This is a genomic window from Methylobacterium sp. 1973 (genome assembly GCF_040545035.1).
Lineage (GTDB): Bacteria > Pseudomonadota > Alphaproteobacteria > Rhizobiales > Beijerinckiaceae > Methylobacterium > Methylobacterium fujisawaense.
In genome coordinates this window covers 1-56,042 of the sequence record NZ_JBEPLA010000008.1, presented here as the reverse complement: position 1 = coordinate 56,042, position 56,042 = coordinate 1, and the positions used below count along the sequence as shown (strand labels likewise).

Sequence of the window (56,042 nt, the reverse complement as noted above, 5' to 3'; positions counted from 1 at the left end):
CGCTGATCGGCCGTGAGACCGAGGTCCAGCGGACCATCCAGGTCCTGTGCCGCCGGCAGAAGAACAACCCGCTGCTCGTGGGTGACCCGGGCGTCGGCAAGACCGCCATCGCCGAGGGGCTGGCCCGCAAGATCATCCAGCACGAGGTGCCGGAGGTCCTGGCCGACGCGACCGTCTTCTCCCTCGACATGGGCACGCTGCTCGCCGGCACCCGCTACCGGGGCGACTTCGAGGAGCGCCTCAAGCAGGTGATGAAGGAGATCGAGGCGCACCCGAACGCCATCATGTTCATCGACGAGATCCACACGGTGATCGGCGCCGGTGCGACTTCGGGCGGGGCCATGGACGCGTCGAACCTGCTCAAGCCGGCGCTGGCCTCGGGCACGCTGCGCTGCATCGGCTCGACCACCTACAAGGAGTACCGCCAGTACTTCGAGAAGGATCGCGCCCTGGTGCGCCGGTTCCAGAAGATCGATGTCAACGAGCCGTCGATCCCCGACACGATCGAGATCGTGAAGGGCCTGCGCCCGTATTTCGAGGAGTTCCACAAGCTCAAGTACACGACCGAGGCCGTGAAGGCCGCGGTGGAGCTGTCGGCGCGCTACATCAACGACCGCAAGCTGCCCGACAAGGCGATCGACGTGATCGACGAGACGGGGGCCTCGCAGATGCTCGTGCCGGAGGCCCGCCGCAAGCGCACCATCGGCATCAAGGAGATCGAGGCGACCATCGCCACGATGGCCCGGATCCCGCCGAAGACCGTCTCGAAGGACGACGCGGTGGTGCTCCAGCACCTGACCGAGAACCTGAAGCGCGTGGTCTACGGCCAGCCGAACGCCATCGAGGCCCTGACGTCGGCGATCAAGCTGGCCCGGGCCGGGCTGCGCGACCCGGACAAGCCGATCGGCTCGTATCTGTTCGCGGGACCGACCGGCGTCGGCAAGACCGAGGCCGCCAAGCAGCTCGCCGCGTCGCTGGGCGTCGAGATGCTGCGCTTCGACATGTCGGAATACATGGAGCGTCACACGGTGAGCCGCCTGATCGGCGCGCCCCCCGGCTACGTGGGCTTCGACCAGGGCGGCCTGCTCACCGACGGGATCGACCAGCACCCGCATTGCGTGCTGCTCCTCGACGAGATCGAGAAGGCCCACCCGGACCTGTTCAACATCCTGTTGCAGGTCATGGACCACGGGAAGCTGACCGACCACAACGGCAAGCAGGTCGATTTCCGCAACGTCATCATCATCATGACGTCGAATGCGGGTGCCTCGGATCTGGCGAAGGCGGCCTACGGCTTCACCCAGTCGAAGCGTTCCGGCGACGACGTGGAGGCGATCAACCGGTTGTTCGCGCCGGAATTCCGCAACCGCCTCGACGCGATCATCTCGTTCGGCCACCTGCCGAAGGAGGTGGTGGCCAAGGTGGTCGACAAGTTCGTCCTCCAGCTCGAGGCGCAGCTCGCCGACCGCAACGTCACGATCGAACTCTCGGACGAGGCCCGCGACTGGCTGGTGGAGCATGGCTACGACGACGCGATGGGCGCCCGCCCGATGGCCCGGCTGATCCAGTCGACCATCAAGACGCCCCTCGCCGACGAGGTTCTGTTCGGCAAGCTGAAGGATGGCGGTGCGGTCCGCGTGGTCGTGCGCAAGCCGGAGGATGCCGAGGCCAAGTCGGGCGCCAAGGACAGCCTGGGCTTCGATTTCCCGGCCGGCCCCGTCACGCCCAAGCCCGAGAAGGACGTGACCAACGCCGCCAAGCGCCACAAGCGGGCCAAGCCCCGCGCCGCGGCGCGCAAGAAGACGCCGAAGGACAACAAGGGCGGCGGCGGCAGCTCGGGCGGCGGCGTCCGGACCGTGCCGAAGGTGCCACTCGTGCGCGCCTAATGGTGTGCATGCCGGCTGGCGGCCTTCCGGACTAGGGGCCGCCGGTCTATGACCGCCGCGACGCGCAAGCGCCGCGGCGAGGAGGCGCCCGATGACAGACAACCTGCACGAGGGACCCCTGTCCCCCGTCGCGCAGCCGGCGCCCCCCAAGAAGCTGACCCGGCGCGAGGAGCGGCGGCGGCGTCGTCAGCGGCGTCGGCGCGGCGAAGAGGTGCTTGCCTGGGTGCTCGTGCCGCTGATCTGCGTCGGCATCTACCTGGGCATCAGCGCCGGTTTCGACTTCTTCGGCACATCGCCCGGCCAGGTCTGGGACCAGCTGATGCAGGTCAAGGCCATGATGGAGAAGCGCTCGGGCAGCCCGGGGGCGCGCGGCTAGCGCACCGCTTTCGGTCCGCGCGCCGTGGACTGGAGCCGGGATGACTCCGAGCGGGTGCGCCATGAGACCGACCCGACGCACAGTCCTCACCTCCGCTCTCGTAGCGGCCCCGGCACTGCGCGCCTGGGCCCGCACCGGCCCGGTGGTCATCGTCGGTGCCGGGGCGGCGGGGCTGGCGGCGGCATCGGCGCTGCGGAGCGCCGGACGTGGCTTCATCCTGGTCGAGGCACGGGACCGGATCGGCGGGCGCGCCTTCACCGACACGGCGCTCGGTGCGGCGTATCCGTTCGATGCCGGCGCCGAGTATATCCATTGGGCCGAGCGCAATCCCTGGGCGCCCATCGCCCGGGCCGCCAAGGCCCGCTTCGCCGGTGAGGAAGGCTGGGCGCGCAAGCTCGTGATCGACGGTCGCCCCGCCACCGAAGCCGAGATGGCGAACCGGCGTGCCGGCTTCTCGGGGCTCGACGCGCTCCTCGTTCCGAAGGCGGCCGACATCTCGTTGGCGGAAGCGGCCGGAATCGGCGGCCCGATGGCCGTGCAGGCCGCGGCCGGTCTCAGCCGGCTCTCGCTCGGCGAGGATCCCGAGCGCGTCTCGGCCGTGGATTACGACCGGCTCTGGTCCGGCACGGACCTCTGGGTCGACGGCTACGGCGCCCTGGTGGCGCACCATTTCGCCGACCTGCCGGTGCGGCTCGGCTGCCCGGTTCACGCGATCGACTGGTCCGGACAGGACGTCCGCATCGAGACGGGGTGTGGCACCCTCACCGCAGCCGCGGTGATCGTGACGGTGCCGGTGGGCGTGCTGAAGGCCGGTCGCGTGGCCTTCACCCCGGCCCTGCCGGCCAGCACACAGGCGGCTCTCGATGGATTGCGCATGGGCGCCTACACCAAGATCGGCTTGCGCCTCGACCCGGCGAAGCTCGATCCGGCGACCGTGGGTGATGCGGTGTCGCTGGCAAAGGGCGGACCGACGATCTACTTCGAGATGAAGCCGTTCGGTCGGTCCCTGACGGTGGCCAATCTCGGGGGCGATCTCGCCCGCGACCTGTGCCGCGCCGGCGAGGCGGCGGCCGTGGCGCTGGCCACAGAGCGCCTGGTCGCGATCCTCGGCGCGGACGCCCGGGACGCGGTCGTGGCGGGGCGGCTCGCCGGCTGGTGGACGGATCCGTACGCCCTCGGATCGTACGCGATCGTCGCCCCCGGCCACGCGGAGGCCCGTGACCGCCTGCGTGACCCGGTGGGGGGACGCGTGTTCTTCGCCGGAGAGGCGCTGGCCGGCGGCGGGGCCATGACGGTGGGCGGGGCCACGCTGGACGGCGCGCGCGCCGCCCGCGACGTTCTGAAGGCGCTGTCGACCTGAGAGGGCGCGCGCGCCGTCTCTGCCCTGGAGGCCGGACGGGACCGCCCGGCCTCAGCCCGTCGCGGCGCGGCTCGAAAGCGGCACGACCGGTGCCGCGCGGGAGGACCGTCGCCGGATCGCCGCCACAGCGAGGGGTTCGGCGCGCCCTCGCAGGGCATGGGCACCGAGATCGTCCGCAATCATGTCGTCGGGCAGTTCTCCGATCCGGTCGAGGAGATCGGCGGAAACCAGCACGTGCACCCCGAGGGTCTTCGACAAGGCCTCGAGCCGCGCGGTCGTGTTCACGACGTCGCCGAAATACGCGATCTTGTGCCGCTCCAGCCCGATCTCGGCGGTGACCACCGGGCCGCAATGCAGGGCGGCGCGGAATTGCGGGACTTGGCCGAAGCGGCTGCGCCAGCTTGCGGCCTCCGCGGCCAGACGCGCCTCGAAGTCGAAGACGCAGCGCAGGCAGGCCGCATCGCGCAATCCCCGGTCCAGCGGCCAGGTCACCAGCGCCAGATCGCCGATGTAATCGTCGATGGAGCCGCGGGCGCGCGACACCGGCAGCGCCAGGGCGTTGAACACTTGGCCGAGATAGGCCTGGGCCTCCCGGTCGCCGTAGCGATCGGCGAAGTGCGTCGAGCCCGTCACGTCGAGGAACAGGAAGATGCGCTCCTCGCTGATCGGCCGGTGATAGCGCCCGATCAGCAGGTTGGCGAACACGCCGGGACCGATCAGGTCGCGGACGCGGAACACGAACACCACGAGGGCCGAGATGCCGAGCGCGTAGAGGAGGCCCGTATCGGTCATCAGCATCGCGTTCCGCGCGCTGTACATGAAGCGGAACAGCTTGTTCAGAACGGTGCTGGCGACCGCATTCCCGATCACGATCAGCCCGATATAGAGGGCCACCGTGGCGATCAGGAACAGCGGCGTCGCGAGGGCGCGGATGCGGTCGCGCAGGCGCGGGGCCAGCAGCCTGCGCTCGTAGAGCAGGATCGGCGTGCCGATGATCGCGCCGCGGATCGCCGCGCCGGTCAGGGGACCGACGTCGAAGAGCGTCCCGTAGAGCAGTCCCGCGAGCGCCCCCAATCCAGGCGCCACCAGAAGGAACCAGGGCGGCCCGATACGCATGGGGCGGCCCCGGCCTTGTCCTCAGTCCAGCCGGAGGGCGTGGACCGAGAAGAGCTGGTCCTGATCCGTCCAGACCTTCAGCCATGTCCAGCCGGCCCGCTCGGTGAGGGCGCGGAACGTGGCCACTGTGTACTTGTAGCTGCTTTCCGTGTGGATCGTCTCGCCTGCCGCAAAGGCGAAGGTGTCGCTGCCGACCCGCACGGCCTGCGCGTCACGGGCCACGAGGTGCATCTCGATCCGCGAGGCGTTGGGGTTGAACACCGCCCGGTGGCTGAACGCGTCCGGCTCGAAGCGGCCCGCGAGTTCCCGGTTGATCCGCGTCAGGAGGTTGAGGTTGAAGGCCGCCGTGACGCCCTGGGCGTCGTCGTAGGCATTCTCCAGAACTGCGGCATCCTTCACGAGGTCGACGCCGACGATCATGTGGGCGCCCGGGCCGAGGATCCGTCCGAAGCGGTGCAGCAAACCCTCGGCCTCGTGCGGATCGAAATTGCCGATGGTCGAGCCCGGGAAGAAGCCGGCCCGCGGGAGGCCGTCGAGACTGTCCGGCAGGTTGAAGTCCTGGGTGAAGTCAGCGACCACCGGTTCGACCCGCAGATGCGGAAAGTCGTCCCGGAGCCCCTCGGCCTGCGCCCGCAGGAACTCGCCCGAGACGTCCACGGGCACATAGGCCGCGAGCGTGTCGAGATGGCCGAGCAGGCGACGGAGCTTGACGGTCGAGCCGCTGCCGAACTCGACCAGCGCCGCATGCGCGGGCAGCAGCGTCGCCATCTCCGGGCCGCTGGCCTCCAGGATGCCGATCTCCGTACGGGTCGGATAATATTCCGGAAGCTGGGTGATCTCTTCGAACAGAGCGGATCCGGCCGCGTCGTAGAAATACTTCGGCGAGAGCGCCTTCTGGGGTTTCGACAGGCCCGTCCGGACGTCGTCGAGGAACGACAGGGGCGCCGCGTCCAGCGTGACCGGCGTCGCGTCGGGGAAGGTGGGCTTGATGGTCAAGGGCAGCTCCGGAGGGCGTCAGGCGGCATCGGCGAGGCGCAGGCCCGTGAACTGCCAGCGCTGGTGCGGATAGAAGAAATTGCGGTACGGCAGCCGGGCATGACCCTCCGGTGTCGCCACCGACGAGCCGCGCAGCACGAACTGGTTGGCCATGAACTTGCCGTTGTACTCGCCGAGGGCCCCCGGGAGCGGCCGGTAGCCCGGGTAGGGCATGTAGGCGCTGCGGGTCCATTGCCAGACGAGGCCGAAGGCGTCCGGCAGACTATTGTCCCGGGCCGCGACCTCCCACTCGAACTCGGTCGGTAGGAACCGGCCGGCCCAGCGGGCATAGGCGTCGGCCTCGTAGTAGCTGATGTGGGTGACGGGCGCGTCGAGATCCACAGGCCGCTGGCCGCCGAGGGTCATGGTCGCCCACCCCTCCCCGTCCCGGCGCCAGTAGCCGGGCGCCTCCCAGCCCTCCGCCGGACCGGCATACCAGCCGTCCGAGAGCCACAGCTCGGGCTTGGCATAGCCGCCGTCCTCCATGAAGCCGAGCCACTGGCGGTTGGTCACCAGCGCCCGGTCGATGCGGCCGGCCGGGATCAGCGTCTCATGGCGGGGGGATTCGTTGTCGAATGAGAACCCCTCTCCCGTGTGGCCGATCCAGGCGATCTCCCGGCGGAGCTCGACCTGACCGCGCTGCGCGGCTGCGTCCGGGAAGCGCCAGTCCGGATCGTAGGCGGGATTGAGCGGATTCTGCGCGAAGGCGTGGAGGATGTCGGTGAGGAGCAACTCCTGGTGCTGCTGCTCGTGATAGAGGCCGATCTCCAGGATCGGCAGCACCATCTCCAGGGCGCGATCGGAGGCTTGGCTCAGCAGAGTCTCGACGGCGCGGTCGATATGGGCCCGGTAGGCAGCGACCTCGGCCATGGTCGGGCGGGTGATCATGCCCCGCTGGATGCGCGGCTGCCGCGGGCCGGCCGCCACGTAGTACGAGTTGAAGAGGTAGTGTAGCCGCGCGTCGTAGATGGCGTAGCCCGGCAGATGCTCCCGCAGCAGGAACTGCTCGAAGAACCACGTGACATGCGCCCGGTGCCACTTGGTCGGGCTCGCATCCGCCATGGACTGGACCTGCTGGTCCTCCGGCGAGAGCGGTGCGGCGCGGCGCTCGGTCTCGTTCCGGACCTGCCGAAAGGCCGCGATCCACGCGGCGCGATCGATCGGTCGTGCGGTGACGGGCGGCGGCGGAATGGCCGGTGCCCGGGGGTCGTGCGTCTCGTCCGGACGCAGTGCGGCCGTCGCTGCCATGACGATGATCCCCTTAATCCTGCCGCACCGAGAACCATTTCCTCGATTCCGGGCCGGCCGGCAGAAGATATGTCCCGGTTGTGGTCCGACAACCTCTCCGACGAGCATCGGCTCGGCGCAGCCGGTCTGGGGGCACTTCGCCGCGGACGCGTGGCGGTTAACGGAACGGGTTGGGGATCGCGGATCTTTCTCTCGCCGCAGTGAGATCGCCTTAACCCTCACGGCCGAGATTTTGGGACGCTCTTCGAGGAGTCCGGGTTCTCATGCGGATCGATCTGATGGCCGGGGCCAGCCTGTCCGCCGCGGCGCTGCGCAGTGCCGCCGAGCCGACCATCCTGGTCTTCGATTCCGGGCTCGGCGGCCTCACCGTCCTCGACGCCGTGCGGCGCGCCCGCCCGGATGCCCGTTACGTCTATGTCGGCGACGATGCCGCCTTCCCCTATGGCCGGCTCGGGGAGGCGCCCCTCGTCGCCCGCGTCCTCACCGTGATGGAGCGGCTCGTCGCGACCCACAGGCCTGATCTCGTCGTGATCGCCTGCAACACCGCCTCGACGCTGGTGCTTCCGGCGCTCCGGCAGCGCTTCACGACGCCCTTCGTGGGCGTGGTGCCGCCGATCAAGCCCGCGGCCGAGGTGACGCGCTCCCGGATGATAACCCTGCTGGCGACGCCCGGCACGGTGGCGCGGTCCTACACGAGCGACCTGATCGCGACCTATGCCGGCGCCTGCGCGGTCACGCGGATCGGCTCGCAGAATCTCGCCGGCTACGCGGAAGCCGAGCTCGCCGGCGCGCCGGTGGACGATGCTGCCCTCGCCGCGGAGATCGCCCCCTGCTTCGTCACCGAGGCGGACGGCCGGCGTACCGACGTGATCTGCCTCGCCTGCACCCACTATCCCCTGCTGCTTCCGCGCCTGCAGGCCGTGGCGCCCTGGCCGGTGACCTGGATCGACCCGGCCCCCGCCATCGCCCGGCGCGTCGTGCAGCTGATCGGCCCGCTCCCGCGCGAGGCGGACCGGCACGGCTCTGCGCTCGGCGCCTTCACGGCCGGAAGCTGCCTGACCGACGCCCTGCGCACAGCCCTCGCGGCCCGCGGAATCGGTGAGGTCGGCGTGGAGTCGATCCCGTTGCCGATGCAGTAGACGGGCGCGGCGATTCCGGGCGCCACAACGGGCGCCTGAGCCCTGGGATGCGCATCCGCCCGCCGCCTCGCGTGAGCGCCGCCGGGCCCGGCCCTCAGTGCCGTGTCCGGCCCACGCGCCCCTCAGGAGGCGCTGAGGCCGGCGGCACGCGGCATGGTCGTCGACAGGGCTGCGGACGCGTCGGCTTCGGTCGGAACGATCAGGTGGACGAACAGCATGCCGGCGGCGACGATCAGCGCGAGGGCGATGATCCGCCAGAGTTCGAGGATCGGCTCCTGAGCGGGCGCATCCTGGTGCGGCCTGTTGGTTTCGCTCGGCATCGCTTCCGCTTCTCCGCCTCTGACCATCCGGATCGGACACCCGGAGGATGAACGACCCGTAAATTCCGCCTTCGATCGCCGCGTCCGATCCGTTGCCGAAGGCCGGGGCCGGCTGCGTCAGCCGGGTCCGGGGCGCGGGTCAGAATCGTCCTCGCCGTGAAGACGATGATGGTGCGTTCGACCGGAAAGCGAATGATCGCCGTGTCGCACCGGAATGGGGCGACAGGTGGACGGCCGCGGCGCATGCGCGGTGCGTCACCGCACAGACGGAGGAGCCGGTCCGTCGGCCGCAGCGCGCCGACGGCGCCGGCACGTTCAGGGACGATTTTTGCAAATGGCGGGCTTCGATCAGATGTCGAAAGCTGAATACAGCTCGATACTGGGCGTTGATCGCATTCGAGAGTATGGTTTAGCTTGATTCGTGATCGCCCGCGGGTCCGAGCGGCCTGCGGCGGGGCTCCGCTCCGGGAGTGCCTGATGTTCGAGAGCATGTTTTGGGGCGCGGCGCTCGTCGCGCTGATCGGGTCGGCCGCGATCGTGGCGATCGGGGCGAGCTTCCAGCCGGGCCTTAGCCGGAGGAACGCGGTGGATCCGCGCGTGCCGGATCCGCGCCGGACCTTCGGACGCAAGCGCCGGTGGCGGCGTCCGCCGCGGGTGGCACGGCGCATCGGGCCGCTCCCGATGCGGTGAGGGCCGCTGCACCAAAGACGTACATCTCCCGGCGACCACGCGCATGATAATCTCTGATGGACTGCGGGATCGCAGTGTTCACGCCGCGCGGGAGGGTTGGGGACTGATGAGCGTGCGTCAGATTTGTGATCAGGTTCGGATCGCCGAGCAGGCCTTCACTGCCGCCCTCGGCAACATGAAGGACGCGGGCCTGCGCGAGGCGCTGAGCCGCGAGCTTCAGGAAATGGAGAGCGCCGAGATCGAGGCCGGACAGGACGCAGCCTTGGCGCGGTCGGCCTCCTGGAAGCGGGTGAAGATGCTGCATGGCCTCGGTTACCCGGTGGATTTCGGCTGGCTTCACGCCTCCACGGGACAAGCCTGCTGAGCCGCGCGGCCGGAGAGCGATCAGCAACGGTCGATTGTATCCCGGCCGCCGGATCGGCCGGCGCTTTCGCCCGTTGTGCCTGCCGGGCGTTTTCGCGCCCGGCGGATACCGCCAACCTCTCGACCCGGACACGACATGCTGGCTTGGTTTCGTGCCCTGATGCCGCGAGAGGACCGATTCTTCGACCTGTTCGAGCGTCATGCCGCGACGCTCACGGACGGCGCCGCCGCGCTTCGGTCGCTCCTCGACGGCACGCAAGCCGTACCGGCGGCCTACGCGGCGATCGCGGCCCATGAGGATGCCGCGGACGCAATCACCCGGGAGGCGCTTCTGGCGGTCCGCCGGACCTTCATCACGCCCTTCGACCGCAGCGATATTCAGGCCCTGGTCGGGTCCCTCGACGACGCCATCGACCAGATGCTCAAGACCGCCAAGGCGGTCCAGCTCTTCGAGGTGACCACCTTCGAGCCGGCGATGCGCGAGATGGGGGCGGTCATTCAGGAGGCCGCGCAGGTCACCGCCGAGGCCCTGCCGAAGCTGCGGGCGCTCGGCGAGAATGCCACCGCGCTGAACGGCCTGACCGAGCGCGTCATCGAGCTGGAGGGGCGGGCCGACGACCTGCACAATGACGGGTTGAAGGCCCTGTTCAAGGCGTCGGGACAGGACCCCATGGCCTTCATCGTCGGGTCGGAACTCTACGGCCACCTGGAGAAGGTCATGGATCGGTTCGAGGACGTGGCGAACCAGATCAGCAGCATCGTCGTCGAACACGTTTAAGCTGCAGGCCGCCGCGTGACATTCCTCATCGTCCTCATTGCCCTCGCGCTGGTCTTCGATTTCCTCAACGGGTTGCACGATGCCGCGAATTCCATCGCCACCATCGTGTCGACGCGGGTGCTGGCGCCCCGCTACGCCGTGTTCTGGGCGGCGTTCTTCAACTTCGTGGCCTTCCTGGTCTTCGGGCTCCACGTCGCCGGAACCGTGGGTTCGGGCATCATCGACGTCGCGGCGGTGGACGACCGGGTGATTCTCGGCGCGCTCGGCGGGGCGATCAGCTGGAACCTGATCACATGGTATGCCGGAATCCCATCCTCGAGCTCGCACGCCCTGATCGGCGGCCTGCTCGGCGCCGGCATCGCCAAGGCGGGGATGGGCGTGATCGTCTGGCCCGGCGTGATCGCCACCAGCGCCGCCATCGTCCTGTCGCCGGCCCTCGGCTTCACCCTCGGCCTGGTGCTGATGCTGGCGGTCTCGTGGATCTTCATCCGCTCGACCCCGCACGCGGTGGACGGGCTGTTCCGGGGCCTGCAATTCGTCTCGGCCTCGCTCTACTCCCTCGGCCACGGCGGCAACGACGCCCAGAAGACCATGGGCATCATCGCCGCCCTGCTCTACGCCCACGGCGAGAGCGGGGCCTTTCATGTGCCGCTCTGGGTCGTGCTGTCCTGTCAGGGCGCCATGGCGCTCGGCACCCTTCTGGGCGGCTGGCGCATCGTCCACACGATGGGCTCGAAGATCACGCGCCTGACGCCCCTGCAGGGCTTCTGCGCCGAGACCGGAGGCGCCGCGACCCTGTTCGCCGCAACGGCCTTTGGCATCCCGGTCTCGACCACCCACACGATCACCGGCGCCATCGTCGGCGTCGGGGCTGCGCGCCGGGTCTCGGCGGTCCGCTGGAACGTGGCGCAGGGCATCGTGATCGCCTGGGTGATCACGATGCCGGCCGCGGCCCTGGTCGCGGCCCTGACCTACGCGGCATCGGGCCTCGTGCTGCCGTAGGACGGCCCGCGAACCGGTCGCGGCCCCGCGACGGGCGGGGCCGGATCCGGCGCGGGGTCACCAGCGGTGATGCCAGCCGCCGTGATGCCAGCCGCGGTGCCAGCCACCGCGCCAGCCACCATGCCAGCCGACACGGCGGAAGCCGCCCCAGCGGGAGCCACCGTGCCATGCGAACCGGCGGTGCCAGCCGTAGCGGTAGCCGTAATGCCACCGGTAGCCGACGCGCCGATAGGCCGGGACGTAGACCACCGGACCGTAGCCGAGATTCGGCCGGCACCAGCCGTAGATGTTGCGGTGAAAACCGGGCCCGCAGCCGTCGCGCGCCTCGGCGCTCGAACCGGCCATCAGGACTCCCGCGGCGAGCGCCACGGGCATGACGAGGGTACGGATCATGACTCACTCCATGGGCGTCCGGCCGCAAGGCCGGACGAGGGACAGGGTGCGATCAGGCGATGCGGCGGCTCAGTTCGGCCAGCAGCGGCGGCCGTAGGGACCGATGTGGAAACCGGCCGGGCAGGAGCGGCCGCGGACATAGCCGCCCCATTGCCCGCCGGTCCGGCAGCCGCCGTAGGGGCCGCGATGCCCGTAGGGGCCGCAGCCGCCGTAGACCTGGATGATCCGGGCGCCGTCGAAGCCGGTGGCGACCGCGTCCTGGACCAGGGGCAGCGCCGAGGCGGGCACCGCGAGGCTGGCGAGGAAGGCGGCCGGGGCGAGGCTCTTCAACATCGATGATCTCCTTCTGCTCGATCGGGCTGGCGCGGCCTCTCGGCCGACGGCCCGCGCCGGGGCGGGGTATTGGCCGCGGCGTATGAGCGAAGGTTCGTCCCTGCGCGCTTCCCGGATGTGACCGGGATGCGCCGTCCTGTAACGTTGTGTAACCGCCGGTTGCGCGGCCGTTGCCGCGTGCCGCTCAGGACAGGCCCGGCAGGGTCACGACGAGGCGTGCGCCGCCGTTGGCGCCGGCTTCCGCCACCACCGTGCCGCCATGGGCCTCCGCGATCTGGCGGCTGATGGCGAGACCGAGGCCTGTCCCGCCGGTCTGCCGGCTCCGCGACCGCTCGACCCGGTAATAGGGGCTGAACACCGCCGTCCGCTCCGCCTCGGGGATGCCCGGCCCGTCATCCTCGACAACGATCCGGCAGACCGTCCCGGCCCGGCTCACCGCCACCGACACCGACGAGCGCCCGAACTTGACGGCGTTCCCGATCAGGTTGGCCACGACGCGGCGCAGGGCGACCGCGTCGCCGGCCACCGTGGCGTCCCGCACCTCCTCGCCGGTCAGGCTGATGGGCGCGCCCTGGGCCGCGTGCTCGGCGACCTCGACGGCGACGAGATCGGCGAGATCCACCGGCGCGCGGGTCGCCTCGACGGCGGTGCCCCGGGCAAATCCCAGGGACGCCTCGATCAGCGCGGTCATGGCGTCGAGATCGGCCACCAGCTTCTCCCGGAGCGCCGGCTCGGCCACCGCCTCGGCGCGCAGGCGCAGCCGCGTCAGGTAGGTCTTGAGGTCGTGCGAGATGGCTCCGATCAGCAAGGAGCGCTCGGCCATCAGGCCGGCGATCCGCTCCTGCATGCCCTGCACCGCCTGGGCGAGACGCCGGATCTCGGGCGCGCCCGTGGGCGCGCTCATCCGTTCCGGGGCGCGGCCGTCGAAGCGGGAGACCGCGTCCGTCAGGCGCCGCAGCGGCGCGAGCTCGTGCCGCGTGCCGACCAGGACGAGACCGGCCGCAGCCGCGCCCAGCACCGCGACCCAGAGGCTCAGGGGCTGGCCGAACAGCCACGGCATGAGCGAGCGGCGGCGTTCGGTGGCATGGATCACCGCGAAGCGGCCATCGGGCAACCGATAGGTCGCCATCGCGAGGCGCCCGATCGGTCCGGCCCGCTCTGCCTTGTCGATATCGGCCGGATCGACGCCGCGGCGCAGCAGGGCGGTGTCGGTATAGGCCTGGACGCGGTCGGCGGATTCGGCCGTCATCCGGCGCAGACGGGCTTCGAGGCGGGGCTCGCGGATCAGGTCGGCCCGGTCGGGTTGCGCATCGACGATTTCCGTTTGCAGCGCTTCGCCGCTCACGGCCTTCAGGATGGCCGGCCTCTGGGCCGGATCGGCGTCGCGCAGCAACGTCATGATGCCGGCGGCCTGATCGACGCGCGGAAACCGCGTGGCGTAGGGCCACCGCTCCTGCCGGCGCTGCCAGTGATCGAGGGCCACCGTGGCGAGGACGAGCAGCGAGAGCGCGCCCAGCAGGAGCAGCATGATGCGTCCGAGGAGGCCGACGCGGCCCATCACGGCGTTCCGGAGCGGACCGGGGCGGCCAGGATGTAGCCGGCGTTGCGCACGGTCTTGAGCAGGGCCGCGGCCTGGCTGCCGGCGGCGTCGAGCTTGTGCCGCAGGCGGCTGACCTGAACGTCGATGGTCCGGTCGAAGGCATCGGCGGTTCGGCCCCGGGTCCAGTCGAGAAGCTGGTCGCGCGAGAGCACCCGCTGCGGCCGGGTGACGAAGCAGTGCAGCAGGTCGTACTCGGCGCTGGTCAGCGGGACCTCGGAGGCCGGGTCGCCGATCATCACCGTGCGGGCCGCGAGATCGACGACGAGGTCGGCGACGCTCAGCCGCTCGGGCGCGGCCTCGGGGGCCGGGGCGCCGGCGCCGTTGACCCGGCGCAGGACGGCGCGGATCCGGGCGAGCAGGACCCGTGGGTTGAACGGTTTGGAGACGTAGTCGTCGGCGCCCATCTCCAGTCCGAGGACCCGGTCGATATCCTCGTCCTTCGCGGTCAGCATGACGATGGGCGGGCCATCCGCCTCGCGCAGGCGGCGGCAGATGGACAGGCCGTCCTCGCCGGGCAGCATCCAGTCGAGGACGATGAGGTCCGGCGCGGGGCCAGATGCGAGCAGCCGGTCGAGTGCGGTGCCGCCGTCGAGGGCGACGGCGCGGAACCCCTCGCCCTCTAGGTAGCCGGCGAGGAGGGCGCGGATGTCGGGATCGTCCTCGACGATGGCGATGGTGGTGCCCTCGTGCATGGGCCGAGCATAGGCGCGGCCGGCGGGACGGCAACGCGAAACTGCACGGTGTCACAAAACGTTACATGGGCCGTCGGGAGTGGCCGGGCCGTTCCGGGCGTTGCCCGCCGGGCGCTGGACGCGACCGGTGCGGCCACCGCGCGTGTGGGCGCGTCGCGAGGATGCGACGAGCCCGGCGGATCGCCGAACTGCGGTCCCTCGTCTCGACGGGATCGGAAGCGGCGCCAGATCTCCCCGATACGCTCGGAGATCCCTCATGAAGACCTACACCATCGCCGCCATTCCTGCGGACGGCATCGGCGTGGAGGTCATCGCCGCCGGCATCGCGGTGCTCGACGCCCTCGCCGAGAAGGCCGGAACGTTCCGGTTCCGCTTCGACCACTTCGATTGGGGCTCGGACTATTACAAGACGCACGGCGTGATGATGCCGGCCGACGGCCGCGCGCAGATCCGGAACCACGACGCGATCTTCTTCGGCGCTGTGGGCGCGCCGGACGTGCCCGATCACATCAGCCTGTGGGGGCTGCGCCTCGCGATCTGCCAGCCCTTCGACCAGTACGCCAATGTCCGCCCGACCCGGATCCTTCCGGGCATCACCAGCCCGCTGCGTCACGTCTCGGGGCCGGAGCTCGACTGGGTGATCGTCCGGGAGAACTCGGAGGGCGAGTATGCGGGCGTCGGCGGCCGGGTCCACCAGGGCCACCCCAACGAGGTCGCCACCGATGTCTCGATGATGACCCGCTCGGGCGTCGACCGGATCATCCGCTACGCCTTCGAACTCGCCCGCTCCCGCCCGCGCAAGCGGCTCACGGTGGTCACCAAGTCCAACGCCCAGCGGCACGCCATGGTGATGTGGGACGAGATCGCCGCCGAGGTCGCCCGGGACTTTCCCGACGTCACCTGGGACAAGATGCTGGTCGACGCCATGACGATGCGCATGGTGATGAAGCCTGAGACCCTCGACACGATCGTGGCGACGAACCTGCACGCCGACATCCTGTCGGACCTCGCGGCGGCGCTCGCCGGGTCCCTCGGCATCGCGCCGACCGCCAACATCAACCCGGAGCGCACTTTCCCGTCCATGTTCGAGCCGATCCACGGCTCGGCCTTCGACATTGCCGGCCAGGGAATTGCCAATCCGGTCGCGACCTTCTGGACGGCGTGTCAGATGCTGGAGCACCTCGGCGAGAAGCCGGCGGCCGAGCGGCTGATGCGTGCGGTGGAGCGCGTCACCGCGGATCCGAGCCTGCACACCCCCGATCTGGGTGGACGGGCGACGACGCGACAGGTCACCGACGCGGTCATCGCGGCGATCCGGGGCGACAACGCCTGAGGGGTGCCGGGCCGGATCGCCGCGTTCCGCGTCGCGCCTGCGGGGACGATCCGGCGGCACATCGTCGATCCGCGATGCAGTGCGATGGTCCGGGCGGGCGGCGGCGCGCCCGCTACGGGATCGGGGTCGCGAGATCCGGGCTCGGGGTGCCGCAGGCCCGGCAGAAGCGCTCGAAGGTGCTCTTGCGATGCGTGCAGGACGGGCACTGTGCGAAGATGCCGAGCCCGCAATGGGGGCAATAATTCGTGCTCGCATCGTCGAGGGCGAGCGGCCGCTCGCAGCCGGGGCAGACCTTCTTGGCGAGACGGGCCAGGGCTTGGTCGGTGGCGATCTCGGTCCGCCGCTCGGCGTCCGGTCGCGCCTCCACGACGGCCTGTCGCGCGCGGTAGGCGTGCAGGGCATTGATCGCAGCGCGGCCCGCGACCAGGGTCACGATCACGCCGACGCCGTACTGCACGTAGCCGCCGTAGCTCGGCATGTACGGCACGAGTTCGACGAAGAAGGCGAAGGCCGCCGCCAGGGCGAAGCCCCAGACGAACGGCCAGTTGCGGGTATGCCGCCGTTTGAGCAGGAGCCATCCGGCCAGGGCCAGCAGCGGCAGCGTCAGGGCGAGCCGGTAGGCGAAGACGCGCAACTCCTGGCCGCGCTCGGCCGCGTCGAGCTGCTTCTGCGCCGCCGCGCGCAGCTCGTCGTCCATCCGCAGCCGCGTCGCCTCCCGCTCGGACTGGTCGAGTCCCGCCTGCGCCCGGGCCGCGAGGCGCTCCTCGATGGTGCGCTCGGCGGCCTTCAGGGCGTCGAGTTGCTGCGTGCGCGCGATCAGGCCGGGATCTTGGTCGACCCGCTGCGTGGCGTCCCGGGTCTTCAGCCAGTTGGCGAAGGTCTCGCGCGCCCCCTCCGAGGCGGACTGGGCCGCCTCGAGGGCGAGGCGATCCTGCTCGACCTGCCGCCGGTTGTCGTCCTGCTCCCGACGGATCTGCTTCAGGGCCTCGGCCGAGGCTCTGGCCTGATCGGTGTCGAGGAACTGCTCGAGGGTATAGCGGTGCTCGACCTGCGGCAGATCGCCGACGACCAGCGATCCCAGCCCGATGAGAAACCACGCGAAGACCACCGCGACGAGCCAGAGCGCCAGCGTGAACCAGCGTTCGGAGAGTCTTGAACCGGACCGCACGCGAATCGCCCTCGCCGAAAACCCAAGCGGGGCTTTATAGCGTGCGGCGGTCGGCGGGATATGCGGGCGGGACGCTCGGGATCGGCAGACCTCAGAAACAACAAAGCTCGCCCATGCGTCGGCGGGCTGCTGTCAGGCATTTGGTGCCCAGGAAAGAAGTGAAATAACTGAGTAAAAATAAGGCTCATGTGGCTTGGTGCGGGAGAAGCCTAGCCTTTGAGGCGCAAACTTTTTCGACGATCTGTCCCGTGCCGACTTCGGCGGATTGGCCGGGATGCTTCATCGGTAATCGGTTCGGTGAAGGGCGGCTTTCGACCCAACCGGCCGCGCAGGCTCCTGCGACGCCGACCTGAAAGCGGACCGCGGCTTGTCCGAGAATGAAGGATTCGCCGATTGCGGCCCAATCGCTCCCGGACATGAATTTGGAAAACTGACTTTACCGCGTTACCTGTCGCGAAATATGAGAAGGAATTCTTTCAGTCTGCGGATCGGATCCGACGTGGGAAATATTGCCTGTCAGGAATTTCTTCGACCGCGATGCTGGATCGAGCGGCCAGAGTTTTAAAGTTCAGAATCGATCCAAATTTGAAACACTCTAAACGTGTGATTTTTGACACATTCTCGGATTGCTAAGCACTTCGATCCAAGATCAACATCGCGGAGCCTGCTCTCGATGCGTCTCTGCGTGATCTATGGTCAACCGCTCCTCGCTCCTTAGCCTTCTCGTCGCGTCGACCGCGATCACCAACGCTGCAGTGGCGCAAGATGCCGCCGTACAGCTCAACGAGATTTCGGTGGAGGCTGCCCGCCCGGCTACCGTCAACGCGGCAGGTGCCGGGCTTGGCGGTGCTAACGTCAGTGGTGGTGACGGCAACAGTGCGGCCACCAGTGGCGGCGGTGGTGGACCCTCCGGTGTGAGCGGCTACGTCGCTCGCGTAAGCCCCACCGCCACCAAGACCAACACGCCGTTGATCGAGACGCCGCAATCTGTCTCGGTCGTGACCCGGGAACAGCTCAACGACCGGAACGTGCAGGATCTCAATCAGGCGCTGTCCTACGTGCCGGGCGTTTCCGCCAACGTGTTCGGCTTCGACCCGCGCAACGACGCCTTCTACGTGCGCGGCTTTGCGGAGTATTACGATGGCGTCTATCGCGACGGCTTGCGCCAGCCGGGCGTCGGTCTGATCATACCGCGCACCGAGCCCTACGGATACGAGGCGCTGACCATCCTGCGCGGGCCGGCCTCCGGCCTCTACGGCCTCGGCTCCCCCGGCGGCATCGTCGACATCACCTCGAAGCGCCCTGTCTTCGTCCCCTTCGGCGAGGTCTGGTTCCAGGGAGGCAACTTCGACCGCTACCAGGGCAATTTCGACGTCGGCGGCCCGGTCGAGGGCTCGAATGGCACCATGGCCTACCGGTTGACCGGCATCGTGCGCCAGTCCGACACCTTCCTGCCCGGCGCCGTCGACGACCGCCAGATGATCGCGCCTTCGTTCACGTGGCGCCCCGACTCCGACACGAGCTTCACCCTGCTCAGCGAGTACCTGCACACCAATCTTCCCGGCACCGCGTTCTTCTACAACGAGCCGGGCTTCAAGGTGACGCGGCTCTACGGCGGCGATGCGGGGTTCAACAAGACGAGCCAGCAGCAGTACCGCATCGGCTACGCCTTCGAGCACAAATTCTCGCCCGATCTGATCTTTCGACAGAATTTCCGGTATCAGGATGCGGCGGTCAGCTTTCCGTTCACCGCCTTCACCGGCGTGACTGGATTGACGGCACAACGCTATGCCGGCCTCTACAAGGACAAGATCAAATCCGCCGTCGTCGACACCCAGCTTGAGGGTCACTTCTGGACGGGCCCGGTCGCCCACACGGTGATCGGTGGCGTCGACTACGCCCATTACGACTATGATCGCCGCTATGGCTTGAACTTCAACGTGCCCGACCTCAGCCTCGCGGGCGTGACCGATTTTTCGAACTTCCGCTACCGGACGTTCATTGCACGCCCGCCACTGACGAGCGGTTCTGGCCAGAGCCAGGACCAGATCGGAGTCTACCTGCAGGAGCAGGCGAAGTGGGACCGCTTCGTCCTGACGCTGACGGGGCGGCACGACTGGGTCTTCCAGAGCACGTCGAGCTTCACGAATCTCGTGCCCGGCACGCCGCGGGACCAGAATGACGGAGCCTTCACCGGCCGGGTCGGCCTCAACTACCTCCTGACACCCGCCTTCGTGCCCTACGCGAGCTACGCCACGACTTTCACGCCGCAGGTCGGTGTCGATTCCAATGGCCGCCCCTTCAAGCCCGCCACCGGTGACCAGATCGAGGCCGGCGTGAAGGTCGCGATCCCCAACACCAACATCACCGGATCGTTCGCCGGCTTCGACATCGTCCAGACCTCGATCCTGCGCCAGGACCCGACCAACATCGCCAATCAGGTCGCCACCGGCTCGGTCGAATCCAAGGGCTTCGAAGCCGAGCTGACAGCGAGCTTCGCGCCGGGCACCAACCTGACGCTGGCTTACACGCATCTCGACGTGCGCTTCCTGCGCCAGACCTCGCTGGTCACGGGACAGCCGATCGACGGCAACAGCTTGTCTGGCATCCCGGGCAACACCTTCACAGCCTTCGCGACTTACCTGTTCCCGCCGGGCTCGATGCTCTCCGGCCTTCAGGTCGGCGGCGGCGTCCGCTTCGCCGGCACCAGCTACGCCGATGACGAGAACACGGTGCGCAACCCGACCGTGACGCTGTTCGACGCGGTGCTCGCCTACGATTTCGCGGCGCTCGACCCGAAGTACAAAGGCTTCCGCGCGCAGATCAACGCACAGAATATCTTCGACCGCGACTACACGAACTGCCAGGCCGGCTTCTGCTATCGCGGTGCGCCCGCGACGGTGATCGGCAGCTTGATCTACCGATGGTAGAGCTGCATTGCACCGGCGTGCAACCTTCGTCACGAGCGCGCGATGATTAGCGTCTCGCTCGGCGCGGCCCGGCGTCTCCGCGCATTCCGGCTATGGTCGCTGATCCATACATGGACAAGCCTCGTCAGCATGGCGTTCCTGTTGCTGCTGTGCCTGACCGGATTGCCGTTGATCTTCCACCATGAGCTCAACCATGCCCTCGGCTACGAGGCCGCGGTGCCGGACCTGGCTCCGGGAACTCCGTTCGTCCCGCTCGATCGGATCGCCGCCGCAGCGATCGCGCACAAGCCCGGTGAGGTCCTGCAATTCCTCTACTTCGACCCTGACGAGACGAACACCGTTCTCGCCGGCCTGGGTAAGACCCTCAAGACGGCCCCGAGCGACAGCTTCGTCGTTCTCGACAGGCGCACGGCGCAGGTTCTAGCCGACGACAAGCCCGGCGCCGGGCCGATCGGCTTCCTGCTTCAGCTCCATACCGACATGTTTCTCGGTCTGCCCGGCAAGCTGTTCCTCGGGGCGATGGGTCTCGTGTTTGCCGCCGCGATCATCTCCGGGATCGTGCTCTACGGGCCTTTCATGAAGAAGCTCGACTTCGGTACGGTCCGGCGAAAGCGGTCAAGTCGGATCAAATGGCTCGATTGGCATAATCTGATTGGTATCTCGACGCTGGTCTGGGCCCTCGTCGTTGGCACGACCGGTACGGTCAACACCTGGGCCGACCTGATGCTCAAGATGTGGCAGGGCGGCCAGCTCGCCGAGATGACGGCTCCCTATCGCGACGTGCCGCGCCACCTGACGCTCGTCTCCCTCGATGCCGCGATGTCGACGGCGCGGACCGCGGCCGGGACGATGACGCCTCGGCTGGTCGCCTTCCCGGGTACGGGCTTCAGCAGCAACAATCACTACGCCGTGTTCATGGCCGGGAGCACGCCGCTGACCGCGCGTCTGCTCATGCCGGCGCTGATCGATGCCGGGACCGGACAGCTCACGGACATGCGCGCGATGCCTTGGTATATCCAGGCGCTATTCCTGTCCCAGCCCCTGCACTTCGGCGATTATGGTGGCCTGCCGCTCAAAATCATATGGGCGGTGCTGGACGTGGCGACGATCGTCGTCCTCGCCTCAGGTCTCTATCTCTGGCTCGTTCGCAGGCGCTCGGCGCTGCCTCGCCTGACGGCGAGCCGGACGCTCACGACGGCGGAGCCGGGTGAATGACGGCCACGAGAGGTGCCCCACATCGCATTTGGCCGATCCCGGCGATGATCGCGGCCGGGACGCTGATCAGCCTCGTCGGTGCGCTCGTCGCGGACGGCATCTGGGACCGGCTTGCCGCGCTCCTTCTGCTCGTCATGTCCCTCTACGTGCTCGCTGCGGGGCTGCGCTTGCGTGAGAACGGACGTTAGCTGCCAGCAATCGTGAACGGCAAAGTCTGCCATGCGAGAGATCAATCCGACACTGACCTACCAAGAGGCTATGCGCTTCATACGTCTCCGGAGGCGGGCGAAACGGCAAGGCCTCAAGCTGACGCGGTCGCGCTGGCACCAGCCGTATATCCGGAACCGCGGTGGCTTAGCCCTGCTCAACAGTCAAAATGAAGTCATCGCTGGCGACGGCTACAGCTTGGACTTGGACGCAGTGGAAAATCTTCTGTCCACCACGATCAACCACGGCGCGATCCCGCTCCCACAACAGACTCGAAAATCTGGGCCACGCGGTGTCGAGGAGGCCGAAGCTGGAGGCGCCGTCTTTCAACGCATATCGTGGAGTTGGGCGGAGGGTACTGCTGGTCGTTTGTCGCGCTCGACGTCTGCTGCCGAGAATTGACCGAGGTGCCTCGGATTATCGAGAGGGGCGCAAGTCCGCCGACCACCCCAATCTCCGCACGTCCGTGTTTGCGGCAGCAGTTCTGGTCAGCGGACAGGCGGGAAACCAACCCAGGCGGCCTTCCCGCTTTCGACCCCTGCCGGTCATACGGAAGGTCGCCAACGCAACCCGAAAGCAGTCATCTGCGAGCCACCCTCAGGGTCGTTTGAGAGCGGAGACGAAGGATGATTCAGGCCAGGGGAGATGGCCCCTGTGGAAGCGCAATAGTCGAAGTTGCTTCGGCAATCTGCTCCGGGCCTCCCTTGGGCGGCCAGACAGCGGCACCATAAGCCCAAGAGCGTAACTCGGTCCGTTCCTTCAAGCTCGTGAAGACCCAAATGTGTGTGATCCGCGGTGCTCCATCGAGAGCGTACATGTTCGCGACGAGATGCTCGGTATATTCACGTGCGGGTGCGATAGCCGCTTCCCAACCCGCGAGCGTTGGCGGCAGCCCGCCGGGCTTCAAGCGGTAGGTCCGGAACTCGTACACCCCGCCACGGTCCCCGGTCCGGATCGGCGGCAGAAAGGCGAACGGCGCATAGCTGTCCATTTCCAGCGCCGTCACCACGCTCCCCGCATTGAACGGGTTAGCACTCAGAAGCGCCCGGCGGCGCTCGGCGGTCATATCTTCCGGTGCCTCGAACCCGCGCAGCACGATCAGGCGACCGAGTGTCCCTATCTCGGTCCGCCAGCAGCCGAACAGTTCACCCTTGGCCTCCGCGTCGTTCACCCAGTCATAAACCCCGTCGGATGCTCGATCGATTGCGAGCAACGGGCACGAAAGGGTAGCGAGTTCGTAGAGCATGGGGACCTCGGCGTTGCACCTTCAAACCGAGAGAGCGCTGTTCGTTTCAATGGGTCTGATCTGCACCTGCCACGGGTCGGAAGCGCGAAAAGCGCCATGGCTGCCGGGCAAGATCTTTGATTTCTGCCTGTACGCTCACGCTGGCAGGGTTGCCGTCTGATGTGCCGCCGGCTCCAGATCCTGATTGCATTGACCCTCTTCGCTTTTCCAGTTCAGGCCGCCGGCCCTGGACGGCAGGCGACCGGCATCTTCGAGCGCAAGGAAGATGGATACGAGCAGGGCGTCGTCGTGAAGGCGTCCGGTGCGTCCGGCTATGTCGCCGAGTTCTCGGTCGGGTCCAGAGGCTGCGGTGGTGGTGTGACCATGAAGGGCCGATCGACCGGGCCTCGTACGATCCTCTTCAGCAAGACCGAGAACGGACAGACTTGCCGGATCATGGCCCGTTACAGCCCCGACCTTCGATTGGTCGCTCTGGAGGAGGACGGCTGCCTGGCGTGGCACGGCGCCTCGTGTGAATTCCAGGGCACGCTGACGCGCAAGGGTCGATAACGGGCTCCGAAATCGTCACGCCGCCCCGTGTGGCGCGGGCGCCATCGCCGGGAATCGGCCGCTCGGCCCCGCCCCAATCTGCTCACGGGGCGGGGGAGCGCCTGATCTCACCAACGTCTGGGCCGGGCCGATACTTAAGGTGGCTCGGGCTCAGGACGTCCGCGGCGATCACCGGGCCATACCGGCCGGGCTCAGGATGGTACCGCACCGGGTATCGGGGCACGAAGCAGTTCAGCGCGGCGGCGGCGAGGCTGAAGATTGGTCCGGGAAGAGGCGGGCAGAGCGTTGCAAGCGGTGGGCTCATTGCCTCACGGACGGCGCAGGCGGGGCCGCATAACGCGACGTCGTTCATCACCGAGTTTGGGCGACCGCACCTTATTGACATCAGCACCGACACAGACCGCGCGCAAATCAGATATCGAATACGGAGTCGGAGCCAATCCGCGCTCGGTTTATTGACCTGCGGAGTGACGGCCTATATTTGCGGATCGCAACGGGATGGAGTCATTGAGCCCGAGTACGATTGAGGGGGTGGAACGTGCGTGTCAGCGATCTTACCGGCCCGGTCCTCGCAGGATTTAAAGAGTTCCGTATGGTTTGCAGGTCTGCAAATGCTGACAAGATCGGCGATCCAGGCCAGGCCCTGTATGGCATGGTCTACCCTGGGCGCGGTGAATTGTATAATTGTGCACCCTACAAGGTCCGAAAATTCTTCGCGAGCCTGGCATACGCGGCATCTCTGAGCTCGGAAAATCCAGAGTTTTCTTATCCGTCTGAACGTGAGCCCGGCTGATTGGTTGGGTCGATTTTTCGACCCGTGGTTGTGTTCGAGCGTTCAAGAGTGCGAGCCAACCGCGGATGAAAAAGCCCCGCGCGGCGGTGCCGGCGGGGCTGCGTGAATCCCTGGGAGGCGTGCTGGGCCAGCGCAAGCCGCGGGCCAGCCGACACGAAAAGGCCCGCGCCGGCGGACCGGGCGGGCCGAGATCTTCCGAGGGGTGAAATCAGCTGAGTGCGAGCAGGGCCCGCAGTCCGCTGATTTGGTCCGCGTAGCGATGCGCCCCGCCGATCATCGCCCCGTTCTCGTCGGTAATGTACCAGCCGCTGTGAACGGGGCTGCCCGGTTTCTCGTGGAAGTCGATGTAGGTGACCTTCAGCATGTCATGGCCCCCTCAAAGGCATGTGTGGGGACAATGGGACTTGGCAGAGGGTCGTTCCGACGGCTGCGCTTGAGTCCGCAAATAAACCGCCGCGGCCGGAGCCGGGCGGTTCACGGTGGTCTTTTCGGGGCATGTCGAGGCCCGGTCTGCGCGCGGGCAGACGGCGCGGTTTCGAGTCTCCGATCGGGCTCAGCGCCCCGCCAGCCCGATCTTCGCCAGCATGATCCCCCCGAAGGCCAGCAGCACCGCCGAGGCCAGCCCCCAGCCGATCTTGCGCAGGTCGCGCAGGTGCCCGACCATCAGCAGGATCGCGTGCCGGATCGGCGCCGGGACCGTGCTGCGTCCGTCCATCACAGGGTAGCCGGCTCGGTAGCACACCGTGACGGTGCCGGATTCCTGGTCCGGCGTCTCGTCCACGAGGCACGTGGCGGGCGGGCACGGATAGACCCGGTCATCGGGATCGAGGTCGGCCGGGAAGGCGGTTTCGAGCACCTGCTCGCCGAGCGAACGCCTGTCCCAGCCGTCCGAGCCGTTATCGGCAGGTCCCGAAAACGGGCGTCTCGCCCTGGCAACGATGTCTTAGTCGGTTGTGTGCGATCGGCTTGTCCAGAGGTGCGCCAGGGGTCGGCGGAGAGGCTTCGCCGGTCACCTGCCCTGAACGATCACCATGCTCCATGTCCCGACCCGGCTAGGTCCGCCAAGCTCGACACGCGCGACGGCAGGACCCTGAACGACCGCCGAGGGCTGCGAGCCGCGCGTGCCATGGACTAACCGCCTCGATCGACGTTTTCGCCTTTTGCTTCCAGTCTGAATAAAGTTGAACATCAGTGCCAGGGTTCCATTGATGTTCGGATCACCTGTTCGATCCTATGCCGCTCTCGTTACGTCACTGGTCGTTCTGGCCTTTGCGATTGTGTCAGGCGCGATCGTCTTCATCGCCGACATGTACGGTCAGGCGCTGCAGGATACCGAACGCAACCTCATCGGACTCTCCACGATCCTCGCTGATCAGGCCGATCGCTCGCTCCAGGCCCTCGAGATCGTTCAAGAAGCCATCATCGAGGATATAGCCGGCGCAAAGGTCTCGACTCCCGCGGAGTACGCGGCGGCGGCGAGCCGGCGCGACTTACATGAGGCACTCAAAGCGCGCGTCGCGGCATTGCCACAGGTCAACGCGGTCACGATCATCGATCACGCCGGCCAGCTCCTGAACTTCAGCCGCTTCTGGCCGATCCCGAACGTCAACATCGCAGATCGGGATTACTTCAAGGCACTCGCTGCGGACCCGAAGCTGCAACGCTTCATCAGCCAACCGGTGCAGAACCGCGGCGACGGCGCTTGGACGATCTACATCGCCCGGAAGGTCACGGCGCCCGACGGAACGTTCCTCGGCCTCGTGCTCGGCGCGATCGAGCTCGGCTATTTCGAACGACTGTACCGGCAGATCGCACCGACCGACGACGCTGTTGTCTCGGTCTTCCGCCACGACGGGATGCTGCTCGTCCGTCATCCCTATCGGGATAACGTGATCGGCAAGATCCTGCCGACCACGGGGGCCGCGCGGATCGCCCAGACGAGTCCTCTGGGCGGCGTGATGCGCAACGTGAGCCCCGTGGATGATCAAGAACGCATCATCGCGACGAAGGCTCTCGCCGGCTACCCGCTCATTCTGAGCATCAGTCGCACGACGCAAGCGTGCCTGGCCCCCTTCCGCCGGCAGGCGCTCGCGGTCGGTGCAGCAACGGCACTCCTTCTGGTGTGCATCGCGGCCCTGTTTCGGCTCTTTCTTCGGGGGGCGAGCGCCGAGCGGCGGATCGCGAGCGCCGAAGAACGCGCCCGCAGCGAGCGTGACTTACGCGCCCATTACGAGCGGTTCGGCGTCGCTCTCGACAATATGGTCCAGGGGCTCTGCCTGTTCGACGCCGACGAGCGGCTCGTCATCCTGAACGCGCGCTTCGCCAGTCTCTACGCAATCCCCGATCACCTTCGGCAACCCGGCACGAAAGCCGAGGATCTCCGCAGGTTCGTGCTGGCGCAGCACCGCGGCTCAGGAGGTCCCTGGGAAGCCGTGCTGACGCCGCCATTGCCCCGGGTGCCTTCGGACACGGCGAGCGTCATGCATCTCACCGACGATCGGGACATCAGCGTCCTCCGCGTGCTCCTTCCGGACGGAGGCTGGATATCGACGCACGAGGACATCACGGAGCGCCGTCGGAGCGAAGCGCGTTTGCGCTTCCTGGCGCGGCACGACGTCCTGACCCAATTGCCGAATCGCCTGCATTTCGAGGAGGTCGTCGAGCTTGAGTTGGCGGCAAGCGCCGATCGGGCCGAGGATGTGGCCCTCCTCTGTCTCGACCTCGACGGCTTCAAGCAGGTCAACGATCTGTTCGGCCATCCGGCCGGAGACCGCCTGCTGATCGAGGTCGCCGCGCGCTTGAAGGGATTGATCGGCGCGCGCGGCGCGGTCGCGCGCCTCGGCGGCGACGAATTCGCGGTGCTGGCGACAGATCTCGCCGCCACCGGGCACGCTGCCGCGAGGGCCCAGGCGATCATCGAGGCGATCTCTGCGCCCTACGCCGACGGCGAGCTGCGGTATTCCGTCAGTTGCAGTGTCGGGATCGCTCTCTTCCCCCACGATGGCGACACCTACGACGCCCTGCTGTCCGCTTCCGATATGGCGCTGGTGCGCGCCAAGAAGGAAGGCAAGGGAACCTACCGCTTTTTTGAGGCGGAGATGGATAAGGCAGCGTTTGAGCGGCACCGATTGGCTCTGGACCTGCGCGCGGCGATCGGGACCGGACAGTTCGCGCTGCACTACCAGCCCCAGTTCAGAGTCGCCTCGGATCGCGCCTGCGGCTTCGAAGCGCTTCTGCGATGGACTCATCCGACCCGTGGGACGATTTCGCCTGCGCAGTTCATACCGCTGGCAGAGGAGACCGGGGCGATCCTCCCGCTCGGCGAGTGGGTTCTCCGTGAGGCTTGCCGCGAGGCTGCGCGTTGGGCCTTGCCCCTCGGCATCGCCGTCAATCTCTCGATCGCGCAGCTCCAGCAAGCCGACCTGTGCGATGTCGTCGGTGCGGTGCTCAAGGAGACCGGACTGAAGGCCGACCGTCTCGAACTCGAGGTGACCGAGAGCCTCTTTCTGAAGGGTTCGGCACGCGCGCAGGAGACACTGCGCGACCTGAAGGCGCTCGGTGTGCGCATCTCGATGGATGATTTCGGAACGGGATACTCATCCCTGGCGACGTTGGAGGCTTTTCCGTTCGACAAGATCAAGATCGATCGGTCGTTCGTGTGGCAGATCGGCGTGACGAGCAAAGGCGGCGCGATCGTCCGGGCAATCCTCAGTCTCGGTGAGAGCTTGGACATTCCGGTCATTGCGGAGGGCGTCGAGACAGAGGCGCAGCTGACGTTTCTACGGCAGCACGGGTGTGCAGAGATACAAGGCTATCTGCGCGGCAAGCCGCAGCCGATCGACTCCTATCGCGCACTCGTCGATCTCGATCGCGACCTCGAGGTCGCTTAGCGACCTTTGCCCGTGCTCCGGGCGCGATTCATCATTGCTCCTGCATTCCTCAGATCTCCGTTCGCTCGATGCGCGGCCGGCGAGCGGTCCGACCATCATTTGTCCCTTCCGGTCAGAGCGACCCCCGGGCGACACATCGGATCGCAGCCGTGCGGACGGCCCCGTAGGGCGCCGGCTGGTGCCGTCCGATCCGACCCGGGGCGTGTCGCTCCTCTCGGGCCGGAACGATGCGGGCGGCTTCCAAGCCTGGACCGGAGAGGAATTGGCGCGGTTCGAGGCCTGCTGGCCGGTCGGCACCCGCAGCGCCTCGCCTTCGATCTGCTGCTCTACACCGGCCTGCGCCGCGGCGACGCGGTTCGGCTCGGCTGCCAGCACGTCCGGAACGGTGAATTCCCCATCCGCACCGAAAGACCCGGATGGTGGTGATCGCGCCGATCCTGACAGCCCTCGCCGCGTCGATCGCCGCGGGGCCGACGGGCGATCCGTCGTTCATCTGCACCGAGCGCGGAGAGCCGTCCACCAAGGAATCGTTCGGCACGTGGGTCGGGAAGGTCTACCGCGAGGCCCAATGCCCGGGTCCGGCTCATGGGCTGCGGAAGGCCGGAGCGCGTCGCGCCGCCGAGAACGGGGCGACAGAGGCGCAACTCGACGCCCTGTTCGGTTGGGCCGACGGAAGTTGGGAGAGCGCAACCTACACGTGGACGACCAACCGGGCTCGGATGGCCCGCGAGGCGCGCAGAACTCTCGCCCCCTGGGCCCAGGAATTCCGTATCTCAGAAACAACAAAGCCCGCCAATGCATTGGCGGGCTGCTGTCAGGCATTTGGTGCCCAGGAAAGGACTCGAACCTTCACCTCTCGCGAGACTGGTACCTGAAACCAGCGCGTCTACCAATTCCGCCACCTGGGCTTGCCGTCGGCCATCGGCCGGCGACGGCTCCGTTTAGGCAACCGAGCCGCCGCCGTCAATCGGGATTTCAACCCTGCGGCCATTCCCGGATGTCGACGAATCGTCCGGCCACGGCCGCAGCCGCCGCCATCGCGGGCGAGACCAGATGCGTGCGCCCGCGCGGACCCTGGCGGCCCTCGAAATTGCGGTTCGAGGTCGAGGCGCAGCGCTCGCCCGGCCGCAGCTTGTCCGGGTTCATGCCCAGGCACATGGAGCACCCCGGCTCCCGCCAGTCGAAGCCCGCCGCCTTCAGGATCTTGTCGAGGCCCTCGGCCTCCGCCTGCGCCTTCACGAGGCCAGAGCCCGGCACGATCATCGCCGAGACGCCCTCGTGCACCTTGCGGTCGCCGACGACCCGCGCGACCTCGCGCAGATCCTCGATGCGGCCGTTCGTGCAGGATCCGATGAAGATCCGGTCCAGGGTGATGTCGGTGATCTTGGTGCCCGGCGTCAGGCCCATATAGGCGAGCGCCTTCTCCTTCGACTGCCGCTTGTTCTCGTCGACGATCTCGGACGGGTCCGGCACGCGGCCCTGGATCGAGATCACGTCCTCGGGGCTCGTGCCCCAGCTCACCAGCGGCGGGAGGGCGGCCGCGTCGAGGCGCACCTCGCGGTCGAAATGGGCGCCGTCATCCGTGACGAGGCTCTCCCAGTACCGCCGCGCCGCGTCGAAGGCCGCTCCCTTGGGTGCCTTCGGCCTGTCCTTCACGTACGCGAAGGTCGTCGCGTCGGGAGCCACCATGCCGGCGCGGGCACCGCCCTCGATCGACATGTTGCAGATCGTCATCCGGCCTTCCATCGAGAGGGCGCGGATCGCCTCGCCGGCATACTCGATGACGTGGCCGGTGCCGCCAGCCGTCCCGATCTCGCCGATGATCGCCAGGATGATGTCCTTCGCGGTCACGCCCGGCGGCAGCGTCCCGTCGACGGAGACGCGCATGTTCCGGGCCTTGCGCTGCACCAGCGTCTGGGTGGCCAGCACGTGCTCGACCTCCGAGGTGCCGATGCCGTGGGCCAGCGCCCCGAAGGCCCCGTGCGTCGAGGTGTGCGAATCGCCGCAGACGATCGTCTGCCCGGGCAGCGTGAAGCCCTGCTCGGGGCCGATGATGTGGACGATGCCCTGGCGCCGGTCGAGGGCGTCGTAGAACTCGATGCCGAAATCGCGGACGTTCTCGGCGAGCGCCTCGAGCTGCGTGCGGCTCTCAGGGTCGTCGATGCCCTGCGTGCGGTCCGATGTCTGGACGTTGTGGTCCACCACGGCGAGCGTCTTTTCCGGGTGGCGCACCTTCCGGCCGGCCACGCGGAGACCCTCGAACGCCTGCGGGCTCGTCACTTCGTGAACGAGGTGACGGTCGATGTAGAGGAGGCTGGAGCCGTCCGGCTGAACATCGACGACGTGGTCGTCCCAGATCTTGTCGTAGAGGGTGCGCGGGCTGGTCATCGGTCTTCGTCTTCGGAGATGGGATCGGTTCAGAACTCTCGCGATGATGCGTGGTCCTTAGTAGGCATCGCGCGCGGTTTTCGAAAGAGGCGAGCCCTGTCCCGGTCGATTGGCCGCCCGGCTGATCCGTGCGGTTGTCACCGCGGGCGGCCCGGCGCGCTGGCGCGCGACCCCGCACAGGCTCTATGCCGGGACGATGGCGGGGGCCGGCGCGGACGAACGGCCGAACATGGGAGTGAACGATGGCTGAGGCCCCGGTCGAGATCCTGTTGCTCCGGAAGATGCATCCGCTCGTCGAGGCGGCCTTCGAGGGGCGGCACAGGGTCCACAGGCTGTCGGAGGCCGCGGATCCCGAGGCCCTGCTGGCCGAGATCGGCCCGCGGGTCCGCGCGCTCTGCGTCGGCGGTCACGTCAGCGTGGACGGGGCGCTGATGGACCGGCTGCCGAACCTGGAACTCATCGCGAATTTCGGGGTGGGCTACGATGCCGTCGACGCCGTGGCGGCGCATCGGCGCGGAATCATCGTCACCAACACGCCGGACGTTCTCACCGACGAGGTCGCCGACCTCGCCCTCGGCCTCGTCCTCGCGACCCTGCGGAAGATCCCCCAGGCCGACCGCTACCTGCGCGCCGGCCACTGGCCCAAGGCCCCCTTCCCGCTCACGGCCTCCTTGCGCGGGCGGCGGGTCGGCATCCTCGGTCTCGGCCGGATCGGGCGGGCGATCGCCCACCGCCTGAAGAGCTTCGGCGTCGCGATCGACTATCACGGCCGCAGCCGGCAGGCGGACATTCCCTACACCTATCACGATACCCTGATCGGCCTCGCCCACGCGGTCCATATCCTGATCGTGGTGGCGCCCGGCGGGCCCGAGACGCGCAATCTCGTGAACGCCGACGTCCTGGAGGCGCTCGGCCCTGAGGGCATCCTGATCAACGTCGCCCGGGGGACGCTCGTCGACGAGGCGGCGCTGACCGCAGCGCTGACGGCGGGCACGATCCTGGGCGCCGGCCTCGACGTGTTCGAGAACGAGCCGCACGTCCCGGCGGACCTCGCCGCCCTCGACAATACGGTCCTGCTGCCGCATGTCGGGTCGGCCTCCGAGCACACCCGCGCGGCGATGGCCCAGCTCGTCGTCGACAACGTCGTCTCGTGGTTCGAGGGACGGGGCCCGCTGACGCCCGTCGCCGAGACACCCTGGAGACCGAACGCGTGACACCGGCACAGGCCGCCCGACTGGCCGCATCCGCCCTCATCGCAATGGGCGCGGTCGCCCGGCCTGCCGCCGCGCAGGACGTGCCGGCCGCGACCGTCGAACCGGGGGCTCCGCCGGCCGCGGAGACGCTCGCCGCGCCGCCCGTCCCGTCCGCGCCGCCCAGCCTGCCCGAAAGGCTCGGTCAGGCGCCGGGGACGTGGGACCTGTCCCGTGACGGCACCAACCGCCGCTGCGTCATGACCCTGGTGCTGGACAGCGGCGATGCGGGCCAAAGGTTGCGCTTCCCGGCCGGATGCCGCCGGGCCCTGCCCGTCCTGAACGGCGTCGCCGGCTGGCTGTTCGTCGAAGGGAACGTCCGCTTCGTGGACCGCAATGTCCGCCCCGTCCTCGAATTCACCCGGCGGCCGGACCAGCGCAGCCTCGTCGCGCTGGCCGAGGACGGTAACCGCTACAGCCTCGTCCCCCTCGACATCGTGGCCATGCGTCCGGCCGGCGCCGCAGGCTCGCCCGAGTCCGAGCCGGCCGTGGCAGCCAGCCCGAACCCCGCCCCGCTCCAGGCCGCCGCCCCGGTTCCGGCTGAACTGCAGCCGGCGGCGACCGCTTCGGCGGCCCCCGCACCGGGTCTCTATGCCCTCGACCGGTTCCAGCAGCGCGACACCTGCCGGATCACCCTCGATGGCACCGGCGGCGGCGTGCACATCGTCCCGGGCTGCCACGACAGCGGCCTGGAGGTGTTCGATCCGGTCCGCTGGCGCTACGCGAACGGGCGGATGACGCTGACCGCCAAGCGCGGCCACAGCATCGACCTCGTGCCGAGCGGCGACGGGCGCTGGCGGCGCGAACCGGAGGTCGGCACCGCCTTCGTCCTGCGCCGCGTCGACTGAGTGCGCCGCGGGGTTTCCGTCAGCGGGACGACCCGCGACCGTCCTGTACCGGCAGCATCCGCTCCAGAAGTCCGTCCCGCCGGATGATCAGGTGCCACACCGTCCCGGCGACATGCAGCAGGACCAGGGCGTAGACGAGCCACTGGCCGAAGACGTGGATCGCCTCGAAGATCTTCTGGGTCGCGTCGTCCTTCGGCAGCCCCGGGACCGTGAACAGCCAGAAATACGGCGTGTCGCGACCGGACAGCGCGCTGAGCAGGTACCCGCTGATCGGCATGATCAGGAAGATCGCGTACAGGAGATAGTGATTGACGCGGCCGATCAGCGTCAGGAGCCGGGGCGCCTGCGGATCCGGCGGCGCCGGCCGGATCATCCGCCAGACGATCCGCAGGACCACGATCGCCAGGATCGTGAGGCCGACCGATTTGTGCAGCACGAACATGCTGCCCTTGGCCGGTGTCGGCGGCAGGCTGATCGCGACCCAGGCGAGCGGCAGGACCGCCAGGACAAGGGCCGCGCTCAGCCAGTGCAGCGCCTGCGACACCGGATGGTAGCGCGGCAGGCCGGATGCCGTGACGTAGGTTGCGGGCAGTGCTGTCGCCGCCTTGCCGGCCGTGATCGGAGAACCTGACATGATCCCTCGCGGGTGAGCGTGGTCCGCCTTCGATCTAGGGCCCGCGGCAGGCCGGGGGAGTCTCGCGTCAGTCGGATGCGCCGGGTCCGGCCGTCCGCGCCACGTCGAGCAGGGCGGCAAGCTCCGCAGCCGCGGCGCGGATCCGGGCCGCCACGGTCTCGTCGACGATGCGGCCATCCACCAGGTCGTCGGATCCGGCATAGACGGAGGTCGGCGCGACATGCGCGGCGAAGAAGCCGAACAGCGGCCGGAGCCCGTGCTCGACCACCAGGGCGTGGCGAAGGCCGCCGCCCGTCGCGGTGAGGGCCACCGGCATGCCGATCATCTGGGCGGGATCGACGAAGTCGAACACGTGCTTGAACAGCCCGGCATAGCCGCCCTGATAGACCGGCGTCCCGACGATGAGGGCGTCCGCTCCTTCGATCGCCTCGACCAGGCGCAGGGCCGGTGCCGACAGCGCGTCCCGCTGCGTGGCGCCGAGGCCCGGGCCGGCATCCATCAGGTCGTAGACGGCGAGATCGATCCCGCGGAGGCGTCCGAGTTCGGCGCCGAGCGCCTCGACCAGGATGCGGGTGCGCGAGGGCCGCTTGGCGCTCCCCGAGAAGGCGACGATGCGGGCAACGCTGGGCTTCACACTCGACTCGACACTCACCACGAAACCTTCCGCCGCAGCATGCCCCGATCCGGGCCTTCGCAAACTCTGGCGCATGCGCGGCACGCGACACGAGTGGTTTTGACGGTAGCGCATTCCCGCGCCGTATAAACCCTCGGCGGGGCCGCATGGGCGGCGGTCCGACGCGACCGTCTCGGGCAGCCCCTCATCCGCGCAGCCGCCAGACATGGCTGCGCTTGATCTCGGCATCCTCCAGCGAACGCGAGACCGGCACCGCATAGGTGGCGAGACAATCGAGGCGGTCGCGCGGCAGGTACGTGCGGCCCGGATCGCCGATCAGCACCGTGACGCCCCGCGCCTGCAAACCGGAGAGCCAGGCGGTCACGGCCCCGGCGAGGTCGCGCTCGTAGAACACGTCGGCGGCCAGGACGAGGTCGACCTGCGGATCGCGGCCGAGGAGGTCGTCGCAGACCGGGGTGATCCGTCCGCCAACCCCGTTGGCCTCGGCGTTGAGGCGGATCGCCGCCGTGGCGAAGGGATCGAGGTCGCTGGCCACGACGTGGTCCGCTCCGGCGAGCGCGGCGGCGATCGCCACCAAGCCGGATCCCGAGGCGAAATCCAGGACGCGGGCCCCGTCCGCGACGTCGGGGTGGTCGAGGACGTACCGGGCGAGCGCTTGCCCGCCGGCCCAGGCGAAGGCCCAGAACGGCGGCGGCAGCCCGATCTCCTGCAACTCCTCCTCGGTCCGCTGCCAGAGGTCCGTCGCCTCGTCGGCGACGTGCAGATGGATCTCGGGTGCATGGGGCACGGGCAGCAGACGGGTGTTGGCCCGGATGAATCCGGCGGGATCGTCCGGTGCGCGCACGATCAGGCCTCCAGCAGGTCGCGCCATATGGCGCGGACATGGTCGGTCACCGCAGCCTCGGTGAAGCCCCCGGTCTCGATCCGGGTTCGTGCGGCCGCGCCCAGGCCGGCGACGAGGCCGGCATCCCCGCTCAGGCGCGCGAGGGCGGCGGCCAGGGCCGGCGCGTCGTTCGGAGGAACCAGCAGGCCCTCGACGCCATCGCGCACGAGGCTGCGGCAGCCCGGGACGTCGGACGCGACCAGGGCCCGGCCGCAGGAGGCCGCTTCCAGCAGCGTCCGCGGCAAGCCCTCGCCGCCGCGAGACGGCAGGCAGGCGACATGGTGGCCGGCCCAGACCGCCGCCACGTCGGTCGTCGGCCCGTGCCAGACGATGCCGTCGCGGCTCCACGCACGCAGGGTCCCCTCGTCGATCGCCCGCCGGTTCGATGGGTCCGGCGCACCATACAGCGCCAGCTCGACCGGCGCGCCCTGGGCCCGGGCGAGGCGGACCGCCTCGACGGCGACGTCGATCCCCTTCGACCAGAGCATGCGGGCGACCACGGCCACCCGGAGCGGCGGAATGGGCGGCAGCGGGCGCGGGACGAACGCGGCCGGATCGACGCCGGCGCCGCCCACCACGGTCACGGACTGCTCCAGCGGATCGAGACCCAGGGCCCGGGCATCGTCCGGGTTCTCGAACAGGAAGCGGGTTCGGGACGAGGCCAGTGGGCCGCGGATCAGTGTCCGCAGGGCGAGGCGGGCCGCCCGCCCCAGCCGGTCGCCCCGGGCCCCGACGAGGCCGAGGCCGGTCAGCGCGTAGACCCGGGACGGGATGCCCGCCATGGCGGCGGCGGTGCCGCCGACCAGGATCCCGCGGAGGGCGATGCAGTGGACGATGTCGGCCTTGAGGGCCTTGAGGATGGCCGCGAGCTGCCCGGCCGCGTAACCCGCGGCCATCGGGTTGAGGCTCGCCCGCTCGGCTTCCAGGGGCACGACCTGCGCGCCGGTCGCCTCGATGACGGCGCGATGGGCCCGGACCCGCGTCACCACCGCGACCGCGAGGCCCATGGCGATCGCCGCGCGGGCCATCGGCAGGAAATGCGAGGCGAAGAACCAGTCCTCGGTCACCACGAAGACCAGACGGCGCATCGGAACGGGCCTGTTCCCGGGGGTGGCTTCGGACTGCATCCGATCCCTCTAGCACGTCGGCGCGGATCGTCCTGCGACGGATGTGCTGCCCCGGAACGGCGATCCGGGGATGCCAGTTGATCGAGGCCTTCCCGCCGGGCGGTCAGCCGGGCGGCGTAGATGGGAGGGGTGGCGCATGGCGGGTGTCGAGACGGCGGAAAACGGCGGAGACCTCCGTGCGGCGGCGGCGGAGGCCGGCCTCGTCTACGTCGATGATGGCCGGCCGGGCCTGTCGCGCCGCCGCAGCGGCTCCGGCTTCCGCTACCTCGACGCGAAGGGCGCCCCGGTGCGCGACAAGGCGAAGCTCGCCCGCATCCGCGCGCTGGCGATCCCTCCGGCCTACACGGATGTCTGGATCTGCCCCCGCAGCAACGGCCACATCCAGGCGACCGGCCGCGATGCCAAGGGCCGCAAGCAGTACCGCTACCACCCGGATTTCCGGCAGGCGCGAGAGGCCAACAAGTTCTCGCGGATCATGGCCTTCGCGGACGCCCTGCCGGGCATCCGCCGGCGGGTCGATGCCGACATGAAGCGGCCGGGCCTGCCCCGCGAGAAGGTGCTGGCCACCGTGGTCCACCTGCTCGAGACCACGCTGATCCGCGTCGGCAACGACGATTACGCGCGGACCAACAAGAGTTACGGCCTGACGACCCTGCGCGATCCCCATGTGCGGATCGCGGGTTCGGCCCTGTCGTTCCGGTTCAAGGGCAAGAGCGGCAAGATCTGGGACGTGTCGCTGAAGGATCGGCGCGTCGCCCGGATCGTGAAGGCCTGCCAGGACCTGCCTGGACAGGAGCTGTTCCAGTACCTCGATCCGGACGGCACGCAGCGCGACGTCACCTCCTCGGACGTGAACGCGTATCTGCGGGAGATCACCGGCGAGGACTTCACCGCCAAGGATTTCCGGACCTGGGCCGGTACGGTGCTGGCGGCGCTGGCGCTGCGCGAGTTCGAAAGCTTCGACAGCGAGGCGGGGGCCAAGCGCAACATCCGCGCGGCCATCGAGAGCGTCGCCGGCCGCCTCGGAAACACCCCGACGATCTGCCGCAAGTGCTACATCCACCCGCAGATCCTCGACTGCTATCTGGAGGGTGACCTGCTCCTGCAGGTGAAGGGCGCGGTCGAGTCCGAGCTGAGCGAGGATCTCTCCCGGCTGCGGCCGGAGGAGGCGGCGGTGCTGGGGCTGCTCCAGGCGCGGCTGTCCGCGGCCGGGGATAGCGTCCGGGCCGGGGCGCGGGTCAAGCCGGCGGGAACGCGCATGCGCGGCTCGAAGAAGCCGCGGGATAAAGTTGCGGCGCCGACGACCGCTTCCAAGACGTCCGGCATGGCCGAGACCGCGCCGAAGGCCAAACGGACTTCCCGGGTCCGCAGGAAGGCTGCGGCTGCTTAGGGGGGCGGTCCCGGCGGGACCGCCCGGAGTCCCGCTCAGTGCCGGGACTGGTTGTCGTTGCCGGATGACCGGCTGTCGGTCCCGCGCCGGACCTGCTCCCCGCTCTCGACGACAGGCGCAAGTCCGAGCTGTCGGGCGAGAGAGACCAGATCCTTCAGCCGTCCGGTCTGGGTCTTGCGCCGCAGGTTGAGCCGGTGAGTCTCCACGGTGCGGACGCTGAGCGCCAGCCGCCGCGCGACCTCCTTGTTGCTGAACCCGGAGCTGAGGAAGCGCAGCACCTCGGCCTCCCGGGGGGTGAGCCCGAGGCCGTCCCCCGCCTCGGCCGGCAGCGCCACCGGTTGCTCCGGGGGAACAAGGCAATCGGAGCCCTCGGCGAGAGCGAGCAACGCGGCGCCGAGTTCCCGCGGCGACTTGGACCGCGCCACGAAGGCGTCTGCGCCCGCGGCCAGCAGGGCGCGCAGGTCGTCCGCCGTGAGGGCGCCGAAGGCGACCAGCGTGCGGAGGTTCGGCTGCCGCTCCTTCAGCGCGACGATGCGGGCAATGCCGTCGGCCAGCCGGATCTCGTCGAGAAAGACCAGGGCGACGATGCTGCCGGCGTCAGCGCGGTCCAGATCGGCTTCCCCAACGGTGTGGAACTCCGGCATGTGTTCCAGTGTGGCGCGCACCGTCGCGCTCAGGTCCTCCGGCTCATCCAGGATCAGGACGCCAACGGCCGTACTCATGACCTCGCACCTCGCTCTCCCAGCTTGATACAGGCGGCCGGGATCGAAGGCGAAGTTCCAAGATCCGTTCCAATAACGGTTGATGAATATTAAGCTTTATATTGGCGGAATCGCGCCGCTCTGGCGGATACTCGGCGGATCGATGCGCCGATCTGGGACGACGTCCGAACACTGTTCGACAGACTGTGCCGATTTGGGCCTGCCCCGCCGTCTCAACCTGCGACGGCCCGGGCCCCCTCGCCCCGGTCCGGCACCACCCGGTTCCGGCCGCTTCCCTTGGCGGCGTAGAGGGCGATGTCCGCCCGCTTGACCAGGGCCTCGATGCTGTCGCCGTCGCGCCACGTGCTGACGCCGAAGCTGCAGCTCAAGCCCACCGGCCCCTTGGTCCCGCGGATCTTCAGGGCCTGGACGCCGATACGAAGATATTCGGCATGCGCCACCGCCCTCAGAAGGCTGCAGCCCGGCAGGATCACGGCGAATTCTTCCCCGCCGAGGCGTCCGGCGATCCCCTCCCCGGAGATCGTCTCGGCCACGGCCTTGATCGCCACGTCGCCGACATCGTGACCGTGCTCGTCGTTGATGCGTTTGAAATGGTCGATGTCGAGCAGGATCGCCGAGATCGCGGGCGGGGTCCGGTGCTGCTCCACGGCGATGCGCGCCCGGTTGAAGAAGGCGCGCCGGTTGTAGGAGCCGGTCAACGGGTCCGTTTCGGCGAGGCGGATCAATTCCTCTTGCAGGGTCGTCAGGCGCTCCGCCGCGCGCAGCCGCGCATTCAGTTCCTCGGCGCTCGGCGGCTTCTCGATGAAGTCGTCGGCGCCGCTGTCGAGGGCCTCGGCCAGGCTGCGGACGTTGCGCGCCGACGACATGGTGATGACGTGCAGAGGCCCCCGGGATTCCGCGAGGAGCCGGGCCGACCAGCAGAGTTCCAGCCCACAGAGCGGCCGGACCTCCAGGCTGGTGATCAGGACGCGAACCGCGGGCGTCGCCGCCAGGAATTGCAGCGCCTGCTCGGAATCCGTGAAGGCGTGCACCGCGTGGCCCCGAGGCTCGATCAGCGACGTGATGATCTGCAGCACGACGCGGCTCGAGTCGACGATGACAATCTGCATGGCGTGACCCGCAACTGAGATCCGCGGTTTAAGCTGGAAGGCTTAACTCCCCCCCAACGGAGCTGATTTCAGCATGAGCGTGGCGATTACCACTCCGGATCGGCGCTATATCGTTGTTCGGGAACGCCTGTGGCGCTGCGCCAACCCGGATTTGTCAGAGGCCTGCAGGGAGGCGCTGGTGAAGCGCCTGATGACGGCGCGCCGGGACGTCAAACACGCCAAGCAGGCTGAGCGGGCCGGCGAAGCGGGGGCCGCGGAAGCGCTGACGGCCGCCAGGGCCACAGTCGACGCGGCCAAGATCGCCCTCGGCGAGCGCGGGCCGGTCTGGTGGACGGACGGCGCGCCAGACCTGAACCGGCACCTCGTCCGCAACACGACCTACGCACCGTGGTTTGCGGCGCTCACCGCCGGGGAACCTGAACCGCGATGACCCGTGCCCCGGCCACCGGGTCTGCGCCGACCGCGCGCTCGTGGCGCCGAGCCTTGGGCGCGGCGTTGATCACCGTCAGGGTCGGCTGGGCCGCCGGAGCGGCCGGAATCCCCGTCACCGTCGGGATGCCGTAAGTGCCGTAGCTCCACGGGGCGGGCACGATCTGGCTCGGGCGCGGCACGCGGGTCAGCGGAGCGCCGATATAGGTTCCGCGCACGAATTCGCCGGCGAAGCTCGGATCGCCGGCATAGCCCGAACCGTACGAGACCGGCGCGTAGGGCTCGATGCTCCGGAAGGTCTGCGCCGACGCGGGCGCAGCCGCCGCCAGGGCGATCAGCGTCAGGACCATCCGGTTTGTCATGAGGCCGGCTCCGATGAGGGGCGGCGCGCTCGATCCGCGCCGGATGCGGGGCCAACAGACCGGATCATCCGCCGTTCCGCGTTTCCAGCCGCGGAGAGTGCTGAATAACCCCTCATACCGGCACGATCGACCCTCGGATGCGGCACACTCACCGGCAGGTGGTGATCCGCCGGACCACCCAGCCCTCCCCTTCGATCCACAGGCGGCGACGGGCCCGGCTGCAGGTGACGTCGTCGTCCCGCTCCACGGTCGCGCCGTGAACCTGCGGATCGGCTTCGGCGACCTTGGTTTCGACAGGGGTGGGTGCGGCCTGAGCCGCGAGCGGCATGAGGAACAATGCGGCGCCGGCTGCGCCGGCGGCAATCAAAAGGATCTTCATGGCGGGAAACGCGCTCTGCGGCCGTGCTTGGGGATTCGCTTCAGGAATGCACGGGCCGCCGGTTCGGTTGCATCCGTTGCTGTGAGCCGTGCGCCCTCTCACATCCGCGGCCGCGGCGCTTAGATTTCCCGGCATTCGCGAGTAAGGAAGAACAAAACCGGACGCGCCGGTGTCCTGACGTCCTGCGAGGTCCCTGATCGCGGGCTGCGCGGCTCGGTCCACGAAGCAAGGGTTCATGAGCAAGCCGAAGCCTCCGACCAACGCGCTCCTGACGCCGGAGAAGCGTGCCGAAGATGTGGATCAGACGATCCGCCCTCTGAGCCTGTCCGAGTTCATCGGGCAGCGTGCGGCGCGGGCGAACATGCAGGTGTTCATCGAGGCGGCGCGGAAGACCGGCCAGGCGCTGGACCACGTGCTGTTCGTCGGCCCCCCGGGCCTGGGCAAGACGACGCTCGCCCAGATCGTGGCGCGCGAACTCGGCGTGAACTTCCGCTCGACCTCCGGCCCGGTGATCGCCAAGGCCGGGGACCTGGCCGCGCAGCTCACCAACCTGGAGGAGCGCGACGTCCTGTTCATCGACGAGATCCACCGGCTCAACCCGGCGGTGGAGGAGATCCTCTACCCGGCCATGGAGGATTACCAGCTCGACCTGATCATCGGCGAGGGCCCGGCGGCGCGCTCGGTCAAGATCGAGCTGCCGAAGTTCACGCTGGTGGGCGCCACGACCCGGGCGGGGCTGCTGACCACGCCGCTGCGCGACCGGTTCGGGATCCCGATCCGGCTGGAATTCTACGAGATCGACGAGCTGGAGCAGATCGTGGCGCGCGGGGCGCGGGTCCTGGGCCTGGGGATGTCGGCGGAGGGCGCCAACGAGATCGCCCGGCGGGCGCGGGGCACGCCGCGGATCGCCGGGCGTCTCCTGCGGCGGGTGCGGGACTTCGCCGTGGTGGCGGAGGCCGAGACGGTGACGCGGGCGATCGCCGACCGGGCGCTGCAGCTGCTCGACGTGGACGCGGCCGGGCTCGACGTGATGGACCGCAAGTACCTGAGCCTGATCGCGCGCTCCTTCGGGGGCGGCCCCGTGGGGATCGAGACGATCGGGGCGGCCCTGTCGGAGCCGCGCGACGCGATCGAGGACATCATCGAGCCGTATCTCATCCAGCGCGGCTTCGTGCAGCGCACTCCCCGCGGCCGCGTCCTCACCCGGCACGCCTACCGCCACATGCAGCTGCCGGAACCGAAGCGCGAGACGCCGGGACAGTTCGGCTTCTTCGGAGACGACGCGCCGTAAGGCCCGCCGCCGACCTGCCCATGCATGGAGTTCGGATCAGCATTTCCCGCGGCTCATGCGCCGATTGCCCCGAAAAACGACGCTCCCGCGAAGAGGTTTTGCGGTGCGGCATCAATAAGTCTCTGCGATGCAAGCCCTTTTGACGACGGCGCTCAAGCAATATTGCTAAGCTTAATTGCTGACTTGGACGAGGATCTGCACGAAAAAAGTGACGGATCCCATGGAACAGCGCCCAAACGCGACAGTTGTGGAGGCGACCGCGCTCAGTCTGCTGGGCGCCGGCAAGCCTGTTGGGATCGAGGCCCTGTCTCTCTGATCGCGACAGATCTTCGAGATCTCAAAAACAACGTCAGGGATAAACTTCCGCCATGAAGAAGCTTACGCTCGCCGTGCTCGGCCTGTCCGTCGCCGCCATCTCTGCGCCGGCCTTCGCGCAGGACGCCCTTCCGATCCGCGTGCTGCCCTTCGCCAATCAGGACGGCGTCGGCGCCGCTGCGACCGAGACGCCCGCCTTCCGGGCCGAGGCGCTCCGCTCGGATGCTGCCAGCATCGAGGCGAGCCGCATGGCCCTTCAGCGGTCGCGGAACCCGCAGGTCCGCAACTACGCCAACCGCGTCCTCGTCGAGCGCAAGGCGACCACCGACGCGCTGCTGCCGCCGAACACCTCGCTGTCGCGCAGCGGCTCGGTCGTGTCTGATAACCAGGGCATCCGCACCGACCTGAGCAACCCGGTCGGCCTCGTGCTCGCCCCGGTCACGGTGGCTGCCAATATCGGCACCAGCATCGTCGGCGGCGCTCTCGGCGCGGTCGGGCTCGTCGACAACAACCCGGCCGAGCCGGGCCGCCGCGTGGCCCTCGGTGACCGCGGTCAGGCGCGTCTGGCGCAGCTCCAGGCGGCGCGCAGCGGCCGGGCGTTCGACCGGACCTATATCGACCAGCAGGCCCGCTCTGACGCCCGCACCCTGGCGCTCTACGACGCCTACGCCAAGTCCGGCGACAACGCCCAGGGCCGCAAGTTCGCCACCGAGGCGCTGCCCTACATCGCCGACGAGCACGCCCATTCGGCGAGCCTCGCGGCCCGCATCGGCGGCTGAGCCGCGCGTCATCGCTGATCTGTGCGAGGGCCGCCCCCGGGCGGCCCTCGTCGTGTTGCGCCGTCGCTCAGGCCGTCGCTAAAGGAGCGCATGAGCGCGATCGAGCCCCCCATGCACGAAACGGCCGAGGTCGATGGCCAGGGCCACCGGCTGGGCGTGCGGGTCTACTACGAGGACACCGATTTCTCGGGCTTCGTGTATCATGCGAGCTATCTGCGCTTCCTGGAGCGCGGCCGCACGGAACTCCTGCGGGAACTCGCCGGCGATCAGTCCGATCTGCACCGCGACGCCCGGGGTCTCGTCTTCGTCGTGCGGCGCATGAGCCTCGATTTCATTCGGCCGGCCCGGATGGACGATCTCCTGACCGTCGTCACCCGGACCCGCGCCCTGCGCGGCGCATCGATGCACCTGGCCCAGGACGTCCGGCGGGGCGATGCCGTTCTGGTTTCCGCCGATGTGACAGTCGCTTGCGTGCGGGACGGGCGCGCCGTGCGCCTCCCGGACGCGCTCCGGCGGCGTCTCGCGCCGGGAGAGGCCGCCTGACCAGATTTTGCAAAAGCGGCCGCCGGCTCTGCGGCGGATACCCGGCATCAGCCAGCGCCATGAGCGGATCATCCGTCGGCTTGCCAATGCAAGCCTACCCGGAGCTCAGCCCGCCCGGGATGGATCGGCCTCGCACAGCACGCGGGCGAAGGCGTTGACGATGGTCATCGCGTCATACTCGATCGAGACCAGCTGGTAGCCCATCCCGACCATTTCCCGCGCCCGCGCAGGAGATGGCGCGAAGGCGCAGGGGATCTTGCCGGCCGCCCGGGTCTTGCGCGCGATCTCGCTGAGGGCTGCCGTCACCGCCGATCCCAGGGGATCGATGACGGTCCCCTGCGACAGGGCGATCGACAGGTCGGCGGGCCCGACCAGGATCCCGTCGATGCCCGGTACGGCGAGAATCGCCTCCAAGTCGGCGATCGCCGCCTGGGTCTCGCACATGGCGATCGTGAGGGCCCGGTCGTTGGCGCCTGCGAGATAATCCGCCCCGTTCCGGAGCCCCGACAGCCACATGGCCCGGTCCGGCCCCCAACTCCGCTGGCCCACCGGTGGGAATTTCGCGGCGGCGGCGAACGCCTCGGCGTCCGCCACGGTGTTGATCATCGGCGCCACGACGCCGGCGGCGCCGGCATCGAGCATCCGCGAGACCATGGCGAAGTCGCCCACCGGCACCCGCACCAGCGTCGATTTGCCGGCCAGCGCCACTTCCGTGATCGCCGCACAACAAGATTTGTAATCGTGGGTGCCGTGCTGTTGATCCAAGAGCACGGCATCGAAACCCGCGCGCGCCAGGAAGCCGGCCACCATCGGGTCCGCGATCATGGACCAGCCCAGGAACCGGGCCGGGCCGGTGGGCAGAAGGTCGGGCAAGCTGGGAACGGGGAGGGTCATGCGCGTCCTGCGTGGATCTCAGGGCTCTCGACTCGGCGCCGCTGGCGGCGACCATACGGGAGGCTCTTTCGGCAGGTCCAGCCCGAATGGCCCGGAAGCCCGCGTCCGGTGCCTCAGGATCGCCTGGATCGAAACCGATCCTTAACCCTGCCGCGCCCTTAACGGAGGCGATGCCACGGCGGGGCGCGGGGCCGCCGACGGCCCTTACTTTCGACAGATTCGCGGGCGACAGCGTTGATATCGCTCACGGATCCGACGGACGCGGGCCTCGCCCGGCGCATCGCGATCCGGAGCAGGAGATCTCGACGGATGAACCCAGCCGACGCGATGCAGGCCGCGCCTGTCGCCGACATGACGCTGCTCGGCCTGTTCCTGCAGGCCCACTTCGTCGTGAAGATCGTGATGATCGGGCTGCTCAGCGCCTCGATCTGGTGCTGGTCGATCATCGTCGACAAGACACTTCTGTTCCGCCGGACGAAGGCCGAGATGGACGCGTTCGAGGACGCGTTCTGGTCCGGCCGCTCCCTGGAGGAGCTGTTCCGCTCGTTCAACGACCGTCCGGCCACCGGCCTCGCCGCCGTCTTCGTCGCCGCCATGCGGGAGTGGAAGCGCTCCTTCGAGGGATCCGGCCGGCAGATCCAGTCGCTCTCGCAACGCATCGAGAAGCAGCTCGACGTCACCATCCACCGCGAGGTCGAGCGGCTTGAGTCGCGGCTCCTGTTCCTCGCTTCGATCGGTTCGGCCGGCCCGTATATCGGCCTGTTCGGCACGGTCTGGGGCATCATGACCGCCTTCACGTCGATCGCGGCCTCGAAGAACACGTCGCTCGCGGTCGTCGCTCCCGGCATCGCCGAGGCGCTGTTCGCCACCGCCATCGGCCTGTTCGCCGCGATCCCGGCGGTGCTCGCCTACAACAAGCTCCAGGCCGAGGTGACCAAGGCGCAGTCGCGCCTCGAGGGCTTCGCCGACGAGTTCTCCGCCATCCTCTCCCGCCAGATCGACGAGCGGCTGCCGCTCGCCGCCTGACCCGGCTGATCCAGAGGAGAATGATCCATGGGCATGGCAGCGGGCGCATCGCAGGGCGGCAAGCGCCGCCGGCGCCGGGGCCGCCGCGGCGGTCCCATCAACGAGATCAACATGACGCCGTTCATCGACGTCGTGCTCGTTCTCCTGATCATCTTCATGGTCGCGGCGCCGATGATGACCGTGGGCGTTCCCCTGGATCTGCCACAATCCAAGGCCTCCCCGCTGAATTCCGACGTGAAGCCGATCACCCTGTCGATCCGCCAGACCGGCCAGGTCTTCCTGGGCGAGGACGAGCTGACGGACGACACGATCGTGCCGAAGCTCATGGAGACCGCCAAGACCGGGACCGAGGAGCGCGTCTTCGTGCGCGGCGACAAGCGGGTCGATTACGGCCGCGTGGCGCAGGTGATGGCGATCGTGACCGGCGGCGGCTTCAAGAAGGTCGCCCTCGTCACCGAGCCTGAGCATCAGTAGGGCCGTCCCGTGGAGTTCCGCTTCGACCGCAAGGAACCGGGTGTCTGGATCTCAGCCGGCACCCATGTCGCGCTGCTCGCGCTGGCGCTCGTCAGCGTTGCGGCCCCGGCCCTGCCGGAGGCCCAGGAGGGCGTGCCCGTCGAGGTGATCACCGAGAACCAGTTCTCCGAGATCACCAAGGGTGAGCGGCAGGCCGACAAGCCGATGCCGAACGCGACGTCGCGGGCGGACCGCAAGGCCGAGAAGTTCGAGGATCGCGAGCCCGAGAACGCCAAGACCGACGCCCCCACCGCCCCCACCCGCACCGCCGAGATGAAGCTCGCCAACGCGGAGGAGATGCCGCTCCGCGGCGAGCCGGATCCGCAGGAGGCGGCTCAGGCCGCGAAGGCGGCGCAGGAGAAGCGCGACGCCGAGAAGGCGGCCGCCAAGGCTGCGGAGAAGGCTGCGGAGAAGGCCGCCGCGGAGAAGGCTGCGGCCGACAAGGCCGCCAAGGCCGAGGCGAAGGCCAAGTCCGAGGCCGCCGCTGCCAAGGCCGAAGCCGAGAAGCGCGAACAGCTCGAGAAGCTGATCGAGAAGCAGGAGGCCGAAGCCGAGGCCGCCGCGCAGAAGGCCGCCGCGAAGGCCAAGGCCGAGGCCGCCGCCAAGGCCGAAGCGGCCAAGGAAGCCGCGAAGGAAGCCGCCAAGAAGGCCGCGGACGCCAAGGCGAAGGCCGAGGCGGAGGCCGAGCGCCAGAAGGAGATCGCCGAGGCCAAGGCCGAAGCAGAGCGCGAGAAGGCGGAAGCCGCCGCGAAGGCCAAGGCGGAGGCTGCTGCCAAAGCGAAGGCGAAGGCCATGGCGGATGCGAAGGCGAAGGCCGACGCCGAGGCCAAGGCGCGCAAGCAGGCCGAACTCGCCGACAAGTTCAATGCTGGCGATATCCGTTCGATGCTGGCTTCGAAGGCGCCGTCGCAATCGACCGGCGCCACCGGTCACACGGTCCAGAAGGTGGCGGCGCTGGGCGCCGCGACCGGCACGGCGCAGCGTCTGTCGCCGTCGCTGCGCGACGCCCTGGTCGGCCTGCTCCAGCAGCAGATCGAGCGCTGCTACTCGGCGCCTCCCGGCGCGGCCCAGGGCGTGGTCCTGCCGGTGCTCGACATCCGCCTGAACCCGAACGGCTCGCTCAGCACCGAGCCGCGGATCATGCGCGGCGGGTCGAGCGCGGTGGATCAGTCGATCGCGCAGGCCGCGCTCCGGGCGGTGCGCCGTTGCGCGCCGTACAACATTCCGGCCACCTATGCGCCGTATTACAACGACTGGAAGGCCATCAACGCGGAGTTCGAGTTCACGGCGACCTGAGGTCTTCCAGCCCGCGTACCGCCGTCCCCGCGTCCTCGTCTGATCGTCACTCGGATCCGACCCATCATGCTGCACCTCCCCTTCGTCGGGCGTCTCCCGACGTCCTATGCCGCGCGCCTGATCGCGCTTCTCGTGATGCTGACGGGCTTCCTGGCGGGGCCCGCCCAGGCGCAGCTGCAGCTGCGCATCGGCGGCGGCAACTTCCAGCCGATGCCCATCGCCATCGCGGATTTCGGCGGCGACCCGAGCCTCGGCGGCCTCGTCTCCGGCGTGGTCACCAACAACCTGCGCCGCTCCGGCTATTTCACGCCCCTCGAACACGCCCGCTTCCCGGAGCAGCCGAACTTCGATGCCGCTCCGAATTTCGAGAAGTGGCGCGCCACCGGCGTCCAGGGGCTCGTCACCGGCCGCGTCGTCCGAGAGGCCGGCCGGGTCAAGGTCGAGTTCCGGCTCTGGGACGTGACCTCCGGCCAGCAGATGACCGGCCAGCAATACGGCACGGACGCCGCCAACGTCCGGCGCACCGGCCACCTGATCTCCGATGCGGTCTACACCAAGATCACCGGCCTCGGCCCCTGGTTCGACAGCCGCATCGCCTTCGTGGACGAGACCGGTCCGAAGGAGAATCGCCGGAAGCGCCTGATGGTCATGGACCAGGACGGCGCCAACGTCCGGGCCATCACCACCGGCGAGATGTCGATCGTGGCGCCGCGCTACTCGCCGGCCACGCAGGACATCGCCTTCATGGCGCAGGCCACCGGCCACCAGCCGCGGGTCCAGGTCATCAACCTGGAGACCGGATCGCGCCAGGCGCTCGGCAATGTCGACTCGATGAGCGCGAGCCCGCGTTTCTCCCCGGACGGCCGCAAGATCGTGATGAGCGTCCAGCAGGGCGGCAACGCCGACATCGTGACCATGGACATCGCCTCGAAGGCCCAGCGGTCGATCACCAACGGCATGGCGATCGATACCTCGCCGACCTACTCGCCGGATGGCGCGCAGATCGCCTTCGAGTCCGACCGCGGCGGCTCGCAGCAGGTCTACGTGATGGGGGCGGACGGCTCGAACCCGCACCGCATCACCTTCGGCGCCGGCTCGGCCTCCCAGCCGGCTTGGTCGCCCCGGGGCGACCTGATCGCCTATACCCGGCAGCGCAACGGCGGGTTCGCCATCTGCGTGGCGAAGCCCGACGGGTCCGGCGAGCGCGTCCTCACCGAGGGCTTCCACAACGAGGGCCCGACCTTCGCGCCGAACGGCCAGTACGTGCTGTTCTTCCGCGATCCGGGCGGTCAGGGCGGCGGCAAGCTGTTCATGGTCGACATCACCGGCAAGGTCGAGCAGCCGGTCCCGACGCCCGCCTACGCGTCGGATCCCACATGGTCGCCGCTGCTGGCGGGCCGCTGAGCGGCAGCCACCTCTCCCGATCCGCGGCGTCCGGTGTTGTCGGACGCCGCGGCTCCGCCCGTCATCGCGCGTGCCGTGCGGTGACCCAGGGCCGCGTCAGGTCCGCATGCGTGGCGCCGGCCTGGATCGCTGCGCTCGGCGCGCGAACACGGCGGCGACGCGGGCCATCGCGGACGACGCCGAGGCATCTCCGGCCGCGTCCCGATCTCGTCACCCCTTCACCATCAGCCGGTCGCGCGCCTTGAGGGCCGGGAACAGCCGGCCCCAGAGCAGCGCCACGCCGATCGTCGCGGCGCCCCCGACCACCACCGCCGGGACCGCCCCGATGGCGGCGGCCAGCAGCCCGGATTCGAACTCGCCGAGTTCGTTCGAAGCCCCGATGAAGACCGTGTTCACCGCCGAGACGCGGCCGCGCATGGCGTCCGGCGTCTCCCCCTGCACGAAGGTCTGGCGCACGTAGACCGAGATCATGTCGGCGGCGCCCGTGACGAACAGGCAGGCCATCGAAAGCGGCAGCGACGTCGAGAGCCCGAAGGCGACCGTGGCGGCGCCGAACACGGCGGCGGCCCGGAGCATGCGCAGCCCGGCATGGCGCCGCAGGGGGTAATTCGCCAGCAGCACCGCCATGGCGACCGCGCCGAAGGCCGGCATGCTCCGGAGCGCCCCGAGCCCGAGTGGGCCGACATGCAGCACCTCGTCGGCATAGATCGGCAGCAGCGCCGTGGCGCCGCCGAGCAGCACGGTGAACAGGTCGAGGCTGATCGCCCCGAGCACAACGGGCTGCGAGCGGATGTAGGCGATGCCGGCCGAGAGGGCTGCCCAGGTGATCGGCGGCCGCTCGCTCACCGCCGCCGGCCGGAAGCGGATCAGCAGGGTCAGGACGCTGGCCACGGCGAAGCTGGCCCCGGCCCCGCCGAACACCACGGCGGGCCCGAGGGCGTAGAGGAAGCCGCCGAGCGCCGGTCCCATCACGGAGGCGCTCTGCCACAGGGACGCGTTCCACGCGATGGCCGAGCTGAAAAGCGGTCCCGGCACCAGGGTCGGCAGCAGCGCCTGGAGGGCCGGGTTGGCGAAGGCCCTGGCGGTGCCCACGAGGATGACGAGGGCGTAGATGGGCCAGATGGCGTGCACGCCTGAGAGCGCGCAGGCGAGGAGGCCGAAGCTCGCCAGACTTTGGAGGGCGAAGGCGGCGGCGCCGACGAGGCGGCGATCGTAGGCATCCGCGACATGGCCGGTGATCAGCGCGCAGAGCACCGCCGGAAGGAAGCCCGCGAGGCCCACGAGGCCCAGCGCCAGGGCGGAATGGGTCACATCGTAGACGAACCAGCCGATCGCTACGGCCTGCATCTGATAGGCGAGGCCCGTCAGGAAACGGGCCGCGCCGAACAGGCGGAAATCGCCGATGCCGAAGACGGCCCAGCCGGAACGATCGTGTGCGGACATGCTTCCTGCTGCGCGGGACCGCCGGAAGAAGCAAGCGCTACGGCGATGTGCGCCGGTCGGATGTCGCAGCCTCGAGCCGGCTCGAGGCCACGCTCAGGCCGGGCTTGCGCGGCGGCGCCTGTGGCGGGACCGGGGGGCGCGATTCGGGGATCGGCTCGCGCCGGGGGTGCCCCGCGAGATCGGTGGGGAAGGTGCAGGTCACGCGGGTGCCGTTCCCCGGAGCGGTCTCCAGCAGGACCCGGCCGCCATGCAGCTCGACGAAGGATCGGACGATCGACAGGCCGAGACCGACACCGCGATGGCGGGTGCCGAGGGTGTGGCTCTCGAAGCGGTTGAACACCGAATCGGCGATCTCGGGCGGCATGCCGCGGCCGTGGTCCCGGACGCTGAGGAGAAGTTCCTGCGCGGTGCGGCGGGCATGGACCTCGACGCGCTGGCCCGCATCCGAGAAGCCGACGGCGTTGGACAGCAGGTTGAACAGGATCTGCCGGACCCGCTTCCCGTCCGCATGGACGCTGCCGATATCCTCCGGCACGTCGAGTGCCAGGGTGATGTGCGATTCCGCCAGCCGATCCTCGATGCCGCGCACGGCGGCCTCGATCGTCGCCTGGACGTCGACCTCTTCCCGCTGCAGCTCCAGCGAGCCGGCATCGATCGAGGCGAGGTCGAGGATGTCGTTGATGATGACGAGCAGCGCCGCCGAGGAGCGCATGATGTGGTCGGCATATTCGCGCTGCCGCTCGTTGAGCGCGCCCACGGTCTCGTCGCCCAGGAGCTGGGTGAAGCCGATGATGTTGGTGAGCGGCGAGCGCAACTCGTAGGAGACGTGGTGCACGAAGGTGTCGCGGAGTTGCGCGGCCTTCTCCAGGGCGTCGTTCTTCTCGGTGAGGGCCCGCTCGACGTTCACGCTCGCCGTGACGTCGATCAGGGTGAGGAGCGTCGCGCCCTCCGGGAGCGGCTGCGCCGCGCAGTCGAGGACGGTGCCATCCACCACCTCAAGCCGGCACGCGCGGGCGGTGCGCGACTCGAGGCCGACCACCGCATCCCGGATATCGAGCCACGGCTCCTCGGCGGGCGCCAGGGTGCGGCAGGCGGCGATGACGGCGTCCACGTGCGGGCGGTCCTCGACCATGGCCGGATCGAGCCGCCACACGGTGCAGAAGGCCCGGTTGGCGAGGGTCAGGCGCCCGTCCGCGCCGAACACGGCCACCGGCTCGGCCAGCGTGTCCAGGGTCTCGGCCTGCAGCCGCCGGAGGGCGTTGTAGCGCGACTCGGCGTTCAGGCGATCCGAGACGTCGTCGAACAGGTAGGTCAGGCCGCCCTGCGGGTTGGGATCTGCGACGACGCGCAGCGTCCGGCCGTCGGGCAGGTACCACCACGTCTGGTTCGCCTCCGCGGCCCGGTAGGCGGACAGCACGCCCTGCTTCCAGCCGCGGAAATCCGCATGCTCCTCGAGCTTCCGCTCTGCCCTGAGGTGATCGAGGATCTCGCCGTCCGACGGGCGGCCGTCCAGGAAGGCCTGATCGAGGTCCCAGAGCTGACGGTAGGCGGCGTTGTGGAAGATTAGGCGCTGCGAGACGTCGAACATCGCCACGGCGGTCGGCAGCTGGTCGAGGGTGCGGACGTTGGCGTTCATCTGCCGCTGCAGGTCGGCGCGCACGCTCTCGAGTTCCGACACGTCGATGGCGATGCCGACCCGGCCGGTCTCGAGGCCCGTCTCGAACACGTCGAGCATGCGCCGGTTGCCGGCCACGATGGCCGAGAGGCGCGGAACGCTTCGGGTCAGGCCGGCGAACCGGGCCGCCTCCTCGCGGGCGATGGTCTCCCGCGCCGGCCGGTCGAACAGCTCCAGGCCGGCATCGAGGGCCGCCTCGCGGCTCTCCGCCTCGACCGCCGCCACGTAGGCGGCGTTGACCCAGCTCAGGCCGCCGTCCCGGTTGCGCCGCCAGACCGGCTGCGGGATCGCGTCGAGGAGACCCGACAGGGCCGACAGCCCCCGGCGGGTCTCGTCCAGGGTCGCCCGCAGGTCGGCGATCTCGCAGCGCTCCTGGCTCGTCTCGCGCAGGCGCAGGAGCGCCCGTCCCGCCACGGCCTGCCCGTGAGCCTCGATGTTCCGGCCGGTCTGACTGCGCAGGCTCAGCGCGAAGCTCGTGCCCCGCGTCCGCAGGGTTTCCACGGCGGCCTCGACTGCGGTCGCGTCGGCGGCGACGAGCCAGGTCCCGAAGGCCAGCACCCGGCGGGCATAGCCCGAGGCCGGCCGTTCGCCGTGGATCGCAAGGCTGATGTCGCCCTCCACCACCGGTTCGCTGCGCTGATCCCAGGTCACGATGATCTGGCGCTCGGCGTTGAGGAGCATCTCGGCCCGGTCGTGGGCGCCGCGCAGGACATCGAGGGTCGCGGCGAGTTCGCGCTCGCGACGGGTCCACCGCCCGCGCTCGTACAGGTGCAGGAGCGACAGGATCACCGCGAAGGCTACGAGGCCGCCCAGGATCGCCAGGGCGGCCACGCTGTGGATCTCCCGCGCGGGATGCGCCGCGGCGGCCTCCGGCAGCTCGGCGAGCGCCGCGCTCGCCGTCATCAGGGCAAGTGCGCCCACGCCGATCCGAACGTGCGTCGCACGACCGACACCCATGCTTCGCCCCGCCCTCGCGCCCGATGGCGGTCCGGCCGGCGCGCGTCACCGCGCGGCGCGGAACGCACCGTTCCTGCAGTGATTCTCCCGAACCGCCGCAGCCCCGCCGATCTAAGATTCGCCCACACTCTACAGTGGGGCGGATTCGACCCGGAAGGGGAACGAAGCGTGGCCTTTGACGATGTCGGCATAATCACTCGTTAACGACACACAGAAGACACAGTTCGAATCGGCATCGAGTGCTTGACAAACGAAAAGGCCCGGCGCAGCGCGCCGGGCCTCCAGGATTCCTGCCGAACTGGCCGCGTGCCGGGACCGGACGGCGCGCCGCTCGGCCCGCGATCGGGGCCGTGCGCGCCGCCCGGAACGCCGGGCTCAGTAGCGGTAGTGCTCGGACTTGAAGGGGCCGTTCTCGGCGACGCCGATATAGGCCGCCTGATCGGGGCGGAGCTTCGAGAGCTTCACGCCGATCTTCTCCAGGTGCAGGGCCGCCACCTTCTCGTCGAGCGTCTTCGGCAGGGTGTAGACCTGCTTCTGGTACTTGCCCGGGTTGGACCACAGCTCGATCTGGGCCAGCGTCTGGTTGGTGAACGAGGCCGACATCACGAAGGACGGGTGACCGGTGGCGTTGCCGAGGTTCACCAGGCGCCCCTCCGACAGGAGGATGATGCGGTGGCCGTCCGCGAAGGTGATCTCGTCCACCTGCGGCTTGATGTTCGACCACTTGAGGTTCTTCAGGCCGGCGACCTGGATCTCGTTGTCGAAGTGGCCGATGTTGCAGACGATGGCCCGGTCCTTCATCGCCCGCATGTGCTCGATGGTGATGATGTCCTTGTTGCCCGTGGCGGTGACGAAGATGTCGGCGCGCGGGGCCGCATCCTCCATGGTCACGACCTCGTAGCCCTCCATGGCGGCCTGAAGCGCGCAGATCGGGTCGATCTCCGACACGAGCACGCGGCAGCCGGCGTTGCGCAGGGAGGCGGCCGAGCCCTTGCCCACGTCGCCGAAGCCCGCGACCATGGCCACCTTGCCGGCCATCATCACGTCGGTGCCGCGACGGATGCCGTCGACCAGCGACTCCTTGCAGCCGTAGAGGTTGTCGAACTTCGACTTGGTGACCGAGTCGTTCACGTTGATCGCCGGGAAGAGCAGCTTGCCTTCCTTGGCGAGCACGTAGAGGCGATGCACGCCCGTGGTGGTCTCCTCGGAGACGCCCTTGATGCTGTCGGCGAGGCCCGCGAACCAGCCCTTCGGCTTCTCGGCGAGCTTCCGCTTGAGGAGCGCGAAGAAGACCTCCTCCTCCTCGCTCTCCGGCTTGTCGAGGAAGGCGGTATCGCCGTTCTCGGCGCGCAGGCCGAGATGGACGAACATGGTCGCGTCGCCGCCGTCGTCGAGGATCATGTTCGGCATGCCGCCGTCATGCCAGTCGAACAGGCGCGAGGTGTAGTCCCAGTACTCCTCCAGGGTCTCGCCCTTGACGGCGAAGACCGGGATGCCGGCGGCGGCGATCGCGGCGGCAGCGTGATCCTGGGTCGAGTAGATGTTGCAGGAGACCCAGCGGATGTCGGCGCCGAGCGCCTTCAGGGTCTCGATCAGCACGGCGGTCTGGATCGTCATGTGGAGCGAGCCGGCGATCTTCGCGCCCTTCAGGGGCTGCGCCGCGCCGTACTCCTCGCGGACCGCCATCAGGCCCGGCATCTCCGTCTCGGCGATCGAGATTTCCTTCCGGCCGTAATCGGCCAGCCCGATATCCTTGACGATGTAATCCTTGGCCATGAGTCGATGGCTCCGTGTTCGCGTTGCGGGTCGGGGCAATCCCCTACCATCCCGCGACCTACGAAGCAATCAAGACATAAAGATGTCTTTATGCGTTCTGATCGGCGGGGCGGCCACGCGTGTGCCCGCCCCGCTCCGGATCAGGGTCGATGCGGCCGCTCAGCGGCTCGGCCGCGCCAGCCATCCGAGGCCGAAAGCCACGGCGGCCACGAGGGCGAGGGTCGCGCCGCGGTTCTCGTCCGCACGCGCCGCGAGGCTGCGGCCGTGGTGCACCGCGCGATCGCGGTAGTGATGACCGCGTTCGATCGCCTCGTCGGCCAGGGCGTGCCCGCGATAGCTGACCTCACGGAACCGGGCGCGCCCCTCCTCGACGAGGTGCTCGCCCCCGTGGCGCAGGTCGCGCACCGTGTCCCGGGCCTCGCCGTAGGCGTATTGAGCGGCGCCGGCCGCCTGATCGTAAGCGCCCTCGAACTGGTCGCCGGCCCGGCCGCGAACCGCGCCCGCGGCCGTCTTGACCCGACCGCGCAGATGGCGGACGCCGCCTTCGAGATGATCCCTGTTCATGCTGTCTCTCCGATCGGGCGCGCCCAAAGGGGGCGCGTCGCCTGTGTCGGGGCGGAACGACGGCGGACGGCTCCGGTTCCCCGCGGTGGGGCGGAGCGGCTTCAAGTTTCCGTGCTTCGGCGCACGCACGCCGGAAGCAGGTTCGGATCGGCGCGGAGCACAGGACGGCGGTCGCGCCAATCCCCGGGGCCCGATCGGTGGATCTCGACGGTCCGCCGGTCCGTCGATCTCTCGGTACGACTCGGCCTCTGCTGCCGCGCGTCGCGCCGGTGACTGTCCGGGCGGCGGGAATGTCTCGGGCGCCGGGCTAGATCTCGATCTCGGTGCCGACCTCCACGACCTGCCGGGTCGGCACGCCGAAGAACGCGCCGGTGCGCTCGGCATTGCGCTGCATGAAGGCGAACAGGTTCTCCCGCCAGGGCGCCATGCCCCGCTTGTCGTTCCGCGGGATGATCGTCTCGTGTCCGACGAAGATGGTCATGTCGTCGAGGATGTGCGGCGGCAGATGGCGGGATTCGACCGCGCATGCGAGGCCTTCCGGGATCGAGGCCTCCTCCATGAAGCCGTAGCGCAGGATCACCCGGTAGAAGTCCGGCGCCAGGATCGTCACATGGGCGCGCTGATCTCGTGGGACGGTGGGCGTCTCCTCATAAAGCGCCGTGATGATCAGGATCCGCTCCATCAGGGCGCGGTTGCGCTCCACGAAGCGCGAGAGGTGCAGCGGGATCCCGTGCTCCGCGGCCGAGAGGAACGCGGCCGTGCCCGGCAGGCGCAGAAGATCGCGGTGCTGGAGGCCGGTCAGGAATACGTCTTCCGGCAGGCGCAGGGCGGCCCGCGCCTCCTCGACCAGCTCGTTGCCCTTCTTCCAGGTCAGCATCATCAGGGCGACGAGACCGGCGAGCACGAGGGGAAACCAGCCGCCCTCGAACAGCTTCACGCTGTTGGCGGCGAAGAACACGGCGTCGAGGGCGAGGAAGGCGCCGTTGACCGCGAAGACCAGGATCGGATTGTAGCCCCAGCGCAGCGCGATGAGCGCGGCGAGCAGCGTGGTGATGCCCATCAGCATCGACACCGCGATCCCGTAGGCCCCGGCGAGGGCGTCGGAGGAGCCGAACACCACCACCGCGGTGAGGGTCGCTGCGGCCAGGAGCCAGTTCACCGCCGGCACGTAGATCTGGCCGCGCTCCTCGTGCGCCGTCTGCACGATGCGCATCGCCGGCAGGAAGCCGAGCTGGATCGATTGCTGGGTCAGCGAGAACACGCCCGAGATGATCGCCTGCGAGGCGATGATGGTCGCCATCGTGGCCAGGGCGACCAGCGGCAGGTGTCCCCAATCTGGGCAGAGGCGGAAGAACGGGTTCTCGAGGGCGTCGGGCGCGGCGATCAGCAGGGCGCCCTGGCCGAAGTAATTGAGCATGAGCGCCGGGAGCACCCCCGCGAACCATGCGATGCGGATCGGCAGGGCGCCGAAATGGCCGAGATCGGCATACATCGCCTCGCCGCCGGTCACCGCCAGGAAGGCCGCGCCCAGCATCAGGAAGCTGACATGCCAGCCGGCATGGACCAGGAAGTCCACCGCCCGCAACGGGTTGGCCGCCGCCAGGATCTCGGGCTTGGCGATGATGCCGGCGATCCCGAGCAGCCCCAGCACCAGGAACCAGACGAGCATCACGGGCCCGAACACGCGGCCGATGGCGGCCACGCCCTTGTGCTGGACCAGGAACAGCCCGACCAGGATGACGAGCGTGA

52 protein-coding genes and 1 tRNA gene (1 of these 53 running past the window's edge) are annotated in these 56,042 nt (G+C 69.0%); 25 read left to right on the top strand and 28 right to left on the bottom strand.

The annotated features are described in order from the left end of the window. From clpA to ABIC70_RS16720, 3 genes are all read left to right on the top strand, one after another. A protein-coding gene (gene clpA / locus ABIC70_RS16730) for an ATP-dependent Clp protease ATP-binding subunit ClpA (RefSeq protein ID WP_043388654.1) crosses the window boundary here: on the top strand, positions 1–1,886 show its 3' portion. Its footprint begins 604 nt before the window's first position; the window shows 1,886 of its 2,490 coding nt (coding positions 605–2,490); its start codon lies off the left edge, out of view; the stop codon is at positions 1,884–1,886. Positions 1,887–1,977: 91 nt separating this feature from the next. Next, positions 1,978–2,262, top strand: coding sequence for a hypothetical protein (locus ABIC70_RS16725; RefSeq protein WP_043350748.1), 285 nt, complete (start codon positions 1,978–1,980; stop codon positions 2,260–2,262). A gap of 61 nt (positions 2,263–2,323) precedes the next feature. Continuing rightward, positions 2,324–3,622: a flavin monoamine oxidase family protein gene (locus tag ABIC70_RS16720; protein WP_354440220.1), complete on the top strand. Its 1,299-nt coding sequence runs from the start codon at positions 2,324–2,326 to the stop codon at positions 3,620–3,622. Positions 3,623–3,673: 51 nt separating this feature from the next. Here the strand turns inward: ABIC70_RS16720 and ABIC70_RS16715 are convergent, their stop codons facing one another. The 3 genes from ABIC70_RS16715 to egtB are packed head-to-tail and all read right to left on the bottom strand — an operon-like array spanning position 3,674 to position 7,021. Further along, a complete protein-coding gene (locus ABIC70_RS16715; RefSeq protein ID WP_354440218.1) occupies positions 3,674–4,738 on the bottom strand; it encodes an adenylate/guanylate cyclase domain-containing protein in 1,065 nt (354 codons plus the stop codon). Positions 4,739–4,759: 21 nt separating this feature from the next. Continuing rightward, entirely contained in the window at positions 4,760–5,734 is a 975-nt protein-coding gene (egtD, locus tag ABIC70_RS16710; RefSeq protein ID WP_354440216.1) for an L-histidine N(alpha)-methyltransferase, read from the bottom strand. A gap of 18 nt (positions 5,735–5,752) precedes the next feature. Continuing rightward, a complete protein-coding gene (gene egtB, locus ABIC70_RS16705; protein WP_354440214.1) occupies positions 5,753–7,021 on the bottom strand; it encodes an ergothioneine biosynthesis protein EgtB in 1,269 nt (422 codons plus the stop codon). Positions 7,022–7,284: 263 nt separating this feature from the next. Here egtB and murI point away from each other — a divergent pair, with 263 nt between their 5' ends. Then, positions 7,285–8,160: a glutamate racemase gene (murI, locus tag ABIC70_RS16700; protein WP_043388640.1), complete on the top strand. Its 876-nt coding sequence runs from the start codon at positions 7,285–7,287 to the stop codon at positions 8,158–8,160. 122 nt (positions 8,161–8,282) lie between these two features. On the opposite strand, the gene ABIC70_RS16695 is transcribed toward murI, so the two are convergent. After that, entirely contained in the window at positions 8,283–8,480 is a 198-nt protein-coding gene (locus ABIC70_RS16695; protein ID WP_182591914.1) for a hypothetical protein, read from the bottom strand. A 477-nt stretch (positions 8,481–8,957) separates the two neighbouring features. Between ABIC70_RS16695 and ABIC70_RS16690 the strand changes: the two genes are divergently transcribed. The 4 genes from ABIC70_RS16690 (at position 8,958) to ABIC70_RS16675 (ending at position 11,313) form a co-directional block, all read left to right on the top strand. Beyond that, positions 8,958–9,170 (top strand): hypothetical protein, encoded by a 213-nt coding sequence (locus ABIC70_RS16690; protein WP_179698297.1) that lies wholly within the window; start codon positions 8,958–8,960, stop codon positions 9,168–9,170. A gap of 106 nt (positions 9,171–9,276) precedes the next feature. Then, positions 9,277–9,534, top strand: a complete 258-nt coding sequence (locus ABIC70_RS16685) for a hypothetical protein (protein ID WP_043350773.1) — start codon at positions 9,277–9,279, stop codon at positions 9,532–9,534. Between the two features lie 135 nt (positions 9,535–9,669). After that, positions 9,670–10,311, top strand: coding sequence for a DUF47 domain-containing protein (locus ABIC70_RS16680; protein ID WP_053610957.1), 642 nt, complete (start codon positions 9,670–9,672; stop codon positions 10,309–10,311). Positions 10,312–10,326: 15 nt separating this feature from the next. Further along, the gene (locus tag ABIC70_RS16675; protein ID WP_274929101.1) at positions 10,327–11,313 is read left to right on the top strand and encodes an inorganic phosphate transporter; all 987 of its coding nucleotides are present in this window, start codon (positions 10,327–10,329) and stop codon (positions 11,311–11,313) included. Between the two features lie 57 nt (positions 11,314–11,370). On the opposite strand, the gene ABIC70_RS16670 is transcribed toward ABIC70_RS16675, so the two are convergent. From ABIC70_RS16670 to ABIC70_RS16655, 4 genes are all read right to left on the bottom strand, one after another. Then, entirely contained in the window at positions 11,371–11,706 is a 336-nt protein-coding gene (locus ABIC70_RS16670; protein ID WP_043388635.1) for a GCG_CRPN prefix-to-repeats domain-containing protein, read from the bottom strand. 69 nt (positions 11,707–11,775) lie between these two features. Then, positions 11,776–12,039 carry a GCG_CRPN prefix-to-repeats domain-containing protein gene (locus tag ABIC70_RS16665; RefSeq protein ID WP_053610959.1) on the bottom strand — a complete coding sequence of 88 codons (264 nt, stop codon included), beginning with the start codon at positions 12,037–12,039 and terminating at the stop codon, positions 11,776–11,778. A 184-nt stretch (positions 12,040–12,223) separates the two neighbouring features. Next, on the bottom strand, positions 12,224–13,597 hold the full coding sequence (locus tag ABIC70_RS16660) for a sensor histidine kinase (RefSeq protein WP_179698295.1): 1,374 nt from the start codon (positions 13,595–13,597) through the stop codon (positions 12,224–12,226). Next, positions 13,597–14,331 (bottom strand): response regulator, encoded by a 735-nt coding sequence (locus tag ABIC70_RS16655; RefSeq protein WP_354440210.1) that lies wholly within the window; start codon positions 14,329–14,331, stop codon positions 13,597–13,599. The genes ABIC70_RS16660 and ABIC70_RS16655 overlap by 1 nt, the downstream gene beginning before the upstream one ends. A gap of 256 nt (positions 14,332–14,587) precedes the next feature. Here ABIC70_RS16655 and ABIC70_RS16650 point away from each other — a divergent pair, with 256 nt between their 5' ends. After that, positions 14,588–15,664: a tartrate dehydrogenase gene (locus tag ABIC70_RS16650; RefSeq protein ID WP_043350791.1), complete on the top strand. Its 1,077-nt coding sequence runs from the start codon at positions 14,588–14,590 to the stop codon at positions 15,662–15,664. A 112-nt stretch (positions 15,665–15,776) separates the two neighbouring features. Here ABIC70_RS16650 and ABIC70_RS16645 read toward each other — a convergent pair whose 3' ends face one another. Then, positions 15,777–16,832, bottom strand: a complete 1,056-nt coding sequence (locus ABIC70_RS16645; RefSeq protein WP_354440208.1) for a zinc ribbon domain-containing protein — start codon at positions 16,830–16,832, stop codon at positions 15,777–15,779. A 692-nt stretch (positions 16,833–17,524) separates the two neighbouring features. On the opposite strand from ABIC70_RS16645, the gene ABIC70_RS16640 reads away from it, so the two are divergent. Genes ABIC70_RS16640 through ABIC70_RS16630 form a run of 3 tightly spaced genes read left to right on the top strand, consistent with a single transcriptional unit; the run spans position 17,525 to position 21,165 of the window. Further along, positions 17,525–19,762 carry a TonB-dependent siderophore receptor gene (locus ABIC70_RS16640; RefSeq protein ID WP_182591917.1) on the top strand — a complete coding sequence of 746 codons (2,238 nt, stop codon included), beginning with the start codon at positions 17,525–17,527 and terminating at the stop codon, positions 19,760–19,762. 42 nt (positions 19,763–19,804) lie between these two features. Continuing rightward, positions 19,805–20,977: a PepSY-associated TM helix domain-containing protein gene (locus ABIC70_RS16635; RefSeq protein ID WP_354440205.1), complete on the top strand. Its 1,173-nt coding sequence runs from the start codon at positions 19,805–19,807 to the stop codon at positions 20,975–20,977. Beyond that, on the top strand, positions 20,974–21,165 hold the full coding sequence (locus tag ABIC70_RS16630) for a hypothetical protein (protein WP_139231584.1): 192 nt from the start codon (positions 20,974–20,976) through the stop codon (positions 21,163–21,165). Before ABIC70_RS16635 ends, ABIC70_RS16630 begins: the two co-directional genes overlap by 4 nt. A 650-nt stretch (positions 21,166–21,815) precedes the next feature. On the opposite strand, the gene ABIC70_RS16625 is transcribed toward ABIC70_RS16630, so the two are convergent. Next, a complete protein-coding gene (locus tag ABIC70_RS16625; RefSeq protein ID WP_354440203.1) occupies positions 21,816–22,430 on the bottom strand; it encodes an NIPSNAP family protein in 615 nt (204 codons plus the stop codon). A 159-nt stretch (positions 22,431–22,589) separates the two neighbouring features. Here ABIC70_RS16625 and ABIC70_RS16620 point away from each other — a divergent pair, with 159 nt between their 5' ends. Beyond that, entirely contained in the window at positions 22,590–22,979 is a 390-nt protein-coding gene (locus tag ABIC70_RS16620) for a hypothetical protein (RefSeq protein WP_354440201.1), read from the top strand. Between the two features lie 1,001 nt (positions 22,980–23,980). Here the strand turns inward: ABIC70_RS16620 and ABIC70_RS16615 are convergent. Together ABIC70_RS16615 and ABIC70_RS16610 are read right to left on the bottom strand one after the other, a co-directional pair. Next, entirely contained in the window at positions 23,981–24,136 is a 156-nt protein-coding gene (locus ABIC70_RS16615; RefSeq protein WP_158713338.1) for a hypothetical protein, read from the bottom strand. 189 nt (positions 24,137–24,325) lie between these two features. Next, entirely contained in the window at positions 24,326–24,628 is a 303-nt protein-coding gene (locus tag ABIC70_RS16610; protein ID WP_182591920.1) for a head-tail connector protein, read from the bottom strand. Between the two features lie 352 nt (positions 24,629–24,980). Between ABIC70_RS16610 and ABIC70_RS16605 the strand changes: the two genes are divergently transcribed. Continuing rightward, the gene (locus tag ABIC70_RS16605; RefSeq protein ID WP_354440198.1) at positions 24,981–27,662 is read left to right on the top strand and encodes a bifunctional diguanylate cyclase/phosphodiesterase; all 2,682 of its coding nucleotides are present in this window, start codon (positions 24,981–24,983) and stop codon (positions 27,660–27,662) included. Between the two features lie 823 nt (positions 27,663–28,485). Here ABIC70_RS16605 and ABIC70_RS16600 read toward each other — a convergent pair. Further along, positions 28,486–28,570, bottom strand: a tRNA-Leu gene (locus ABIC70_RS16600). A 67-nt stretch (positions 28,571–28,637) separates the two neighbouring features. Continuing rightward, positions 28,638–30,050: a 3-isopropylmalate dehydratase large subunit gene (gene leuC, locus ABIC70_RS16595; protein WP_053610967.1), complete on the bottom strand. Its 1,413-nt coding sequence runs from the start codon at positions 30,048–30,050 to the stop codon at positions 28,638–28,640. A gap of 242 nt (positions 30,051–30,292) precedes the next feature. Between leuC and ABIC70_RS16590 the strand changes: the two genes are divergently transcribed. Together ABIC70_RS16590 and ABIC70_RS16585 are read left to right on the top strand one after the other, a co-directional pair. Beyond that, complete coding sequence (locus tag ABIC70_RS16590) at positions 30,293–31,264, top strand: 2-hydroxyacid dehydrogenase (protein ID WP_354440196.1); 972 nt, start codon at positions 30,293–30,295, stop codon at positions 31,262–31,264. Continuing rightward, a complete protein-coding gene (locus ABIC70_RS16585; RefSeq protein ID WP_354440194.1) occupies positions 31,261–32,148 on the top strand; it encodes an AprI/Inh family metalloprotease inhibitor in 888 nt (295 codons plus the stop codon). The genes ABIC70_RS16590 and ABIC70_RS16585 overlap by 4 nt, the downstream gene beginning before the upstream one ends. 19 nt (positions 32,149–32,167) lie before the next feature. On the opposite strand, the gene ABIC70_RS16580 is transcribed toward ABIC70_RS16585, so the two are convergent. The 4 genes from ABIC70_RS16580 to ABIC70_RS16565 form a co-directional block, all read right to left on the bottom strand. After that, a complete protein-coding gene (locus ABIC70_RS16580; RefSeq protein ID WP_354440192.1) occupies positions 32,168–32,782 on the bottom strand; it encodes a cytochrome b in 615 nt (204 codons plus the stop codon). A 67-nt stretch (positions 32,783–32,849) separates the two neighbouring features. After that, positions 32,850–33,437: an NAD(P)H-dependent oxidoreductase gene (locus tag ABIC70_RS16575; RefSeq protein WP_354440190.1), complete on the bottom strand. Its 588-nt coding sequence runs from the start codon at positions 33,435–33,437 to the stop codon at positions 32,850–32,852. 163 nt (positions 33,438–33,600) lie between these two features. Further along, a complete protein-coding gene (locus tag ABIC70_RS16570; protein ID WP_354440188.1) occupies positions 33,601–34,287 on the bottom strand; it encodes a class I SAM-dependent methyltransferase in 687 nt (228 codons plus the stop codon). Further along, positions 34,263–35,426 (bottom strand): glycosyltransferase, encoded by a 1,164-nt coding sequence (locus tag ABIC70_RS16565; protein WP_354440186.1) that lies wholly within the window; start codon positions 35,424–35,426, stop codon positions 34,263–34,265. Before ABIC70_RS16565 ends, ABIC70_RS16570 begins: the two co-directional genes overlap by 25 nt. Positions 35,427–35,562: 136 nt before the next feature. Between ABIC70_RS16565 and ABIC70_RS16560 the strand changes: the two genes are divergently transcribed. Further along, positions 35,563–36,816 (top strand): DNA topoisomerase IB, encoded by a 1,254-nt coding sequence (locus ABIC70_RS16560; RefSeq protein ID WP_354440184.1) that lies wholly within the window; start codon positions 35,563–35,565, stop codon positions 36,814–36,816. A gap of 35 nt (positions 36,817–36,851) precedes the next feature. On the opposite strand, the gene ABIC70_RS16555 is transcribed toward ABIC70_RS16560, so the two are convergent. Both ABIC70_RS16555 and ABIC70_RS16550 read right to left on the bottom strand, forming a co-directional pair. Next, positions 36,852–37,538 carry a LuxR C-terminal-related transcriptional regulator gene (locus ABIC70_RS16555; RefSeq protein ID WP_043349091.1) on the bottom strand — a complete coding sequence of 229 codons (687 nt, stop codon included), beginning with the start codon at positions 37,536–37,538 and terminating at the stop codon, positions 36,852–36,854. Between the two features lie 212 nt (positions 37,539–37,750). Further along, entirely contained in the window at positions 37,751–38,647 is an 897-nt protein-coding gene (locus ABIC70_RS16550; protein ID WP_043349093.1) for a GGDEF domain-containing protein, read from the bottom strand. Positions 38,648–38,720: 73 nt separating this feature from the next. Between ABIC70_RS16550 and ABIC70_RS16545 the strand changes: the two genes are divergently transcribed. Further along, a complete protein-coding gene (locus ABIC70_RS16545) occupies positions 38,721–39,077 on the top strand; it encodes a hypothetical protein (RefSeq protein WP_354440181.1) in 357 nt (118 codons plus the stop codon). On the opposite strand, the gene ABIC70_RS16540 is transcribed toward ABIC70_RS16545, so the two are convergent. Together ABIC70_RS16540 and ABIC70_RS16535 are read right to left on the bottom strand one after the other, a co-directional pair. Beyond that, positions 39,049–39,438, bottom strand: a complete 390-nt coding sequence (locus ABIC70_RS16540; RefSeq protein ID WP_345821426.1) for a hypothetical protein — start codon at positions 39,436–39,438, stop codon at positions 39,049–39,051. The genes ABIC70_RS16545 and ABIC70_RS16540 overlap by 29 nt on opposite strands. A gap of 148 nt (positions 39,439–39,586) precedes the next feature. Beyond that, a complete protein-coding gene (locus tag ABIC70_RS16535; protein WP_354440179.1) occupies positions 39,587–39,817 on the bottom strand; it encodes a hypothetical protein in 231 nt (76 codons plus the stop codon). Positions 39,818–40,052: 235 nt separating this feature from the next. Between ABIC70_RS16535 and ruvB the strand changes: the two genes are divergently transcribed. From ruvB to ybgC, 3 genes are all read left to right on the top strand, one after another. Further along, positions 40,053–41,108 carry a Holliday junction branch migration DNA helicase RuvB gene (ruvB, locus tag ABIC70_RS16530; protein WP_043349101.1) on the top strand — a complete coding sequence of 352 codons (1,056 nt, stop codon included), beginning with the start codon at positions 40,053–40,055 and terminating at the stop codon, positions 41,106–41,108. A 368-nt stretch (positions 41,109–41,476) separates the two neighbouring features. Further along, complete coding sequence (locus tag ABIC70_RS16525) at positions 41,477–42,202, top strand: DUF4142 domain-containing protein (RefSeq protein ID WP_354440177.1); 726 nt, start codon at positions 41,477–41,479, stop codon at positions 42,200–42,202. A 90-nt stretch (positions 42,203–42,292) separates the two neighbouring features. Next, entirely contained in the window at positions 42,293–42,745 is a 453-nt protein-coding gene (gene ybgC / locus ABIC70_RS16520; protein ID WP_354440175.1) for a tol-pal system-associated acyl-CoA thioesterase, read from the top strand. Positions 42,746–42,850: 105 nt separating this feature from the next. Here ybgC and ABIC70_RS16515 read toward each other — a convergent pair whose 3' ends face one another. Then, the gene (locus ABIC70_RS16515; RefSeq protein WP_043349105.1) at positions 42,851–43,639 is read right to left on the bottom strand and encodes an HpcH/HpaI aldolase family protein; all 789 of its coding nucleotides are present in this window, start codon (positions 43,637–43,639) and stop codon (positions 42,851–42,853) included. A 309-nt stretch (positions 43,640–43,948) separates the two neighbouring features. On the opposite strand from ABIC70_RS16515, the gene tolQ reads away from it, so the two are divergent. The 4 genes from tolQ (at position 43,949) to tolB (ending at position 47,878) form a co-directional block, all read left to right on the top strand. Beyond that, positions 43,949–44,665: a protein TolQ gene (tolQ, locus tag ABIC70_RS16510; RefSeq protein WP_043349106.1), complete on the top strand. Its 717-nt coding sequence runs from the start codon at positions 43,949–43,951 to the stop codon at positions 44,663–44,665. Between the two features lie 27 nt (positions 44,666–44,692). Continuing rightward, positions 44,693–45,139 (top strand): ExbD/TolR family protein, encoded by a 447-nt coding sequence (locus ABIC70_RS16505; protein ID WP_043349109.1) that lies wholly within the window; start codon positions 44,693–44,695, stop codon positions 45,137–45,139. Between the two features lie 9 nt (positions 45,140–45,148). Then, on the top strand, positions 45,149–46,474 hold the full coding sequence (tolA, locus tag ABIC70_RS16500; RefSeq protein WP_043387948.1) for a cell envelope integrity protein TolA: 1,326 nt from the start codon (positions 45,149–45,151) through the stop codon (positions 46,472–46,474). A 66-nt stretch (positions 46,475–46,540) separates the two neighbouring features. Beyond that, positions 46,541–47,878 (top strand): Tol-Pal system beta propeller repeat protein TolB, encoded by a 1,338-nt coding sequence (tolB, locus tag ABIC70_RS16495; RefSeq protein ID WP_043387949.1) that lies wholly within the window; start codon positions 46,541–46,543, stop codon positions 47,876–47,878. 210 nt (positions 47,879–48,088) lie between these two features. On the opposite strand, the gene ABIC70_RS16490 is transcribed toward tolB, so the two are convergent. From ABIC70_RS16490 to ABIC70_RS16470, 5 genes are all read right to left on the bottom strand, one after another. Further along, complete coding sequence (locus tag ABIC70_RS16490; RefSeq protein ID WP_354440171.1) at positions 48,089–49,321, bottom strand: MFS transporter; 1,233 nt, start codon at positions 49,319–49,321, stop codon at positions 48,089–48,091. Between the two features lie 37 nt (positions 49,322–49,358). After that, a complete protein-coding gene (locus ABIC70_RS16485; RefSeq protein ID WP_043353163.1) occupies positions 49,359–51,953 on the bottom strand; it encodes a sensor histidine kinase in 2,595 nt (864 codons plus the stop codon). Positions 51,954–52,328: 375 nt separating this feature from the next. Next, positions 52,329–53,729, bottom strand: coding sequence for an adenosylhomocysteinase (ahcY, locus tag ABIC70_RS16480; protein ID WP_043353165.1), 1,401 nt, complete (start codon positions 53,727–53,729; stop codon positions 52,329–52,331). Between the two features lie 159 nt (positions 53,730–53,888). After that, entirely contained in the window at positions 53,889–54,293 is a 405-nt protein-coding gene (locus ABIC70_RS16475; protein WP_354440169.1) for a CsbD family protein, read from the bottom strand. Between the two features lie 307 nt (positions 54,294–54,600). Further along, the coding region (locus ABIC70_RS16470; RefSeq protein WP_354440167.1) for a KUP/HAK/KT family potassium transporter at positions 54,601–56,042 on the bottom strand (1,442 nt) is incomplete at its 5' end.

Coding starts and splice junctions, on each gene's coding strand:
- ABIC70_RS16630 (WP_139231584.1), top strand. CDS start 20,974: ATGACGGCCACGAGAGGTGCCCCACATCGCATTTGGCCGATCCCGGCG.
- ABIC70_RS16545 (WP_354440181.1), top strand. CDS start 38,721: ATGAGCGTGGCGATTACCACTCCGGATCGGCGCTATATCGTTGTTCGG.
- ruvB (WP_043349101.1), top strand. CDS start 40,053: ATGAGCAAGCCGAAGCCTCCGACCAACGCGCTCCTGACGCCGGAGAAG.
- ABIC70_RS16620 (WP_354440201.1), top strand. CDS start 22,590: ATGTGCCGCCGGCTCCAGATCCTGATTGCATTGACCCTCTTCGCTTTT.
- leuC (WP_053610967.1), bottom strand. CDS start 30,050: ATGACCAGCCCGCGCACCCTCTACGACAAGATCTGGGACGACCACGTC.
- ahcY (WP_043353165.1), bottom strand. CDS start 53,729: ATGGCCAAGGATTACATCGTCAAGGATATCGGGCTGGCCGATTACGGC.
- ABIC70_RS16580 (WP_354440192.1), bottom strand. CDS start 32,782: ATGTCAGGTTCTCCGATCACGGCCGGCAAGGCGGCGACAGCACTGCCC.
- ABIC70_RS16615 (WP_158713338.1), bottom strand. CDS start 24,136: ATGCTGAAGGTCACCTACATCGACTTCCACGAGAAACCGGGCAGCCCC.
- ABIC70_RS16540 (WP_345821426.1), bottom strand. CDS start 39,438: ATGACAAACCGGATGGTCCTGACGCTGATCGCCCTGGCGGCGGCTGCG.
- ABIC70_RS16560 (WP_354440184.1), top strand. CDS start 35,563: ATGGCGGGTGTCGAGACGGCGGAAAACGGCGGAGACCTCCGTGCGGCG.
- ABIC70_RS16690 (WP_179698297.1), top strand. CDS start 8,958: ATGTTCGAGAGCATGTTTTGGGGCGCGGCGCTCGTCGCGCTGATCGGG.
- ABIC70_RS16685 (WP_043350773.1), top strand. CDS start 9,277: ATGAGCGTGCGTCAGATTTGTGATCAGGTTCGGATCGCCGAGCAGGCC.
- ABIC70_RS16485 (WP_043353163.1), bottom strand. CDS start 51,953: ATGGGTGTCGGTCGTGCGACGCACGTTCGGATCGGCGTGGGCGCACTT.
- ABIC70_RS16625 (WP_354440203.1), bottom strand. CDS start 22,430: ATGCTCTACGAACTCGCTACCCTTTCGTGCCCGTTGCTCGCAATCGAT.
- ABIC70_RS16695 (WP_182591914.1), bottom strand. CDS start 8,480: ATGCCGAGCGAAACCAACAGGCCGCACCAGGATGCGCCCGCTCAGGAG.
- ABIC70_RS16490 (WP_354440171.1), bottom strand. CDS start 49,321: ATGTCCGCACACGATCGTTCCGGCTGGGCCGTCTTCGGCATCGGCGAT.
- ABIC70_RS16475 (WP_354440169.1), bottom strand. CDS start 54,293: ATGAACAGGGATCATCTCGAAGGCGGCGTCCGCCATCTGCGCGGTCGG.
- ybgC (WP_354440175.1), top strand. CDS start 42,293: ATGAGCGCGATCGAGCCCCCCATGCACGAAACGGCCGAGGTCGATGGC.
- ABIC70_RS16515 (WP_043349105.1), bottom strand. CDS start 43,639: ATGACCCTCCCCGTTCCCAGCTTGCCCGACCTTCTGCCCACCGGCCCG.
- ABIC70_RS16640 (WP_182591917.1), top strand. CDS start 17,525: ATGGTCAACCGCTCCTCGCTCCTTAGCCTTCTCGTCGCGTCGACCGCG.
- ABIC70_RS16570 (WP_354440188.1), bottom strand. CDS start 34,287: ATGGCGCGACCTGCTGGAGGCCTGATCGTGCGCGCACCGGACGATCCC.
- murI (WP_043388640.1), top strand. CDS start 7,285: ATGCGGATCGATCTGATGGCCGGGGCCAGCCTGTCCGCCGCGGCGCTG.
- ABIC70_RS16715 (WP_354440218.1), bottom strand. CDS start 4,738: ATGCGTATCGGGCCGCCCTGGTTCCTTCTGGTGGCGCCTGGATTGGGG.
- ABIC70_RS16725 (WP_043350748.1), top strand. CDS start 1,978: ATGACAGACAACCTGCACGAGGGACCCCTGTCCCCCGTCGCGCAGCCG.
- ABIC70_RS16605 (WP_354440198.1), top strand. CDS start 24,981: ATGTTCGGATCACCTGTTCGATCCTATGCCGCTCTCGTTACGTCACTG.
- ABIC70_RS16670 (WP_043388635.1), bottom strand. CDS start 11,706: ATGATCCGTACCCTCGTCATGCCCGTGGCGCTCGCCGCGGGAGTCCTG.
- ABIC70_RS16665 (WP_053610959.1), bottom strand. CDS start 12,039: ATGTTGAAGAGCCTCGCCCCGGCCGCCTTCCTCGCCAGCCTCGCGGTG.
- tolB (WP_043387949.1), top strand. CDS start 46,541: ATGCTGCACCTCCCCTTCGTCGGGCGTCTCCCGACGTCCTATGCCGCG.
- ABIC70_RS16565 (WP_354440186.1), bottom strand. CDS start 35,426: ATGCAGTCCGAAGCCACCCCCGGGAACAGGCCCGTTCCGATGCGCCGT.
- ABIC70_RS16550 (WP_043349093.1), bottom strand. CDS start 38,647: ATGCAGATTGTCATCGTCGACTCGAGCCGCGTCGTGCTGCAGATCATC.
- ABIC70_RS16535 (WP_354440179.1), bottom strand. CDS start 39,817: ATGAAGATCCTTTTGATTGCCGCCGGCGCAGCCGGCGCCGCATTGTTC.
- ABIC70_RS16590 (WP_354440196.1), top strand. CDS start 30,293: ATGGCTGAGGCCCCGGTCGAGATCCTGTTGCTCCGGAAGATGCATCCG.
- ABIC70_RS16525 (WP_354440177.1), top strand. CDS start 41,477: ATGAAGAAGCTTACGCTCGCCGTGCTCGGCCTGTCCGTCGCCGCCATC.
- ABIC70_RS16720 (WP_354440220.1), top strand. CDS start 2,324: ATGAGACCGACCCGACGCACAGTCCTCACCTCCGCTCTCGTAGCGGCC.
- ABIC70_RS16655 (WP_354440210.1), bottom strand. CDS start 14,331: ATGCACGAGGGCACCACCATCGCCATCGTCGAGGACGATCCCGACATC.
- ABIC70_RS16635 (WP_354440205.1), top strand. CDS start 19,805: ATGATTAGCGTCTCGCTCGGCGCGGCCCGGCGTCTCCGCGCATTCCGG.
- ABIC70_RS16505 (WP_043349109.1), top strand. CDS start 44,693: ATGGGCATGGCAGCGGGCGCATCGCAGGGCGGCAAGCGCCGCCGGCGC.
- ABIC70_RS16680 (WP_053610957.1), top strand. CDS start 9,670: ATGCTGGCTTGGTTTCGTGCCCTGATGCCGCGAGAGGACCGATTCTTC.
- egtB (WP_354440214.1), bottom strand. CDS start 7,021: ATGGCAGCGACGGCCGCACTGCGTCCGGACGAGACGCACGACCCCCGG.
- tolQ (WP_043349106.1), top strand. CDS start 43,949: ATGAACCCAGCCGACGCGATGCAGGCCGCGCCTGTCGCCGACATGACG.
- ABIC70_RS16555 (WP_043349091.1), bottom strand. CDS start 37,538: ATGAGTACGGCCGTTGGCGTCCTGATCCTGGATGAGCCGGAGGACCTG.
- ABIC70_RS16660 (WP_179698295.1), bottom strand. CDS start 13,597: ATGGGCCGCGTCGGCCTCCTCGGACGCATCATGCTGCTCCTGCTGGGC.
- ABIC70_RS16650 (WP_043350791.1), top strand. CDS start 14,588: ATGAAGACCTACACCATCGCCGCCATTCCTGCGGACGGCATCGGCGTG.